Genomic DNA, 56,730 nt, shown 5'->3' with positions numbered 1-56,730 from the left:
AAACATGGAACTGCCCGGCGCGCACCGCTTGCAGCACGCGCTCGTCGAGCATCAAGGTCGCGACGTTGGCTTGCGGGATGATTGCACCCTGCTCGCCTGTCAGACCACGCGCTTCACACAGCCGGAAGAAGCCTTCGATTTTTTCGTTGACCCCACCCACCGCCTGCACTTCACCAAACTGGTTGATCGAGCCGGTAATGGCGAAACATTGCTTGAGCGGGGTTTTCGACAGCGCCGAGATCAAGGTGCAGGCTTCGCCCAATGAAGCGCTGTCGCCGTCCACATACCCGTAGGACTGCTCCAGCGCGATGCTCGCGGAAATCGCCAGCGGGAATTCCTGCGCGTAACGGCTGCCCAGGTAACCGGTAAGAATCATCACGCCCTTGGAGTGAATCGGCTGACCGAGGTTGACCTCGCGCTCGATGTCGACAATGCCGCTACCGCCCGGATACACCGACGCCGAAATCCGCGCCGGCACGCCGAACGCCGAGTCGCCGACTTCCAGCACCGTCAGCCCGTTGCACTTGCCTACCGCCGCGCCGTCAGTGTCGATCAGGATGATCCCGGCGAGCATGTCGTCGAGAATCCGCGCCGAAACGCGCCCGGTGCGCGTGGCCTTGGCCTTGAGCGCACGTTCGATGTGCCCGGCATCGGTCTTGTCGTCATTGGCCAACTGGCGAATGAAGTCCGCCTCGCTGACCAACTGAAACAGGTCGCCGATCCGCGCCGACAAACGGCCCTGATGCTCGGCCAGTCGGGCGCTGTAAGTGGCCAGACGCGCCACGGCATCACCGGTCAGCGGCGCCATACCCTCTTCCGAGGTGCGGGTTTTCAGCAACTGGGCGAATTGCTCCAGGCTTTCGTCGACCATCGGAATGTCTTCATCGAAATCCACCAGCACCCGGAACATCTCCTGGAAGTCCGGATCGAGGTCTTGCAGGGTGTAGTACAGCGAACGTGCGCCAATTATGATGACTTTGACCTGCAACGGGATCATTTGCGGGGTCAGGCTCACGGTCGCGATGCGACCCAGTTCCCCCAGCGGCGATTCCATCTTCAACTTGCGCGATTGCAGGGCGCGTTTCAGCGCGTCCCAGACAAACGGCTCGCTGAGCATTTTTTCCGCTTCCAGCACCAGAAAACCGCCATTGGCCCGATGCAGAGCACCCGGGCGCAGTTGCCGATAGGTGGTGTACAACGCGCCTTGGTCGGTGCTGTATTCAATGCGCCCGAACAGGTTGTCGTAGGTCGGGTGCGGCTCGAACACCACGGGTGCGCCAGCGTTGAGCGGATGACCGACCACCAGGCTCGGACAGTACTGCTCTTCCAGCAACTTGCGCGCCTGGGCATCGGTTTTGGCGTCGTCGACCAGTTGCTCGACCACGGTTTTCAGCAAATACACCTGCATGCCTTGCAGATAGGCGCAAACTCCGGCGTTTTCCGCGTACTTTTCCGACAAAGGCGACAACAAGGGTTGCAGCGCCAGAGTGATGGTCTCTTCGTTCAACTGACGCATCTGGTTGCTGGTTTCACGCTTCCACTGCGGCAGGCTGGCCAATTCCTCGTTGAGGCGTTCTTCGAGGCCAGAAATATCATCGTGGAATCGATCGCGCTCGGCTTCCGGCAGTTGCGAAAACTCCGCCTCGTCCAGCGCCTTGCCTTCGCTCATCGGCGTGAAGGCGATGTTGGTGCTGTCACGGTAAAGGGCAATGTCCTTTTCCAGCGCCAGACGCTCGATGATGTCCAATGCCTTGTCATAGCGCTGGTTGAACGCACGATCGATGGCGCTTTTCTTCTGCTGGTAGGACGGGTGCTCGAAGACTGCCGGAAAGGTCGCCAGCAGATTGTCGATCAGGCCGTTGATATCCGCGATGAACGAAGCTGCGCGGCCAGATGGCAATTCCAGGGCGCGAGGTTCGCGAGGCTCATCGAAATTGTTGACGTAGACCCAATCCGCCGGGGTCTGCATGCGCTTGCCCTCGGCTTTGAGGTAGCGCTTGACGAAAGAAAAGCGTCCCGTACCGGGCTCGCCCATGACGAACACGTTGTAACCGGGGCGCGGCATGGCCACCCCGAATTGCAGTGCCTCTACTGCTCGCTCCTGGCCGAGCACACCACGGAAGGGCTCCAGATCATTAGTCGTCGAGAAGCTGAACTGTTCAGCGGAGAAAGGACGTGTCAGCGCTTCGGGCGCTAGACGCAAGCTGGCAGCAACAGAATCGGGCATCGGACATCCTTACATCAGGCGGGGCAGATGAAGGCATTCTGGCGCTCGCCATGCCCGGCTGGCAAGGCACGCTGCAGGCTAATATTTACCAGCCCGCGCCAACCAGCGCTGGCGGCAAGCGAAGCGGCGATTTAGATAACATTTGGCAATAAATCACGGAACGTTGAGATCGTGCCTAAACTCCAACCTACGCGGCTGGTGATAGTAACGCTGGCTCGCCCTGGCGCAGCGACCGGCCAGGAACCCGACCCTTGGTTGAACTCAGAAAGAGAACTCAAGCTATGAAACGGATTCTTCTCGGTACTCTCTTCACCGTCGTATCTCTAAACGCCATGGCCCAGGCACCAGGCGGCCCGGATTGTGGCTGGGGCAACATGCTGTTCGCAGGCCAACACGGCACAGGGCCACACATCTTCGCGTCGACGACCAACGGAACGTCCGGTAACGCGACTTTCGGCATGACCTCTGGCACCAACGGCTGCTCCACCAGCTCAACACTGACTTACGGCGGCAAGTCCTGGCTGTCTATGAACGGCATGATGGATGAGCTTTCCAAAGACATGGCCATGGGCCAAGGTGAAGCATTGACTACCTACGCGGTGGTGCTGGGCGTTGCTCCAGAAGACCGCGCACACTTCGCCGCCGTCACCCATGAACACTTCCAGCAAATCTTCAGCAAGGCCGACGTAACCGCCGACGATGTTCACACCAACACCCTCGCTGTGTTGAAAAGCGATCCGACCTTGGCCAAATATGCCACCCAGGCTTAATTTAGTTGCACCTGCCTCCCATCCGGGGGGCAGGTTTTTGCAGCACTGATTGCCCTCAATCCTGACTAGTTGCTTTCTATGCTCAAACGCCTTGCCTATATGGTGCTGTTTGTTTGCGCCCCTCTCTACGCCGCGCCACCTATCGACAATGATCGCTTGCAGCAATTGGCCAACATGCCGCTATGGCTTGCTCTAGGTCACTACACACCGGCAAAGCTCGGCGGCTGGCGCAGCTATGTCGACGATTCGAAGTTCTTTCTCGCAACTGACGGAGCCCATGACCCGACTGCCGAGCTAAGGGCGACTCTGGACGCTATCTATACGCCGGTCAGCGGTGACTCGACGGCGCAAGACCAGCATCCGCAATGTGTCTACCCGGCCCGTTCGCGCTTTCTGCGTGAGCAGTTGCACCTGACTGACCTGCCAACCCCGGAGTGCAAAACGTTCAAACAGTGGTTCGGTGATATCGCGCCGGACAGTACCGTACTGATATTCCCCGCAGCCTACCTGAACAGCCCATCTTCGATGTTTGGTCACACATTGCTGCGCGTTGATCAGGCCGATGTGCAAAAGGACCACACCGAACTGCTGAGCTACGCGATCAACTTCGGCGCTTACATCGAAGGCTCGGACAACAGCATTCTGTATGCCTGGAAGGGCCTGATGGGTGGCTATCCGGGATTATTCGCGCTGGTGCCCTATCAAGAAAAACTCCGAGAATACCGTAGTCTGGAAAACCGCGACCTGTGGGAATACCGACTGAATCTGACCCACGAAGAAACCGGGCGTATGGTCGAGCATGTGTGGGAGCTGAAGCAGATTCGCTTCGGCTATTTCTTCTTCGACGAAAACTGCTCCTATCGCTTGCTCGAACTGCTGCAGGTCGCGCGGCCCGGCCTGGACCTGACTTCGTTATTTCCGCTGACGGCGATTCCGACCGACACCGTGCGCGCCGTGAAAGACGCCGGGCTGGTGGAGAAAACCAATTATCGACCGTCCGCCGAACGCGAACTGCTCAGTCGCGCAGAGCCTTTGAGCAGCAACGAGCAGCAGTGGGTGTTGAAGGTCAGCGCCGATCAAAAGCAGCTGCAAAACCCTGACTATCTGGCCCTGCCGAAAGACCGTCGCGCGTTGATTCAGGACGCTGCCTACCGCCTCGTGCGCTATCGCGTCAATGGCGAAGAACGCACCAGCGACAGTTCGCAGCGCAGTTTTGAACTGTTGCGAGCGATCAGCCAGAACCCGCCGCCAGCGTTGCAGATCGAACGCCCCGGTCTGACCGAGGATGGCCATGAGTCGCGCACCTGGCAATTGGGCGCGGGCTCTCGCGACGATAAAGCCTTCGCCGAATACGGTCTGCGCATGGCGTATCACGACCTGAACGACAACGCCTACGGCTTTCCGTTGGGCGCGCAGATCGAAATCCTGCAACTCAAGCTGCGCCAATACGAGGGTAACCAATGGCAGGTGCAACAATTGGATCTGGCGACGATACGCTCCCTCACGCCGCGTACCGCCCTGCTGCAGCCGTGGTCCTGGCAAGTCATGGGCGGCCTGGAACGCGTATTGAGCAAGCATGACAACGAGAGATTGGTCAGCCACGTCAACGGTGGTGGCGGCGGCACCTGGCAATTGAGCGACGACCTGCTGGGGTTTGCGCTGGGCACCGTGCGTGTTGAGCACAACACCGACTTCTCCGCGGCCGTCTCGCCGGCAGCGGGCTTCGATAGTGGGTTGTTGTGGCATAACCCGTTGGGTAACTTGAGCCTGGAAGCCAAGGGCGACTACTTCACCAATGGCGAAGTACGCCGTAGCTTCAGTCTGAATCAGCAATGGGAACTGTCACGCAACCTCGGCCTGCGCCTGACGGCCCAACGCGAGTTCAGCCAACTGGCATCGCCGGTGAATGAAGTGATGCTGGAGATGAAGTGGTATCACTATTAATTTGTATGCGTGCAAACACTCTCTTTGTAGGCAATCGATGAAACCAAACGCCTGCCAACATGGCCCAAACCCAATAACAGGGAGATAACGCCATGAGCCGCGCATTCGTTAACGAAGACCAGGCCGCCGCGCAAGCCAGCCAACCGGTGGAGCGTCGGGTCAGCAAACAACCCAATTACGTCACCGCTCACGGCCTGACGCAGTTGCAGGCACGGGTGGCGGAGTTGCAGGCGCAGCACAACGAACAATCGGCCTTGGGCGATCGTGCCGACAAGCAGCGGCTCGCCGATATCGAACGTGATCAGCGCTACTACAACCAGCGCCTGCAAAGCGCTCAGGTAATGACGCCAGCTATTTCGACCGAGAAAGTGCAGATTGGCAGTTGGGTGACGTTTGCCGATGAAAACAATACCAAGCAACGCGTACAGCTGGTCGGCGAAGACCAGGCCGATGCTGCCCATGCTTTGATCAATTGGGGGTCGCCGTTGGGGCGTGCGCTACTTGGGGCGCAGGTGGGTGATGACGTGCTGTGGAAACGCCCGGCGGGGGATCAGTTGATCGAGATTCTGGAGATTGAATCGGACCTGTAGGAGCTGCCGAAGGCTGCGATAAGGTCTGCAGGACCTTCAAATCCGAAGAAGCACGACCGGTTTCCGGTCGATCGCAGCCTTCGGCAGCGCCTACAGATATTGTGCATCAACCATAAAAAACGGAGCCCGAAGGCTCCGTTTTTGTCTTACGCCAGTTTCTTGTGGCGTACCCGATGCGGCTGGGCCGCTGCGTCGCCGAGGCGCTTTTTGCGGTCGGCTTCGTATTCGGTGTAGTTACCTTCGAAGAACACGGCTTGCGAGTCATCTTCGTACGCGAGGATGTGGGTCGCAACACGGTCCAGGAACCACCGATCGTGAGAGATCACAATCGCAGCGCCCGGGAAGTCCAGCAGGGCTTCTTCCAGCGAACGCAGGGTTTCCACGTCGAGGTCGTTGGACGGTTCGTCGAGCAGCAGGACGTTGCCGCCCTCTTTCAAGGTCAACGCCAGGTGCAAGCGACCACGCTCACCACCGGAGAGGTCCTTGACGAACTTCTGCTGATCGCCGCCTTTGAAGTTGAAACGCCCGACATAGGTGCGCGACGGGATTTCATAGTTGCCGATGCGGATCTGGTCAGAGCCGTCGGAAATCTGCTGGAACACCGTTTTGCTGCCGTCAAGGTCGTCACGGCTCTGATCAACGCAGGCCAGCTGTACGGTTTCGCCGACTTCAATGCTGCCGGAATCCGGCTGCTCTTTGCCCATCAGCATGCGGAACAAGGTCGACTTACCGGCACCGTTACCACCGATTACGCCGACGATTGCACCTTTTGGCATCGAGAACGACAGGTTGTCGATCAACACGCGATCGCCATAACCTTTGCTGACGTTCTTGAACTCGATGACCTTGTCACCCAGGCGCGGACCGGCCGGGATGTAGATTTCGTTAGTCTCGCTGCGCTTCTGGAATTCCTGCGATTGCATTTCTTCGAAGCGTTGCAGACGCGCCTTGGATTTCGATTGACGCGCCTTGGCGCCTTTACGAAACCACTCCAGCTCGTCTTTCATGGCCTTTTCATGGGCCGTTTGCTGCTTGGATTCCTGGGCCAGACGATCCGACTTGGCTTCCAGCCAGCCCGAATAGTTGCCTTCGTATGGAATGCCCGCGCCGCGGTCGAGTTCGAGGATCCAGCCCGCAACGTTGTCCAGGAAGTAACGGTCGTGCGTGATCGCTACCACAGTACCCGGGAAGTCGTGCAGGAAGTGCTCCAGCCAGGCGACGGAGTCGGCGTCCAGGTGGTTGGTTGGTTCGTCGAGCAGCAGCATGTCAGGGGCCGACAGCAGCAGGCGGCACAGGGCCACACGACGCTTTTCACCACCGGAGAGGTGTTCGATCTTCGCATCCCACGCTGGCAGACGCAGCGCATCAGCGGCGACTTCCAGTTGGCGGTCGAGGTTATGACCGTCGCCCGCTTGCAGGATGGCTTCGAGCTTGGCCTGTTCAGCCGCCAGCTTGTCGAAGTCGGCATCCGGGTCGGCGTATTCGGCGTAGACCTGATCCAGACGCGCTTGCGCATCCTTGATCACGCTGACGGCTTCTTCGACGACTTCACGAACGGTCTTAGTGGGGTCAAGTTGTGGCTCTTGCGGCAGATAACCGACATTGAGCTCAGGCATTGGCCGCGCTTCGCCGTCGAATTCGGTGTCGACGCCGGCCATGATTTTCAACAAAGTGGATTTACCCGAACCGTTCAGACCCAAAACGCCGATCTTGGCGCCAGGGAAGAACGACAGGGAGATGTTTTTCAGAATTTCCCGCTTCGGCGGCACAACTTTGCTCAGCCGATGCATGGTGAATACGTATTGAGCCATGGAAAGAAAACCCGGTCGGTGACAGTGAATAGAGAGCGAGCTTAGTGCCGCGCCTCAAAAATAGCTGTTCAATTTTATTTGCCTGCGGCACTTGCCGCCAGCCAGATTGAATCCTTGAATGAAACAACGTCAGGCCGCCAATCGATTGCCGGTGGCGCGATGGCTGATTTCAGGTCAATGCTTACTTAACAGTGCAGTCACTATTATGAGAAACGGACGACACAGTGCATCGGGCAAAGCTACCCGAATGCACCCTACAGGGCAAACCGTCCGGCTCAATGGGGCTGGCACTTAGCCACATATCAAGGCATGCTAGCCGCCCTTTGGGCGTCCAGCTTATAGTGCGTTTCGCATTCGGTGCTTCAGTCCAGTCGCCAGGATTAACGCTTGCCCACATCATTGCCTCCTTCTTCACTGCGCAGCCCCACGGACGCGCCTCCAGCGCCTCTGCGCGGCACATTGAAAGGTGCACTCGCGGCGCTGGTACTGCTGATGCTTGTGCTGCTGTTCTGGCAACTGATGGATCAATTCCAGCAGACCCAGGACCGTGAGCGCCAGCGCAGCTTTGATTACAGCTCGTTACTGGCCGATCGCTTGAGCCTGAACATGGCACTCAATGCGCAAATGGCCCTCAACCTGCTGGCCGGCCCGCAGCAAGACTCACTGACCGATAATCAACAGGCGCTGGCACTCGAAAAGCTACGTGTGACCCTGCCCTCGCTGCGCAGCGTTGTCTGGTTGAGTGCGGCTGGCGACATCATCAAAGACAGCGCCGGCAGCAGTAACATGCCCGACGGCGAGGCTGTGTTTCTCAAACACTTGATGCTGCGTGCTCAGGCCCGCCCTTATTACTTCGCCAACACCGATGACGGCTCGCAGCTCTATCTGCTGGTGCGCCAACCCGGTGAAACAGCCAAAAGCTTTTGGGCGTTACGCCTGGCGCCCGAGCTGCTGAGCATCCTCACCCGGCAGACCGCGCAGGACTACCATCCCAAGTGGCAGCTGGAAAATCATCTGACGCAAAAAATCCTGTTCCGCGATGAGGCCAGCGCTGCGAAAGCTGCCGCCACTGAGGCTCTCGAGTCCCGACCGGGTGACGTCAAAAGTGTGCTGCTGTCGCCGCTGACGAACAGTGACTGGCAATTGCGCGGGCTGTTCGACGCCGGCAAGGCGCGCCGCGACCTGCTGCCGGCGCTGATCGGCAAGTGCCTGATCGGCTTGCTGTGCTCTCTGATTCCGCTGCTGGCCCTTGCCAGCCTGCGTCGTCGACAAAAAGAGTTGCTGGAAAGCAAACGCCGCTACCAAGACATTTTCGACGGCACCAAAGTCGCGCTCTGCGTCCTCAACCTGTCTGGGCTTCCGGCGCTGTTGGACAAGCGTCAATTGCACAGCGGCGCAGACCTGGATCGCCTGCTGGCCACGCATCCGGAACACTGCAACGAATTGCTGCAGCAACTGCGATTTACCGAGGTCAACCAGATTGCGCTTGATCTGCTGAAGGTTGAGTCCAATGCCCACGCGTGGGTGAAACTGATCAAGGGTGATAGCCGCAGCCAACAAGGCATCGGCCTGCAAATGATCCGCGCGGTACTGGATCGGCAAGAGCAGCTTGAATTGGAAATCCAGCTTTCCAATCCACCACAAAGCGATGATCAGCACTTGTGGCTGGTCATGCGTGTGCCGCAACAGCCGGCCGACTATTCGGCGGTGATTCTCAGCATCAGCGATATCAGCAGCCGCAAGTTGGTCGAACTGTCATTGCTCGAACGTGAAAGTTTCTGGTCCGACGTCGTGCGTACAGTACCGGATCACCTGTACGTGCAGGACGTACTCAGCCAACGGATGATCTACAGCAACCACCACCTGGGGCATACGCTGGGCTACAGCAAAGCCGAACTGCACGAGATGGGTGAATACTTCTGGGAGATTCTGCTGCACCCGGACGACGCCGAGCATTATCACGACCTGCGCCTGCAACAGCGTCAGCAGGGGTACATCGAACTGCTGCAATGCCAATTACGCTTTCGTGACCGCAATCAAAACTGGCGGCGCTTCGATATCCGCGAACAGGCCCTGGCGCCCGATAAACACAACCACGTCACGCGGATTATCGGCGTGGCCAAGGACATCACCGAGCAACTCGAAGCCAGTGAGTCGTTGCGCGACAGCGAGCAACGCTATCGGATGCTCGCGGAAAGCATTAGCGATGTGATTTTCTCCACCGACAGCCAGCTCACGCCCAACTATGTAAGCCCCTCGGTGCAAGCCGTACTGGGCTACAGCGCCGAGTGGATTCTTGATAACGGCTGGCAATCGACCATCGCCAACCCGCAGCAACTGGTCGGCATGTACTCGCTGCTCGACCGTGTCACCAAGGCCCTGGGCACGCCCGAAGCGATGGCGGCCCTGCGCGCCAACCTGCCGACCCGACTGTTCCTGTTCGACTGCCTGCGGGCGGATGGGCGCAAGATCCCGATTGAGTTGCGTCTGGTGCTGGTGTGGGACGAGCACGGCACCTTCGAAGGCATTCTTGGCGTCGGCCGCGACATCAGCCAGCAGCGCCGTGCCGAGAAAGACCTGCGCATGGCGGCAACCGTATTCGAGCACTCGACCTCGGCCATTCTGATCACCGACCCGGCGGGCTACATCGTCCAGGCCAACGACGCCTTCAGCCGCGTCAGTGGTTATGCGGTGTCGCAGGTTCTCGACCAATTGCCGACCATGCTCACCGTCGACGATCAGCAAGAAGCCCATCTGCGCTACATCCTCAAACAACTGCACCAACGTGGCAGTTGGGAGGGCGAGGTGTGGCTCAAACGCCGTAGCGGCGAGCACTATCCGGCATGGGTCGGCATCACGGCGGTGTTCGACGACGAAGGCGACCTTGCCAGTTACGTGTGTTTCTTCAGTGACATCAGCGAGCGCAAGGCCAGTGAGCAACGCATTCACCGCCTCGCGTATTACGATGCCCTGACGCACCTGCCGAACCGCACACTGTTCCAGGATCGCCTGCACAGCGCGCTGCAACAGGCCGAGCGCCAGCAGGCGTGGGTGGTGCTGATGTTCCTCGACCTGGACCGTTTCAAGCCGATCAACGACTCCCTGGGCCACGCCGCCGGCGACCGTATGCTTCAGGAAATGGCCACACGCCTGTTGGGTTGTGTTGCCGATGACGACACCGTGGCGCGCATGGGTGGCGACGAGTTCACCCTGTTGCTGCAACCGGGCGCCAACCGTCAGCTTGCGTTGAACCGCGCTATCCATGTTGCCGAACAGATTCTCGGCAGTCTGGTGAAGCCGTTCGTGCTTGAAGGCCGCGAGTTCTTCGTCACCGCCAGTATCGGCATTGCCCTCAGCCCGCAAGACGGCAATGAGTTGAGCCAACTGATGAAAAACGCCGACACGGCGATGTATCACGCCAAAGAGCGCGGCAAAAACAACTTCCAGTTCTATCAGGCCGACATGAACGCCAGCGCCCTTGAGCGTCTGGAACTGGAAAGCGATCTGCGCCACGCCCTTGAGCAGCAAGAGTTTACGTTGTACTACCAGCCGCAATTCAGTGGTGACGGCAAACGCCTGACCGGTGCTGAAGCCCTGCTGCGCTGGCGTCATCCGCGCCGTGGCCTGGTGCCACCGGTCGAGTTCATCCCGGTGCTGGAAGAGCTCGGTCTGGTTGTGGAAGTCGGCGACTGGGTGCTGGCCGAAGCCTGCCGTCAGCTCAAGAGCTGGCATCAAGCCAAGGTTCGCGTGCCGAAAATTTCGGTGAACATCTCCGCCCGTCAGTTCTCCGATGGCCAGCTGGGCACGCGCATCGCCACCATCCTCAACGAAACAGGCCTGCCGCCAGCGTGCCTCGAACTGGAACTGACCGAAAGTATTCTGATGCGTGAAGTCAACGAAGCCATGCATATCCTCGACGGCCTGAAATGCCTGGGCTTGAGCATCGCCGTGGACGACTTCGGCACCGGCTATTCGTCGCTCAACTACCTCAAGCAGTTCCCGATCGACGTGCTGAAAATCGACCGCACCTTCGTCGATGGCTTGCCGTCCGGCGAGCAGGATGCGCAGATTGCCCGCGCCATCATCGCCATGGCCCACAGCCTCAACCTCGCGGTGATCGCCGAGGGCGTGGAGACTCACGAGCAGCTTGAGTTTTTGAGAGAGCACGGCTGCGACGAGGTCCAGGGCTACCTGTTCGGCCGCCCGATGCCGCCCGCGCGATTTGAAGCGCAATTCAGCAATGATGCGCTGTTCATGTTTGATTGATTACGCCTTCTCTGTAGGAGCGGGCTTGCCCGCGATAAGGTCCGCAGGACCTTCAATTCATCATTTTGCGACTGCTGCGCAGCCGATCGCGGGCAAGCCCGCTCCTACATAAGTGAAAACCACTTGTCCCCTGCATGACTGGCTTTCATATGCCAGATAAAACCCTATGGGTTAGAATGCCCTCCTTTTCTGCCCCCGATCCTTGAGGACCGCCATGTTCAGCCGTGATTTGACTCTCGCCAAGTACGACTCCGATCTCTTTGCCGCGATGGAGCAAGAAGCTCAGCGCCAGGAAGAACACATCGAGCTGATCGCTTCGGAAAACTACACCAGCCCAGCGGTGATGGAAGCCCAGGGTTCGGTGTTGACCAACAAGTACGCCGAAGGTTATCCAGGCAAGCGTTACTACGGCGGTTGCGAATACGTCGACGTGGTTGAGCAACTGGCCATCGACCGTGCCAAGCAACTGTTCGGCGCCGATTACGCCAACGTCCAGCCACACGCAGGTTCCCAGGCCAACAGCGCTGTTTACCTGGCCCTGCTGCAAGCCGGCGACACCATTCTGGGCATGAGCCTGGCTCACGGCGGTCACCTGACCCACGGTGCCAGCGTCAGCTCGTCGGGCAAGCTGTATAACGCCGTGCAGTACGGCATCGACGGCAACGGCCTGATCGACTACGACGAAGTCGAGCGTCTGGCAGTCGAGCACAAGCCAAAAATGATCGTGGCGGGATTCTCCGCTTATTCGCAAGTGCTGGACTTCCCGCGCTTCCGCGAAATCGCTGACAAGGTGGGCGCTTACCTGTTCGTCGACATGGCTCACGTAGCCGGTCTGGTCGCTGCAGGCGTTTACCCGAATCCGGTTCCGTTCGCTGACGTGGTCACCACCACCACGCACAAAACCCTGCGCGGTCCCCGCGGCGGCCTGATCCTGGCCAAAGCCAACGCCGACATCGAGAAGAAGCTGAACTCGGCTGTGTTCCCAGGCGCACAAGGTGGCCCACTGGAGCACGTGATCGCCGCCAAGGCCGTCTGCTTCAAAGAAGCCCTGCAGCCTGAGTTCAAGACTTACCAGCAGCAAGTCGTGAAGAACGCCAAGGCCATGGCCGGCGTGTTCATCGAACGCGGCTTTGACGTGGTCTCCGGCGGTACCGAGAACCACCTGTTTCTGCTGTCGCTGATCAAACAGGAAATCTCCGGTAAAGACGCCGACGCCGCCTTGGGTCGCGCGTTCATCACCGTGAACAAAAACTCCGTGCCAAACGACCCACGCTCCCCGTTCGTCACCTCCGGCCTGCGCTTCGGCACCCCGGCAGTGACCACTCGCGGCTTCAAAGAAGCAGAGTGCAAGGAACTGGCTGGCTGGATCTGCGACATCCTGGCTGACCTGAACAACGAAGCGGTGATCGACGCCGTTCGTGCGAAAGTCAAAACCATCTGCGCGAAACTGCCGGTGTACGGCAAGTAATTCGTACAGTAATGAAAAAGCCCGGCTCTTGAGCCGGGCTTTTTATTGCTTGCGATGAAGACCTGTAGCAGCTGCCGAAGGCTGCGATTGGCCTGATGACGCGAACGCCGTTCCGGCCTTATCGCAGCCTGCGGCAGCTCCTACAGAGATTTCTGTCACATTGCGACTTTGGCAAACCCCGCCCGAATCTTTTCTTCCGGCAACTCATCGGCAATAAACACGATCACGCTTTCGCGCTTCTCGCCTTCTGCCCACTCCGCGTCGAAATCAAATCCGTAGAGTTTCAACACGCCTTGAAACACCAGTTTTCGGTCTTCCCCAGCAATGTTGAGCACGCCTTTGTAGCGCAGCAGTTGTTTGCCGTGGTCTTCCAGCAGTTCGTTCATGAACTCGCTGAGCTTATCCAGATCCAGTGGTTTGTCACTGCGCAGGACCAGACTGCTGATGCGGTCGATGGAGCGTCCGCTCGGCGCCAGTGGGCGCAGGGTCATGCCAGCGCCTAGGTCGGCGTTGAGGTTGAAGCCGCGCACGTCCAGCAGTTCGGCGAGGTCGATCTTGCCGTGATCGACGGTACGGATAGCGGCGCGGCGGTTGATGCGGGTCAGACGCTCGCTGAGGGCGTCAAAGGCTGCGTCGTCCACCAGATCTCGCTTGCTTATCAGCAAGCGATCAGCAAACCCGATTTGCGCCTGGGCGATGGTCTGAGTCAGGTGCTGATCCGCGTGCGCAGCGTCCACCAAGGTGATGATGCCGTCGAGAATGTAGCGTTCGCGCAGCTCTTCATCGATGAAGAAGGTTTGCGCCACGGGAGCTGGATCGGCCAGGCCCGTGCATTCGATCACCAGACGGTCGAAGGCGATTTCACCGCTGTCGAGCCGCTCCAGCAGCAGAAACAGTGCTTTGGTCAGGTCCGTATGGATGGTGCAGCACACGCAGCCGTTGGACAGGGTCATCACCTGTACCGGCTCCGCGCCGAGCAATTGAGTGTCGATGCCAGCGTCGCTGAATTCGTTTTCGATGACGGCGATTTTCAAGCCATGCTCGGCCTTGAGCAGATGACGCAGCAAGGTGGTCTTGCCCGCACCGAGAAAGCCACTGAGGACCGTGACCGGGATGGGTTGCGAAACAGTCATGCGTACTCCTGCCGTTGAAACAAAAAAGGTTCACCAATAAAAACGCGCCACGACAGTGCGTGACGCGTTGAGTCAATCAAGCCCGCCGATCAATGGATCAGCAACACTTCGGCCCGCCCTTGCCGCCGTAACGCTTTTCCTGACGCTCACGAAAGAACGCTTCGTAGGTCATGACCGGCTTGTCCGGGTGGGTCTTCTGCATGTGCTCGACGTAGTTGTCGAAGTCGGGCATGCCCACCATCAGGCGCGCAGCCTGACCGAGGTATTTGCCGAGGCGACTCAGGTCATTGAACATATGCAACTCCTTCCGTAAGGGCCGTTATCAACACACTCATCGTGCACTCGGCAACGCCTGGAATGGCGCTTCCTTGTCAGTCCGGTCTTTGCTGCCCCAGGCCGAAACACCGACCTTGATCGCATAGAACAGGATGGCGAAGACCACGAACAGGAACAGGCCGGTCAACACCGCGTTGGTGTAGGCGTTGAAGATCACATGCTGCATCTGATCAATGTTGGTTGCCGGAGCCACCACCTGACCGGCGGCCAGCGCCGTGCTGTACTTGGTGGCCAAGGCCAGGAAACCAACGGCCGGGCTCGGGTCGAACAGTTTGATATAGCCGGCCATGGTAGTGCACACCAGCAACCAGACTGCTGGCAACAGCGGCACCCAGATGTAGCGTTGGCGTTTCATTTTGATCAGAACCACGGTAGCGAGCATCAGCGCGATACCGGCGAGCATCTGGTTGGAGATACCGAACAGCGGCCACAAGGTGTTGATCCCGCCCAGTGGGTCGATCACGCCTTGGTACAGCAGGTAGCCCCACATCGCCACGCAACCGCCGGTGGCGATCAGGTTGGCGGTCCAGGATTCAGTACGCTTGAGTGACGGCACCATGGTGCCGAGCAAATCTTGCAGCATGAAACGACCGGCACGGGTCCCGGCGTCAACCGCAGTCAGGATGAACAAGGCTTCAAACAGAATGGCGAAGTGATACCAGAAAGCCATGGTGTCTTTGCCTGGCAATACCTGGTGCAGGATCTGCGCAATACCCACCGCCAACGTTGGCGCACCGCCGGCACGCGCCAGAACGGTGGTTTCACCAATGTCCTTGGCCACGGCGATCAGCGTGTCAGGAGTCAGCGCAAAGCCCCAACTGCTGATGGTTTGCGCCACAGCAACCGGATCGGAACCAACAATCGCCGCAGGGCTGTTCATGGCGAAGTACACGCCCGGATCAATAACCGAGGCCGCGACCATCGCCATGATGGCGACGAACGACTCCATTAACATCGCGCCGTAGCCGATGTAACGAGAGTTGGCTTCGTTATCCAGTAGTTTCGGCGTAGTACCCGACGAGATCAGCGCGTGGAAACCCGAGACCGCACCACAGGCGATGGTGATGAACAGGAATGGGAACAGCGCACCTTTCCAGACCGGGCCGGTGCCATCGACGAACTGGGTCAGGGCCGGCATTTTCAATTGAGGCGAAACGATCAGGATGCCAATCGCCAGCGCGATGATGGTGCCGATTTTCAGGAACGTGGACAGGTAGTCACGTGGCGCCAGCAACAGCCAGACTGGCAGTACCGAGGCGACGAAACCGTAGCCGACCAACATCCAGGTGATCTGAATGCCGGTAAAGGTAAACGCCTTTGCCCAGACCGGATCAGCAGCAATCTGCCCACCGAACCAAATCGCCGCCAGCAACAGAATGACCCCGACCAGCGAGATTTCGCCGATGCGCCCCGGACGGATGTAGCGCATGTAAATGCCCATGAACATCGCCACCGGAATCGTCGCCAGCACGGTGAACATGCCCCACGGGCTGCCCGCCAGCGCTTTGACCACAATCAGCGCCAGCACCGCGAGGATGATGATCATGATCAGGAAGCAGCCAAACAGAGCGATTGAACCCGGAATGTTGCCCATTTCCTCACGTACCATTTCGCCCAGCGAGCGGCCGTTGCGACGCGTGGAGAGGAACAGGATCATGAAGTCCTGTACTGCACCGGCGAACACTACACCGGCAATCAGCCACAGCGTGCCGGGCAGATAACCCATCTGCGCTGCGAGCACGGGGCCGACCAACGGGCCTGCACCAGCGATGGCCGCAAAATGGTGACCGAAAAGGATATGTTTGTTGGTCGGCACATAGTCCAGACCGTCGTTATTGATGACCGCCGGCGTGGCGCGGTTAGGGTCCAGTTGCATCACCTTAGTTGCGATAAACAGACTGTAATAACGATAAGCGACCAGATAGATGGCAATGGCTGCAACGACGATCCACAGAGCACTAATCGACTCTCCGCGGCGTAAAGCCACAACACCCAACGCAGCGGCCCCGACAACGGCGAGGACCAACCAGGGAACGTGACGCAGCAGGCTATTATTGTTTTTCATTTTTTTTATTTTCCAGCTGAATGGACTAGAAGAACTGCCCTTCGAGTTTAGACCTGTCAGCGTGAAAGACCACCCCCTTCGATAGTCGAGACCGGGGTTTTGTCAATCCTGGGCAAGGAACACTTTACCCTCAACAAAGAGGAATCAATGCCGATAGGTAGGGGTCTACTTATGACCTATAGTCAGGGCTCCAGAGGGTGAAATCATGACCGAATCACACGCAGATCGCCGACGGTTTAAACGAATCGCCTTCGACGCCAAAACCGAGCTTAGCCAAGGCCAGAATCACTGGTCTGTGCAACTGGTCGACTTGTCACTCAAAGGCCTGCTGATCCAGCGTCCGGAGCCGTGGCACGGCAATCCCGAACTGCCCTTTGAGGTCGATATACAGCTCAGCGACGACGTCGACGTGCGAATGGACGTGCAACTCAGCCATGAGCAGAACGGGCAGTTGGGGTTTGTCTGTTTGCACATCGGTCTGGACTCAATCAGCCATCTTCGGCGTTTGATCGAGTTGAATCTGGGGGATATGCAGGAGTTGGAGCGAGAAATGCGGGCGTTAGTGGAAGGTTGAGGCACAGGCGCAACGCCCGTCCCTCAACCCTCAGCAGGGGATTTAGTCCGTACCGTATTTTGGCGAACGCGGCCCGTAGAGCAGGCCGGCGTTATGCCCGGCAGACAGCAGGCGATTGCTGGCAAGACCGGCAACTGGATGGCTGGCATCCGTGGCAGTGTTGATGATCTGCTTGACCGCCGCTGTAATCAGAATACCGACCAACCCACCGCCACTATTGTTATTGCCTTCGTCGCTGGCGGCAGACGCTGTGCCGGTCCACAGGGCGGCGCCGCTCTTCAAATCCACCAGCTTGGCGCTGACTGTTACCACGGTCTGACTGCCGATCACGATGTACTTGGTGCCGTACTGCGACACCGAAATGTACAGCGCGGCGTCCGCGCCAAAGATCTCGTGCAGCTTCGCGGCCGGTACCTGAGCAATATCATTCGGCGTGGTCAGGCCGTTCTGGCGGAACGTCTCGTCAACCAACGCCACTGGCATCACGTAGTAACCGGCTTCGGCGAGCGGGAAACTAATCTGCGACAACACGCTGTAGGTCGCCTTCACATCCGGCGATTCGTTCACCGGCGGTAACACCACGATGCTGCGCGGCCGGCTTTGTTTAAACGCCGAGTAATCGGTGGTTTTCTTCGCCGCACAGCCTGCGAACAAGGCCAGAACCATGATGCCCACGCACAACTTCAACAACTTCGACATCACTTAGCTTCCCTTCTTCGCGTTTTTCAGCAGGAAATCCATATAGGCCGTGGACTCTGGAAACAGCGTCTTCTCGGTATTGAATTCCTGGACCATCTGATCGTCTCTGCCGGCGCTCAGGTACAGCAGCCCCAGTTGCGCGTGATAACCCGGCGGAGCGAGACGATTCGTCGAGCGAATCTTCTGCAGGTCACCCTCCAGCGCAATGATCTGGGCTTCCTTGGATTCCCCTTCAAAGTACTGATAGACCTGCGGCTCGTAGCCTTCCCACTGATACAACGTCTTCGGCTGCTGAGCGCAACCCGCCAAAAATGCACTGCCCAACGCAACGGCCGTTACGACCCGCAACGACATAAACATCTTGCTCATCAACTTCATCCTTGTTGTCGCAGATTAATGGTTGCCCGGTTTCCAGACACCGCTGTCGAGCGCGTGGACCATGTTGTTCACGGCCTCGCGCATGGCCAGGTCGAGCACCTTGCCGTTCAACGTCGAGTCATAGCTGGCAGTGCCGCCGAAGCCAACAATCTCGCGGTTCGACAGTTCGTACTCACCCGCGCCCTGGGTCGCGTAGACCACTTCAGAGGTGGTGATATTGACGATATTCAGCGCGACCTTGGCGTAAGCCACTTGTGACTTGCCACGACCGAGCAGGCCGAACAATTGATGATCACCCGTTTCTTTGCGGCCAAACTCGGTCACGTCGCCGGTCACAACGTAGTCCGCACCCTTCAAGTGTTGGGCCTGGCCCTTGATTGCCGCTTCCTGCTGAATTTCGCCCATGTTGTCGCGATCAAGCACATTGAAGTGGTTGCTCTGCTGCATATGGGTGATGAGGATGGTCTTGGCCTGGCCCCCAAGACGGTCGACGCCATCAGAGAAAATCCCGCGCATGTAACTTGAGCGGTTGTCGAACTTGCCGACAGCCATCGGCGTACGCGTGCCGTTATAGGCATAACTGGCGCTTTCAACTTGCGCCACCGGCAACGCTCGGGAGCTTTCGGTAGCCGCGCAGCCAGCCAGCAGCCCGAGTGCCACCGGGAGCGCGCCCAGTAACAGCAGTCGTGTGGTGTGTTTCACATGAATCTCCTTGAAGGCCAAATCCGATTCCGGCAATGAGCCGTGGCGGGTAAACAAAACAGCGATTTGAACGGCGTAACAATGCACCGCTGAGGGAAGTGATTCGAGGGCGAATCGACTGCGCAGAACGACATCAACAGGCCATCAGTATCAATATGCCACCAATGGTAAATTGACGTCTTTGTGGCGTCAATTTATTGATTTATTCTATTTTTTTGAAGGTTTCTAACCTATTGAAATCGATAGATTTTTTATGAGGTCTCGGTAGACCAGAAAAACTGCTAGAACCGGTAGTTATCACAATTAATTGAACTCTGCGTAACGGTTTTGTTACGTCACCACGCCTACACTGCTGCGCATTATTTCTTTAGGGCGGCCAGGCATGGCGACCCTCTTTCTAACAATAATTCGAGCAGGCCACTCCGTGACTGACACCCGATTCTCATGCGTTGGATGCGGTAAATGCTGCAATGACCATCATGTTCCGCTCACCCTCAGTGAATCCAGACAATGGGCTGCCGATGGTGGAACGGTCATCGTGTTGGTGGAGGCCTTTCTCGAGAACGGTTATGGCGTGCCGCCTGCGCAGCTGGAACATGCGCAGCGTCGCTCGGTGTTGATCAGCAGTGGCAAAACCCGGGCTTACATCGCCATCACCTTCGCAGCCTACAATTCCGGCCCCTGCCATAACCTGCGGGCGGACGACCTGTGCGGCATCTACGAAAGACGCCCGTTGGTGTGTCGCATCTATCCGATGGAAATCAACCCCCATATCCCACTGCGACCTGCCGCCAAAGACTGCCCTCCCCACGCGTGGGAAGAAGGCCCGGAGCTGATCATCGGCAGTCAATTGGTCGACCTTGAACTCAAGGACCTGATCGACCGCTCACGCCAGGCCGACCGCGAAGACATCGCCGCTAAAGAAGCCATCTGCGCGCTGCTGGGAATACGGACCACCGCGTTGAAAGGCGACGGCTTTGCGACTTACCTGCCTGATATGTCTGCGTTTGCCGAGGCGGCGCGGCTGATTTGCGAACAGAAAGCCGAAGCGGGAGATGTCGGGGATTGGGGGTTTCAGCTGTCAAACGAGATCGTTGCGGGTCAGCTCCTGAGCGAAGGCGCAAGAACGGTTCAGGGCGGGGTGGGGGCCTACACGTTTATCCCGTTGCAGCAGGTGGGATGACCACTTTTTTGTAGGCGATCCCCACCCGTAGCAGCCCGGCTTGCCGGCGATAGCGATTTTACGTGCGTCGACGCCGGAAAACCGAACTGCTATGAGGCAATGACTTCGATATCAATCGCTACTTACTCAAACAACGCATCCAACGCCTGTTCCAGCCTGGTCACCGCAATAATCTGCAAACCCGCAGGCGCCTCTTTCGGCGCGTTGCCTTTAGGCACGATGGCCCGTTTAAAACCATGTTTCGCCGCTTCTTTCAGGCGTTCCTGGCCACTAGGGACCGGGCGTACCTCACCCGATAGGCCGACCTCGCCAAACACCAGCAAGTCGTGGGGCAATGGGCGGTTGCGCAAGCTGGACATGACGGCGGCCATCAGCGCGAGATCGGAGGCGGTTTCGAGGACTTTCACCCCGCCGACCACGTTCAGAAACACGTCCTGATCATGGGTCGGAATACCGCCATGTCGATGCAGGACAGCCAGTAGCATTGCCAACCGATTCTGATCCAAGCCCAGCGTCACTCGACGCGGATTAGCCAGATGGCTGTCATCCACCAATGCCTGAACTTCAACCAGCATTGGCCGAGTCCCTTCCCACGTCGCCATCACCACACTGCCCGGGACTTCTTCCTGGGCTCGAGTCAGAAAAATCGCCGAGGGGTTGGAGACTTCTTTCAGGCCTTTGTCGGTCATGCCGAACACGCCCAACTCGTTGACCGCACCGAAGCGGTTTTTCACAGCACGCAACAAGCGCAGACGGCCGTCGGATTCACCTTCGAAATACAGCACGGTGTCGACCATGTGCTCAAGCACGCGCGGCCCCGCCAGTGCGCCTTCCTTGGTGACGTGGCCGACCAGGAAGATCGCCGTGCCGCTTTGCTTGGCATAGCGCACCAGCAAGGCGGCACTTTCGCGCACTTGCGAGACACCGCCCGGCGCCGATTGCAGTTGTTCGGTGAAGATGGTCTGGATCGAGTCGATCACCATGACCCTAGGTCTCTCGACCTTTGCCGTGGCGATGATGGTTTCAATACAGGTCTCGGTCATCACCCGAAGTTTGTCCTGCGGCAATCCCAGACGCCGGGCGCGCATGGCGACCTGCTGTTGCGATTCTTCACCGGTGACATACAGCGCTGACATTTGCTCCGCCAGGGCGCACAGGGTTTGCAGCAGAATGGTGGATTTACCGATGCCGGGATCACCGCCAATCAGCACCACCGAGCCATCCACCAGACCACCGCCCAACACGCGATCCAGCTCAGTGGAGTTGGTGGTGAAGCGCGGGACTTCCTCGACGCTGACTTCGGCCAGGGTCCTGATCTGCGCTTGCTGCCCGGTCCAGCCGGTACGGCCGCTGGGCGCGGCAGCGGCACCACTTTCCAACATGGTTTCGACCAGGGTGTTCCAGGCGTTACATTCACTGCACTGCCCTGCCCATTTCGGAAAAGTCGCACCGCACTCGGTACAGCCGTACATGCGCTTAGCCTTGGCCATAACCACCCCAGTCTTAAAAGGGGGCAATCATAACGTAGGTTGGTGCGGCTGCGAGGCTGAACGCGGCGAGCGGCAGAATAGACAGCTTGATAAAACTTAACGCGCCAGCATGGGTCGATTGACTGGTCTCAAAGCGCAATCGCTATAGCTGAATTACACTGCCCTGATCCACTCATCTGTAACAAGGAATAACCTATGAGCGTACTAAGCGAGTTCAAGGCCTTCGCCGTCAAAGGCAACGTGGTCGACATGGCTGTCGGTATCATCATTGGCGCGGCCTTCGGAAAAATCGTTTCGTCGTTCGTCGGCGACGTGATCATGCCGCCCATAGGGCTGTTGATCGGTGGCGTGGATTTCGCAGACCTGAACGTCGTCCTGCGCCCCGCCCAAGGCGCTGTGCCTGCCGTGTTGCTGTCGTATGGCAAGTTCATTCAGTCGATCATCGACTTCATCATCATCGCGTTCGCGATTTTTATGGGCGTCAAAGCGATCAATAAACTGAAGCGTGAGGAGGCAGTAGCCCCAACCCTGCCACCGGCACCGACGCCGGAAGAGCTGTTGCTGACCGAGATTCGTGACCTGTTGAAGGTTCAGAACGGCAAGAACCTGGAAAGCCTGGCAGCAGACCCGACCCGACTGGGATGATCCGACGGTGACGATTGGCCTGACGTGGTGTGTCAGGTCTGTCGCCTTACCAATAATTCTCCACCGCCACCTGCCCCGGTTTGCGACTCAGGCTTAGCCGCAGCTCGCGTCGTTTGAGCAGTGCGCGAGTGTCATCAATCATCTGTGGATTGCCGCAGATCATGACCCGAGAGTGTTCCGGGCTGATCTCCAGCCCCGCAGCCTGCTCGAGCTCGCCGCTGTCAATCAACTGAGTGATGCGTCCTGTGAGTGCGCCCGGATGCTGCTCGCGAGTGACCGTCGGCAGATACAGCAATTTATGAGCGTGTTCGGCCAAGTAATCGCGCTCGGCCAAGCCTGCTATCAACGCCTGATAGGCCAGCTCCTTCGCCTCGCGAGCGCTGTAAACCAAAACGATGCGCTCGAATTTTTCCCACACCTCAAAGTCCTGCAGGATCGACAGGAACGGCGCGACGCCAGTCCCTGTGGACAACAACCACAGATCACGCCCATCGACAAAACGATCCAGCGTCAGGTAGCCAAAGGCCTGGCGATCGACCAGCAGTGTGTCGCCTTCGCGCAGTCGACTCAGCTCACTGGTGAACTCGCCGTCGGGCACCACGATGGAGAAGAACTCCAGAAATTCGTCATAAGGCGATGACACCATGGAGTACGCCCGCCATACGACACTGCCGTCAGCCTTGGTCACGCCCAACCGTGCGAACTGCCCTGCCTGGAAGCGAAAGCCTGGGTCGCGCGTGGTGCGCAAGGTGAACAAGCTCGGCGTCAGCGGTGTGACATCGAGCAGGGTCTGGCGCGTGAATTTCTCTGCGCTGGCGGTCATGGGCGCTCCTGTCGCAATGAAAAGATGCGCTCAGTGTCCCGCAAAGTGATGTCGATAAACACCGCCGGTTTGTAGTGGCATAGCGGCTCACGCCCACTGACCAGGGTGCAATTGGTCACCCACATGCCGGTTTTTCCAGGTCGCAGACGGCTGCGTATCGATTCGACACGCCATCAGGCGATGCCCGTTAACCACCTGCACAGTCCCGGTCCTGCGCGCCTGAAAGCCGGCTCGATGGAGCAACGTCTCGACTCCGACCGGGCTCACCGCGACCAGTTGCCTGACCTCATGCTCGGCGGCGTAGTGCAGCGCCGCCTGCAGCAGTTCGACCGCCAGCGGTGCAGAAAACGGATCGACGCGCAGCGCACCGCCATGACGCAGGTCCAGCGCGGCAAAACGTGACAGTTCCCAGACATCCGCAGCGCCAGGCAATTCATCGCCCTTCATAAGTTGCGGAAAAATCGTACTCAGCAGATAAGGCCGGGTGGTGGGCAGCAAGCGAGCGCAGCCGACGATCGACCCGCTGTCATCCTGGGCAATCAGGTAAACAGTATGGACCGAGTCGAACTGATCCAGCTCCAGGCCGCTGTCTTGTGCCAGATCCCAGCCCAATAGCTCGATGAAGACCTTGCGCCGATAATGACCCAAGGCAATGAACAGTTCGGACGGTATGTGCGAGAGGGTGTACGCACTGATGCGCATGGCGATCTTCCTTGAATGAATGACGAATTCCGATTCGTTTAAAGCGCGGGTACTTCGTCAAAAAATAAAGCATCGCGACGGCTTGAGCCAGCCCACACCTAGAGCATTTCACTCTTTGGCTTATAGCAACAAACCCTGTCATGCGTCTGATTAAGGCCTTGGGGACCTTTGCTCAAGGAGGCACTTCTCTATACTGACTCAGACCTATTTCGAGTACGGACGCTCGCCATGGAAAACTGGAAAGCCGATCAACTACAGGAATTAATGCTGATCAAAGACGAGCAACTTCTCTATCAAAACGCACTGGGACTTATCGTCCACCTGGGTTTCGACTACTGCTCATTCGGTATTCGCACCCAACTGTCGATGCCTCGCCCTCGCCTGATCATGCACAGTAACTACCCGGATCAATGGCAAGCCGAGTACCAGGCGCAGCACTACCTCGACATTGACCCCAGCGTAAAACGTTGTCACTGCTCGGTTTTGCCGGTGTTGTGGTCCGATGAGTTGTTCGCCGACACGCCGGAGTTCTGGGAGCACGCACGCTCGTATGGGTTGCGCCAAGGCTGGGCGCAGTCGACCCACGATAGCCGCGGTGTCGAAAGCATGCTGACCCTGGCCCGCAGCCATGAAGTCATTTCCTCGGTCGAATATTTTGAAAAAGCCGCGCAGATCCTGTGGTTGTGCAACCTGCTGCATGCCTTGATGGCTGAGCGCTTATTGAGCGAAGTGACGCCAGTGCAGCGTGCGCCGCTGTCGAACAGAGAAACCGAAGTCCTCAAATGGTCGGCCGAGGGCAAGACCGCAGAGGACATCGGCACCATCCTCAATTTGAAAGAGCGCACGATCAATTTTCATATCGGCAATGCGATCAGAAAAACCGGCGCGACCAATAAAACCTCGGCCGTGGTCCAGGCCATCTTGAGTGGCGCGCTCTGAAGGCCGCGTACGGAAAAGCAGCAGCAGAGGCGCAAAAGCACGTAAAATCGGCAATCTCTGCGAGTCCCGCATTATCCGAGACTTGCGCAATAAATGCCGAAGCCCAGAGTTTTCTTGCCCATGCCCCTGCTCACCAGCCCTTTCGCTCAGCTCGATCTCATCCGCCAGCCTGATCAACCGAACGAGCCCTTGCAGGCGTTCGACGCGGCCGATGAATACCTGCTTAGCCACGTGGCGGAACAGGGCCTGACGCTGACCACCCGCGTCCTGGTACTCAACGACAGCTTTGGTGCATTGGCCGCCAGCCTGGCCAGCCATGCAACAGTGATCAGCAGCAGCGATTCGTTCCTGGCCGCCCAAGCGCTGGAGAAAAATCTGGTGCGCAATGGTCAGGCCTTCGATGCGGTGCCGGTGATCCCGGCGAGCGAGCCGTTGACGGGTCCGTTCGACTGGGTATTGATTCGTGTACCGAAGACGCTGGCGTTGCTGGAAGAACAACTGATCCGCCTGCAAGGCCAACTGGCGCCGGGGGCCCGGGTGGTGGCGGCGGCGATGGTCAAGCACCTGCCGCGTGCCGCAGGTGACTTGCTGGAGGAATATGTCGGCCCGGTGCAGGCCTCGCTGGCACTGAAAAAAGCCCGTTTGTTGTTCGCCACGCCCGAAGCCAGAGCCGTGCAGCCTTCGCCTTACCCGACGCGCTACACCCTCGATCAACCCAACATCGAACTGCTTAACCACGCCAACGTGTTCTGCCGCGAAGGCCTGGACATCGGCACCCGCGCCTTCTTGCCACACTTGCCCAACAACCTGGGCTCAGCGCGCGTCGCGGACCTGGGTTGCGGCAACGGCGTGCTGGCGATTGCCAGCGCACTGGCCAACCCCCAGGCGCAGTACACGATGGTCGATGAGTCGTTCATGTCAGTGCAATCCGCCCGTGAAAACTGGCTGGCGGCGTTGGGCGAGCGCGAAGTAATCGTGCGCGCAGGTGATGGTCTGGCGGGGCAAGAAGCTGATTCACTGGATGTCGTGCTGTGCAATCCGCCCTTCCATCAGCAACAAGTGGTCGGTGACTTTCTGGCCTGGCGGATGTTCCAGCAGGCACGGGAGGCCTTGGTGACCGGAGGTGCGCTGTACATCGTCGGCAACCGCCATTTGGGTTACCACACCAAATTGGCGCGGTTGTTCAGGGGCGTGGAGCAGGTTGCAGCGACGCCGAAGTTTGTGATTTTGAAAGCGCGCAAGTAACACCAACACTGTAGGAGCGGGCTTGCCCGCGATCGCGGTATATCTGACAAACCATCATCGCGGCGGTGCGGCGATCCGACAAGCCCGCTCCTACAGGTGTTGAATTCAGTGCGTGGTCAAGCCCGCTGCATTCATGAACAACCGCATCCCGTAGGCCGCGATCCCCAGCGCCGTCACGCTGCCGACGTAGATCGCTGCCAGCCAGGCCACGCGTTGCCAGAACGGGGTTTTCAACGCCGGATCGGGTTCGAGTCGGGAAGAATTTTTTACTGCCATCGTCATCTCTCCTCAATAAAAACTCCGACCCGAAGGCCGGAGCTCGCGCACTAGTGGTAGCCGTCTTCATGGGTGACCTTGCCGCGGAACACGTAATAGCTCCAGAAGGTGTAACCCAGGATGAACGGGATGATGAACAACGTACCCACCAGCATGAAGCCCTGGCTCTGCGGCGGCGCGGCGGCGTCCCAGATAGTCACCGACGGCGGCACGATGTGCGGCCACAGGCTGATGCCCAAACCGCTGTAGCCAAGGAAGATCAGTACCAGGGTCAGCAGGAACGGCGTGTAATTAGCGTTACGTGCGACAGCCCGCAGCAAGCCATACATGGTCACTAACACCAGAATCGGTACCGGCAAGAACCAGAACAGGTTCGGCAGGCTGAACCAGCGATGCGCGATTTCAGGGTGGGCCAACGGCGTCCAGATGCTGACGATACCGGTCACAGCCAACACTACCAGCGCCAATGGCCGCGCCAGATCGTGCATCTGCAGTTGCAAGCGGCCTTCGGTTTTCATGATCAGCCAGGTGCAGCCCAACAGTGCGTAGGCCACCACCAGTGCGACGCCGCAGAACATCGTGAACGGCGTCAGCCAGTCCAGCGAGCCGCCGGCGAACTGCCGGTTGACCACGGGAATGCCGTCGATGAACGCCCCCAGCGCCACGCCCTGGAAGAACGTCGCGGCCACCGAACCACCGATGAACGCCTTGTCCCACCAGTGACGCGCTTCGTCTCTGGCCTTGAAGCGGAACTCGAAAGCCACGCCGCGAAAAATCAGACCGATCAGCATGAAAATCAATGGCAGGTACAACGCCGACAACACTACCGAATAGGCCAGCGGGAAGGCACCGAACAATGCAGCGCCCCCCAGCACCAGCCAGGTTTCGTTACCGTCCCATACGGGCGCCACGGTGTTCATCATGACATCGCGGTCGGACTCGCCCTTGACGAACGGAAAGAGAATGCCGATGCCCAGGTCGAAGCCGTCCATCACCACGTACATCATGATGCCGAAGATGATGATGACGGCCCAAATCAGCGGAAGATCAATACCCATGACTCAGTTCCCCTTGCTCAGGCTGTCGTGACCATGGCCGTCTTCGGCGCCGTCTTCGGCGGCGGAGAGAGGACGTGCAGGCGTACGTTTCTGGCCGGGTCCACCATCGTGCTGTCCCTTGCCTTCGTCAGGGATCGGGCCTTTACGCACCAGGCGCATCATGTAGCCCAGACCCGTACCGAACAGCAGGAAATACACCACGACGAACAACACCAGGGTCAGGCTCATCTGCGCGAAACTGTGCCCGGAAGAAGCATCGGCGGTACGCATCAGGCCATAGACGACCCAAGGCTGACGGCCGATTTCAGTGGTGAACCAGCCGGCCAGTATCGCGATCAAACCCGATGGCCCCATCCACAACGCCAGGTACAGGAACGCTCGTGACTGGTAGAGCTTGTTGCGCGAACGCAGCCACAGACTCCACAAACCGGTGAACACCATCAGGAAACCCAGACCGGCCATGACCCGAAACGACCAGAACACAATGGTCGAATTCGGTCGATCTTCTGGCTTGAAGCTCTTCAACGCCGGCACTTGCTCGGTCAGCGAGTGAGTGAGAATCAGGCTGCCCAGGTAAGGCACCTCCAGCGAGAATTTGGTCTTTTCCTCTTTCATGTCGGGCCAGCCGAATAAAATCAGCGGGGTCGGTTCGTCACCGATATTTTCCCAGTGGCCTTCGATGGCCGCGATTTTTGCCGGTTGATGCTTGAGGGTGTTCAGCCCGTGAAAGTCACCGATGACGATTTGAATCGGTGCAACGATCAGCGCCATCCACATCGCCATCGAGAGCATGGTGCGGATTTGCGGCGTGTCACGCCCACGAAGTAAATGCCAGGCTGCCGAGGAGCCTACGAAAAATGCCGTGGCAACGAAGGCCGCCGTGGCCATGTGCGCTAACCGGTACGGGAACGACGGGTTGAAAATCACCGCCAGCCAGTCCACGGGAATGACCTGCCCGTTGACGATTTCATAACCCTGCGGGGTCTGCATCCAGCTGTTGGAGGCGAGAATCCAGAAAGTCGAAATCAAGGTGCCGATGGCGACCATCACGGTCGCGAAGAAGTGCAAGTTGCGCCCGACCTTGTTCCAGCCGAACAACATGACGCCGAGGAAACCGGCTTCAAGGAAGAAGGCAGTCAGTACTTCATAGGTCAGCAACGGTCCCGTGACCGAGCCGGCGAAGTCGGAAAAGCGACTCCAGTTGGTGCCGAACTGATAGGCCATGACCAACCCGGACACCACGCCCATGCCGAAGTTGACGGCAAAAATCTTCGACCAGAAGTGATACAGGTCACGGTACACATCGTTGTGCGTTTTCAGCCACAAACCTTCCAGCACGGCCAGATAACTTGCCAGACCGATGGTGATGGCAGGGAACAGGATGTGAAACGAGATGGTGAATGCGAACTGAATTCGGGCGAGATCAATTGCCTCCAAACCGAACATAGGTCTACCTCTATCAAGTGATACCGGCCACTGACTTCAGGTCAGCACCAACGGACCCCACGGTTATGGAGTGCTGCGTGTTGGAATTGTTCTGTAATAATTTCGCTGCGTAGGGATTTGTGCACAAGCAAGGCAAAAAGGACCTTGCTGCAGATCAACTACCGCTGAAAGAGTAGACCCATTTCAAGGGTTGAACTGTGTGGTTGATTGTCGCGTGACGTGTTGCCTCACCCCCTTTACAGACGCCTCGCAGGGGATATTGGTACAGATTGCGCGATTTTAATATGCGCAATTTTTTCAGCCGAAACGGGGCGCCTGCCCACTATCGTCGCAAAGAAATGTTACAAAGCTCGTGGTAATCTCGCGTATCCCTGTCGAGACCGCTTTTCCTATGTCGAATCAAGCACCTACGATGTTGCGCAATCATCGACCGTTCGTCGCCTTTTGGTTCGCGCGAATTTTCACTGCCAGCGGCTTCCAGATGCTGACGGTAGCCATCGGCTGGAACATTTACCAGTTGACCGGCAATGTCATGGATTTGGGCCTCGTAGGGCTGGTCCAGTTCATCCCTCGCGTGCTGTTCATGTTGCACACCGGGCATGTGGCTGACCGCTACGACCGACGAAAAGTCGCTGCGATCTGTCAGGCGGTTCAGGCGCTGATCGCGCTGGTGTTGGTCATCACCAGCAGCACCGGGACCGTGACCCCAGAAATGATTTTCATCCTGTCCTTCGTGCTCGGCGCTTCCCGCGCCTTCGAAATGCCCACCACCCAGGCACTGCTGCCATCCATCGTACCCAATGACCTTTTCCCACGGGCCTTGGCGGCGGCGCAGTCGGCGCAGCAATCGGCGACCATCATTGCCCCGGCACTGGGCGGTTTTCTCTATGCCTTCGGCAGTAGCTGGGTCTATGGCCCTACCGTGCTGCTGTATGTCATCGCCTGTGCGCTGATGCTCAACCTGCCGGCACGACAAGCGCCAGTGAACAAAAACAAGGCGACCCTCGACTCACTGTTGGCCGGGATTCGCTTTATCCGCAGCCGCCCGGACATCCTCGGCGCGATTTCGCTGGATCTATTTGCTGTGCTGCTGGGTGGCGCGACCGCACTGCTGCCGGTATTCGCCAAAGATATATTGCTGACTGGCCCGTGGGGCTTGGGTCTGTTGCGTTCGGCGCCTGCGGTGGGCGCGCTGTTGATGTCGTTCTGGCTGGCGCGCTTCGCGATTGATCGTAATGTCGGCCGGGTGATGTTTACCGCCGTTGCGATCTTCGGCGTCGCGACCATCGCCTTTGGCCTGTCGACTTCATTCTGGTTTTCCCTGGCGGTGTTGGTGGTGCTCGGCGCGGCAGACATGATCAGCATGGTAATTCGCGGTTCGTTCGTGCAGCTGGAAACCCCGGACGAAATGCGTGGTCGGGTCAGTGCGGTCAATGGCTTGTTCATCGGCGCATCGAATCAGTTGGGCGAATTCGAATCGGGGCTCACCGCTCACTTGTTTGGCACCGTCCCGGCGGTGGTGCTCGGCGGCGTTGGCACCCTGATCGTGACCGCAAGCTGGTACAAACTGTTCCCAACCCTGGCCAAGCGCGATCGGATGCGCGATATCGTCGAAGAGCAGAACAAGAAGTCTGCGTAAGCCGTCGCCGAACCTATGTGGGACCGAAGGCTGCGATAAGGTCGGAACGGCCTTCAAACATGTCGTACACAAACGACTGCTGCGCAGCCGATCGCAGCCTACGGCAGCTCCTACAAGAAGCCCCGTAATGCGCCAACCAATGCTTTGTACAGAGCATCAACTTCTGCCGCCTGCCCTTTGGCGCGAAGGCAGCCATGCACCAACCCCAGCCCCGGATAAAAGCGGCTTGCCACGCCCGCCTCCGTCAGCGCTCGGTGGTAACACTCACCGTCGTCACGCAGCGGATCGAACTGCGCCACCGCGATAAAGGCCGGGGCCAGAGCACTAAAGTCAGTCGCCATCAACGGCATCGCATACGGTGATTTTTCCTGCTCGCGGCGACTCAAGTACAACGCCCGATAGCACTCCAGATCATTGTTACTGAGCAACGGTGCATCCGCACATTCGCTGCGTGACGCAAGCGTCGAGGCGCCACCCAACCCCGGATAAATCAGCGCCTGGCCCAACGGCTGAGCTTCACCGGCATCGCGTAACGCCAGGCACACCGCCGCTGCCAGATTGCCGCCCGCACTGTCACCGGCAATGGCCATGCGCTGCGGATCAATCCCAAGCCCCTCTGCCTGCGCCTTCACCCTGCGCCATACCGCCAGGCAATCATCGAACGCCGCCGGGAACGGAAACTCCGGTGCCAGCCGGTAATCCACGGCAATCACCACTGCCTTTAAGTCCACCGCCAGGGGTGCGGTCAAGAAATCATGTGAGTCCAGATCACCCACCACCCAACCACCGCCGTGTAGATAAATCACACAGGGCGCAGGTTCTTCTCGCACAACTCCGGCAGGCCGATACAGACGCACAGGGACATCGGCGATGGAAAAGTCTGACACCTCAAGGCCGACAGGATGCGCAGGCGTGAACGCTCGGCACATGCGTGAATAAGCGTTACGCATGCCGCTGATATCAGGTTCGGTAGCGGGAAAGCTGAGGGTCACCGCGACAAATTCAGCCAGCTCGGGTGACAAGGGATAGGACGTGGTCATCGAAGCTCCAGCCCCGCCCCACGACTGGGGAGGGGCTGGGCACATGCAGTATGTGCGGTTACTTGAGGCTCAATTGCAGGTTGGACGCAGCGTCTTTACCGTCGAAGGTGGTCACGCCGGCCAACCAGCGCTGTACGTCTTCTGGGTGATCGCGCAGCCATTGCTTGGCCACCTCTTCCGGTGCCTTGCGGTCCATAATTGGCACCATCAACTGGCTTTCCTGGGCCGCGTTGAACGTCAGATTGCTCATCAGACGGCTGACGTTCGGGCAACGCTGAGCGTAGTCCGGAGCCGTCACTACCGATACGGTTGCAGCACCCTCTTGCGGGCCGAACACATCTTCGCTGCCCGTCAGGTAAGCGATTTTCATGTTGATGTTCATTGGGTGCGGCGTCCAGCCAACGAACACCACCCACTCTTTACGCTGAATAGCACGCTGCACGGCGGCAAGCATGCCCGCCTCACCCGATTCGACCAGTTGGAAGCCAGCCAGACCGAATTGATTCTTATCGATCATGCCTTTGATGTTGCCGTTGGCGCCGGTACCTGGCTCGATACCATAAATCTTGCCGCCAAGCTTATCTTTGAATTTGGCGATGTCGGCGAAAGTCTTGAGGCCACCCGCTGCCACATAATCGGGCACAGCCAGGGTCGCCTGTGCATCATTCATGCTCGGTTTATCGAGGACTTTGACCTGGTTGGCGGTCACGAAGGGTGCGATGTTCTTGTCCATCGCCGGTTTCCAGTAGCCGAGGAACACATCCAGACGCCCGTCACGAATACCGCCGAATACGATTTGCTGCGCGGCGCTGGTTTGTTTGACCTCGTACCCCATGTTTTTCAGCAACACCTCAGCCACTGCACTGGTCGCGATTACATCCGTCCAGTTGACCACGCCCATGCGCACGTTCTGGCACGCGGCGGGTTCAGCCGCCATCAACGCGGTACTGCTCAGCATCAACACACCACAACTGATACGACGGATAAATCTCTTCATGCGTGCTCCCTCGGATTGGCTCGTTATTCTTTTTAGGAAAGCGGCAATCGAACGCTGCCGTGTCGTACCAAATTACGCAGCAGTAGTGCACATAAAACGCACCTGTGCGACCTGCGCTTGCACTCCAGCGACATTGAGGGTTGACGTTTTATTGTAAGAGCGGGCTCGCCCGCGATAGTGGTGTTTCTGACACATTGCGTGAAGCTGATCGCGGGCAAGCCCGCGCCTACAACAGAGGCCATCAACCTCCTACAATTCCTGACCGAGCAGTCATATCTGACAGACCCGACAAATGGCTGAATTCCTGCATGTTTACCGTTGAACATCTGCCAGCAGCCAGCGGCTCGGGCTGCTGTTATGATGCGCGGCTTTTTCCGACGCACAGAAAACGTGCAGGCTTATTCAACAGTCTGTGCTTTGCTGTTTTAGTCGATACATTTAACGGCGCAGGACGCGTCATGGGGAGCAAACATGCTGGAAAGGCTGTTCCAACTCAGCGCACACAAAACGAATGTGCGCACCGAAATTCTTGCGGGCGTCACCACTTTCCTGGCCATGGCCTACATACTGTTCGTTAACCCGAGCATTCTTGGTGCGACGGGCATGGACAAAGGCGCGGTATTTGTCGCGACGTGCCTGGCGGCGGCCATCGGTTCGACCGTGATGGGCCTGATCGCCAACTACCCGATCGCCCTGGCTCCGGGTATGGGCCTCAACGCGTTCTTTACCTACACCGTCGTCCTGCACATGGGCCACACCTGGCAAGTGGCGTTGGGTGCGGTGTTCATCTCCGCCGTGATGTTCTTCATTCTGTCGATCTTCAAGATTCGTGAGTGGATCATCAACAGCATCCCCCTGCCCTTGCGCTCGGCGATTGCGGCGGGTATCGGCCTGTTCCTGGCGCTGATCGCGCTGCAGAACGCCGGCATCGTCGCGGCGAACCCTGCGACCATGGTCGGTATGGGTGATCTGGCCAAACCAGGTCCGATCCTCGCCGTCCTCGGCTTTTTCCTGATCGTGGCGCTGGAAGCTCTAAGCGTGAAAGGTTCGGTGCTGATCGGGATTCTGGTGGTCACCATCGTCTCCATCGTCTTCGGTTTCTCGCCGTTCGGCGGTGTGATGTCGGCCCCGCCTTCGCTGCTGCCGACCTTTCTGCAACTGGACATTAAAGGTGCACTGAACATCGGTTTGGTCAGCGTGATCTTCTCCTTCCTGTTCGTTGACCTGTTCGACAACTCCGGCACCCTGATCGGCGTAGCAAAACGCGCCGGCCTGATGGGCAAAGACGGCTACATGCCAAAAATGGGCCGCGCGCTGGTCGCCGACAGTACCGCTGCCATGGCCGGTTCCCTGCTGGGCACTTCGACCACCACCAGCTACATCGAGTCGGCTGCGGGTGTGGCAGCGGGTGGCCGCACCGGTCTGACCGCCGTCGTCGTCGCCATCTTGTTCCTGCTGGCGCTGTTCTTCGCCCCGTTGGCCGGCAGCGTTCCGGAGTTCGCCACCGCACCGGCACTGATGTTCGTCGCCGTGTTGATGATGTCGGGCCTGGCTGAAATAGAATGGGATGACATCACCGTCGCCGCGCCTGTGGTCATTACCGCGCTGGCGATGCCATTTACCTTTTCTATCGCCAACGGCATTGCATTTGGTTTCATCTCCTGGACCGCGATCAAACTGCTGTCCGGGCGCGGGCGCGAGCTGAACCCGGCGCTGGTGATCCTGTCGATTCTGTTCGTGATCAAGTTGGGCTGGTTTAACGCATGAGTGTACCTTTTGACCCCGCGAGCTACGATCTGCAGCTCGCCGACAAAGCCACGCGTTTGCGTGACTTGCTGGCGCCGTTCGCGGCGCCGGAACCGCAGGTATTCGATTCGCCGCGCGAGCATTACCGCCTGCGCGCCGAGTTTCGCCTGTGGCGCGAAAACCAGCAGCGCTTCTACGCAATGTTCGCGCCTGGCGATAACCACACGCCGATCCTGATCAATGACTTCCCGATTGCCAGCCAGCGCATCAATGATTTGATGCCGCTGCTGCGCAGCCGTTGGGAAGCCAGCGCAGTCCTGAACCACAAGCTGTTCCAGGTGGACTTCCTGACTACTCTGGCAGGCGATGCGATTATCACTCTGTGTTATCACCGCCCGCTGGATGACGCCTGGCTCACAGCCGCGCAAACACTGGCTGAAGAGTTGAAGGTCAGCGTCATCGGTCGCTCCAAGGGTAAACGTCTGGTGGTCGGTCGCGATTACGCTATCGAAGCACTGCAGGTCGCCGGTCGTACCTTCAGTTACCAGCAACCGGAAGGCTCGTTCACCCAGCCCAACGGCTCGGTCAACCAGAAGATGCTCAGCTGGGCGTATGAAGCCTTGGGCCAGCGCGACGACGACTTGCTGGAGCTGTATTGCGGCAACGGCAACTTCACCCTGCCGCTGGCGACCCGTGTACGCAAAGTCCTGGCCACTGAGATCAGCAAGACCTCAGTCGCCGCGGCCTTGAACAACCTGGCCGACAACCAGGTGGACAACGTCAGTCTGGTGCGCCTGTCTGCTGAAGAGCTGACCGAAGCCCTGAACGATGTACGCCCTTTCCGACGTCTGGCCGGGATCGATCTGAAGAGCTACGACTTCGGCAGCGTGTTCGTCGACCCGCCACGGGCCGGCATGGACCCGGACACCTGCGAACTGACCCGCCGCTTCGAACGCATCCTGTACATCTCCTGCAACCCGGAAACCCTGGCGGCGAATATCGCGCAATTGAATGACACCCACCGCATCGAGCGCTGTGCGTTATTTGATCAGTTCCCGTATACCCACCATATGGAATCGGGCGTGTTGCTGGTTCGGCGCTAAGCCATCTCGTCGGGGAAGTACGCTTTCCCGACACCTTCTTCTCCTCTCTCCCCTCGCCTTCCACCCGGACGACCGGTCTGGCGCATGCCGTTGCCAGCAACAACACTCTCAGCTTGAGAAGAAGAGGATTCCCCCATGCTCTGGAAAAAAGGCAGACGCAGCGACAACGTGATTGCCCACGAAGTGGGTCATCATGTGCAGACACTTTTGGGGGTATCGGCCAAGGTCGACGCGGCGCGGCAACGGGGGGCTCGCCTGGAGGGCAACAACGGTTTGTTGGTGCATCAGGAGTTGCAAGCTGACTGTCTTGCGGGTGTTTGGGCCAATAACGCACAAAAGCGTTTGAATTGGTTGGAGCCGGGTGATATTGAAGAAGCCCTGAACGCGGCCAATGCCATTGGCGATGACCGATTGCAGCAACAGAGTCAGGGTAGAGTGGTACCCGACTCGTTTACCCATGGCACCTCGGCACAGCGCGTGCGCTGGTTCAAGACCGGTTTTGCTCAGGGCCAACTTAATCAGTGCGATACCTTCTCCGCAAAGAGCCTTTAATCACATGATAAAACCGTTATTGGTCCTGTTGTTGAGCACCCTAATGAGCCTGACGGCACATGCAGCGGATTTGGCGGTGAAAGCCCTCAGCCCCGAACGGCTGCCGGTTAACGGCGCGCTGGCGACGCTTGGGTTGAGCAAGGACTGGAAATCACCGCAACCGAACACTCGCCGCGCCCTGATCATCATTCATGGCCGCCTGCGCAATGCACAGACCTACCTGCGCAGTGCTGAGCGAGCTTCGTATCGCTCGGGCCTGCGCAGCTCCACATTGCTGATCGCTCCGCAGTTCCTCGATCAGAAAGACATCACCAAGCACCAGCTGAAAGACAATATCCTGCGCTGGCACAAAGATGACTGGATGGGCGGCGAAGCGGCTCTTGGCCCGGTGCCTGTCAGTTCATTCACCGTCATCGACGAAATCCTGACCAAACTCAGCGACCGCAAGCTGTTCCCGAACTTGCGTGAAGTCATTATCGCTGGGCATTCGGGTGGTGCTCAGGTGGTTCAGCGTTATGTGGAAGTGGGCAAAGGCGGTGCAGATCTGGAGAAAGCCGGCATCACCCTGCGCTACGTGATCGCCAACCCGTCGTCCTACGCCTATTTCGATGACAAGCGGCCTGAGACCGTGGACCCGAAGACCTGCCCGACGTTCGATACCTGGAAATACGGGATGAACAAGTTGCCGGCGTACGCGGGTAAACTGACCGCAGAGCAGATCGAGAAAAACTACGTCAGCCGCGATGTGACCTACTTGCTGGGTCAACTGGACACTGACCCCAAGCACCCGGCGCTGGACACCACCTGCGCCGCCGAAGCTCAGGGCGCTTATCGCCTGATCCGCGGGCATAATTTCTTCAACTACCTGCAACAGCGTCACCCTGAGGGGCTGAAGCATCAACTGGTTGAAGTCCCGAGTGTCGGTCATGACGGCGACTTGATGTTCACCTCGCCGGAAGGTCAGGCGGCGGTGTTCAAGCCGTTCGCCAACTGATCTTGATGCACATCGCGGGCAAGCCCGCTCCTACAAGGTTTCGTGAATCTTTTGTAGGAGCGGGCTTGCCCGCGATTGGCGCGACACGGTGCTGGATCAGACCACCAACATCTCGCGCAACGCGAAGCAATCCAGGGCATACCAATCGGTCAGTTGCGGCCACGGATTCTCTGGCAGGTTGACCAACACCGTCTGTGCACCCGCCGCACGGCCACAGTCGAGATCGAAGCGGTAGTCGCCGACCATTACCATCTGCGACGGTGCTACATCCCACGCCTGCGCCAACTTCAGCAGGCCGCCGGGATCGGGCTTGGGTGGTGCCTCATCCCGCCCCAGAACGTCATCGACCGCAAAACAATCCGCCAGCCCGATCGCTTCCAGGGTGATGTGCGCCAGCTCGCGAGCGTTACGCGTGAGAATGCCCAAGCGATAACCGCGCGCCGCCAGCTCACGAACCAGCTCCACCGCTCCGGGAGCCGGTTGCGACGCCAGCGCCAGTTCGCGCTCATGCTCCAGCAGCCAGGCATGCTTGGCCGCTGACACCTCAGGCGGTAGCGCAGCCAAATGACTGAGGATGTCGTCGTCCTGCGGAATCTCCAGCGCCCGTTTGATCGCGGGGAAATCGTGGGCAGCCAACGTCAGGGTGCCGTCCATGTCGAACACCCAATGACGAACCTGCTGCAGACTCACGCCCAATCCTTCCGATGACGGATCAGTCCTTCCTGGCTGACAGACGCCACCAGTTGCCCGGCGCGGTTGTACACGCTGCCACGTGAGAAACCACGGGAATTGCCCGCCCACGGGCTGTCCATCGCATACAGCAGCCAGTCATCGGCGCGCAGGTCGGCGTGGAACCACAGGGAATGGTCGAGACTGGCAACCTGCATGTCTTTCTGGAACACCGATTTGCCGTGCGGCTGCAATGAAGTGGTCAGCAGATTGAAGTCGGAGGCATAGGCCAGCAGGTACTTATGCAGCGCCGGAACGTCAGGCAGGCTGCCGTCGGCGCGGAACCACACGTATTTCACCGCTTCGCTTGGCTTGGGATCGTAGGGGTCGGTGGCCGTCACCGGGCGAAATTCGATCGGCTTTGGGCACAGCAGTTTTTCGCGCATTTTTTCGGGAATCAAATGCGCACGCTGCTGCGTCAACTCCAATTCGGACGGCAGGTTTTCCGGTCCGACGATTTGCGGCATCTGGGTCTGGTGCTCGAAGCCTTTCTCGTCGTACTGGAACGACGCGCTACAGGTGAAGATCGGCTGCCCTTTCTGGATCGCCGAGACACGACGAGTGCTGAAACTACCGCCATCGCGCACGCGGTCGACTTGATAGACCACCGGCAGCGACGCGTCGCCCGGACGCAAGAAGTAACCGTGCAACGAATGCACATGGCGTTCGTCCTCTACGGTCTGGCTTGCCGCCGACAACGATTGACCGAGCACCTGGCCGCCGAACAGCTGACGAAAGCCGAGGTCCTGGCTGCGACCGCGAAAGAGGTTTTCTTCAATCGCCTCAAGGGCCAGCAGCGAAACCAGATCATCTAGAACCAGGCTCATCGGAAACTCCTCACACAAAACAATGCTGCGCCTCCAGGACTATTGCAGGCGACGTAATCAGGCAAAGACGAAAGAACGCAAAGGCTCATCACAGTCACTGCGCACAAGCGCAAATGATACAGGCTTTGGCGGCGCCAGCCTTGTTCAACCGTTCAGGGTTCTGATCCATTGCTGCCGGGTGATCCGGTATAAGGCGTGAGGTTTCAATGGGTCGCCATCCGGCAGGCTCGGATGCTGGAAATCATCGGTCGGGTTATGGTGCATCCCGATGGCTTGCATGACCTTCTGCGACGGCAAATTACTCTGCGCCGTGAACGAGACGATTTGGTCCAGCGCCAGGTGTTCAAAGCCGCAGCCCAGAGCGGTCCACGCCGCCTCGCTGGCGAACCCCAACCCCCAATGCTCGCGGGCCAGACGCCAGCCGATTTCCACTGCCGGGGTGAAATGGGCCGTGAAGCCCACCACGCTCAAGCCGGTAAAGCCAATAAACTCCCCGGTGTCCTTGCGTTCCAGAGCCCACAAGCCAAACCCCAGTTCGGCAAAATGCCCGCGTATTCGGCCAATCAATGCCGCGCTTTCCAAACGGCTCAAGGGCTCCGGAAAATAACGCATTACTTGCGGGTCGGCACACAACGCCGCGAACGCTGGCAAATCATCATCACGCCACTGTCGCATTAGCAATCGCGCGCTGTGGAGTTCCAGTAGCGGCTCCATCGGTGTGCTCCTATAACGTTGCCCGGCATGGCTCGCAGTGTAGTCCGCCGCACGGGGCCTCCCTATCGAGGCGCTGTGCGGGCAGCGACATTGCTGGCAAGATCCACTTTCGACCTCTGACCAGACTAAAAATGCCTCTGCCACTCATCTACCACGATGATTACAGCCCGGATTTTCCAGCTGAGCATCGCTTTCCGATGGATAAATTCCGCTTACTGCGTGACCACCTGGTCGATAGCGGCCTGACCACCGACGCCCGATTGCTGCGTCCCGAGGTCTGCCCTGCGGATATTCTGGCCCTGGCACATGACCCAGCGTACATCCAGCGCTTCATGAGCAACGAGCTGTCGCGCGAGGACCAACGCCGTCTCGGCCTGCCCTGGAGCGAGGCACTGGCGCTGCGCACCGTGCGCGCCGTGGGTGGCTCGCTGCTGGCGGCCGAACAAGCCCTGCAGCACGGCCTGGCCTGCCATCTGGCGGGCGGCACGCACCATGCCCACTACGATCACCCGGCGGGTTTCTGCATCTTCAACGATCTGGCAGTCATCAGCCGCTACCTGCTGGAAAGCGGACGCGTCGGCCGCGTGCTGATCTTCGACTGCGACGTACACCAGGGTGACGGCACCGCCCGCATACTCGCTGATACGCCGGATGCGATTACCGTTTCACTACATTGCGAAAAGAATTTTCCCGCACGCAAAGCAGAAAGCGACTGGGACATCCCGCTGCCCATGGGCGTGGGCGATGCTGAATACCTGAAGGTGGTCGACGACACCCTCAATTACCTGTTGCCGTTCTATCAACCGGATCTGGTGCTATATGACGCCGGCGTGGATGTGCACAAAGACGACGCCCTCGGCTACCTGAAGCTAACCGACGAAGGGGTCGCCGCACGCGATGAAGCGGTAATGCGCCATTGCCTGAAGCGAAATATTCCGGTGCTCGGGGTTATCGGCGGTGGTTACAGCAAGGATCGCGTAGCCCTGGCACGTCGCCACGGCATTCTGCATCACAGCGCACAGAGAGTCTGGGTGTCGGAAGGATTGAATTAACTGTCCACAATCGCTGTGGAACGGCCTGTGGATAACCTGAGTGAAAGCCGCTAAAGCCCATATTCCGCTTGGCTTGGCGGCCACTGTCTATTTATTGATCAATAGTTTTCCACAGGCCGAATCAGGGGCGAATCCGCTTCACCCCTGAATAAGCGGTTTATTGCAAAAAGCCGGTACTGACCGCAGCAATCAGAAAGATCCCCAGCGCTGCCCGGTAAATCACGAAAGGCCAGGTCGAGAAGCGTTCAAGAAACCTCATCAGCCCCCAGATCGCAAAAAAGGCCGACACGCTGGCGACGAGAATGCCGAAAAACAAGTGAGACCAAGCCTCAGGCGGTATTTCCGCCTTATGCAGTACCCACAATTCCTTGAGCCCGGCCAATGCAATCGCCGGCAAGCCCAACAAAAAGGAGAAACGCGCCGCCTCTTCACGCTTGAAGTTCAGAAACAGTGCCGCTGTCAGGGTAGAACCCGAGCGAGAAACACCAGGGATCAACGCACCAATCTGCGCAATACCGACAATCAAGGCATCGCGCAGGCGCATTTGCTCTACCGTTCGACGATGCCGACACGTGAACTCGGACACCCCCATCAACACCGCCATCACCAGACAGGAAACGCCAATCACCATCAGCCCGCGCAACGGCGAGCCGCAGGCATTGAGCACCGACGACAACGCCAGCCCGGCAATACCGATGGGAATAGTCGCGAGAATAATCGCCACGGCCAGCAAGAACCACTTGTTGCTGAAGTCTCGCTCGCGCACAGCCGTGACGCTTCCTGAAACTACATCCCGGACGTCGCGCCAGAAATAACTGACAACCGCGGCCAGCGCAGCCATTTGCATGGCGGCCGAAAACGCTGATCCCGGGTCACGCCAACCGAGAACGGCTGGCACCACGCGCATGTGCGCCGTGGAAGAGATCGGCAACAGCTCCGTGATGCCCTGAATGACGCCGAGAATGCCTATTTGCAAATAATCCAGTGAAGCGAAACCAATATCGAGGCCGCTGGAACACACGTCAGTCAAAGATTAACTCCTGGAGAAAGGACCATCACAAAGGCCTTCAAGGAGTAGCTGACTCATCCTGAAGGCACGCACAACCAGAGGAATCATGGATTGTTTTGTTACGATTTTCCAGTCCGCGTCCATCATCCACATCAGCGCCCTCGCAGCCTGTTTATAATCCCCGCCTGTTCTTTTTAATCAGGCCGTGTTTATGACCCATTCCCCTCCCCCGCAGGTTGCCGTTATTGGTGGAGGCCCAGCCGGCTTGATGGCCGCCGAGGTCCTGAGCCAGGCCGGAATCAAGGTCGATCTGTACGATGCCATGCCGTCGGTGGGCCGCAAGTTTCTGCTGGCAGGCGTGGGCGGAATGAACATTACCCACTCGGAACCCTACCCCGCGTTTCTCTCGCGCTACGCGGAGCGCGCGCCTTTTATCGCGCCCCTGCTGCGCGAATTTGGCGCCGACGCGTTGCGCAACTGGATTCACGAATTGGGTATTGAGACCTTTGTCGGCAGTTCAGGTCGGGTATTTCCTGCCGACATGAAAGCCGCGCCCTTATTGCGCGCCTGGCTCAAGCGCCTGCGTGATGCCGGCGTGGTGATCCACACCCGCCATCGCTGGCTGGGCTGGAACAACGAAGGTGAACTGCGGGTGGCTCACGCCGACAGCGAACAGGCCATCAAGCCCGATGCGGTGTTGCTGGCGTTGGGTGGCGGAAGCTGGGCACGCCTCGGTTCCGACGGCGCGTGGCTGCCGTGGCTGGAGCAACGCGGCGTCACAATGACGGCCCTGCAACCCAGCAATTGCGGGTTTGAAACCACGGCCTGGAGCGAATTGCTGCGCAGCAAGTTCGCCGGCTCGCCACTGAAGAACGTGGCCATCGGCTTGCGGGGACAAACACCGCGTCTGGGCGAATGCGTGCTGACCGAGACCGGTATCGAGGGCAGCCTGGTGTATGCGTTGTCTGCACCTATTCGTGAACAGATCAATCAGCACGGCTGCGCAACGGTGGAGATCGACCTGCTGCCGGGCAAGGACATCGGCAAGGTCCAGGCAGCACTGGCCAAACCGCGTGGTTCGCGGTCGATGTCCAAGCACCTGCACAGTCAACTGGGAATTGATGGGGTCAAGGCTGCGTTGTTGCGCGAACTGGCGCCGGCCGAGGCGTTTGCCGATCCGTTATCGCTGGGTAAAGCCTTGAAAGGGTTACCACTGACGCTGATCAAAACCCGGCCAATTGACGAGGCCATCAGCACCGCCGGTGGCGTGCCGTTTGAGGCGTTGGACGAAGGGTTGATGTTGAAGCAACTGCCGGGGGTGTTCTGTGCCGGGGAAATGCTCGACTGGGAAGCGCCAACCGGTGGCTATCTGCTGACCGCCTGCTTTGCCAGTGGTCGCGCTGCGGCGTTGGGGATGGTGGCCTGGTTGAAGTTGTAGGAGCGGGCTTGCCCGCGATCGCGGTGTATCAGAGAAATCTGATCGCGGGCAAGCCCGTTCCTACACAGGCGATGGAATTAAGGCTTGCGCTTACGCGGTCCGGTGTTGAATACCGGAACTTTGCGCACAGGCTTGACCGCAGGGACGTCCGCAGCCGACTCGTTGCTGTCGACCCACTTGCCCAGATTGCGCTTACCACCACCCGAGACTTTTGGCTTCTTCGGCTTCTTCGGTTTTTTCAGGATCTGGCCACTGGCGTCGGTGGTAGGCACCCGATGTTCCGGCTCGAAATCCTGTTCTTCGTGACGCGTCAGCGTTTGGCGAGTCAAGGTTTCGATAGCGGACAACAATTCCACTTCATCGGCGCACACCAGCGAGATCGCCTCACCGGTCAAGCCCGCGCGGCCGGTACGACCGATGCGGTGGATGTAGTCTTCAGCCACGATCGGCAAGTCGAAGTTAACCACGGTCGGCAGGTCGTCGATGTCCAGGCCACGTGCTGCTACATCGGTCGCGACCAAAATCTGCACTTCACTGGCCTTGAAGCGATCCAGCGCTCGCTGACGGGTTGCCTGCGGTTTGTCACCGTGGATGCCGTCGGCATTGATGCCCAGACCTTGCAGGCGTTCAACCAACTGATCAACGCCAACACGGGTCTTGGCGAATACCAGCACTTGGCTCCAGCGCTGTTTTTTCAGCAGGTGGATAAACAGTTCCGTTTTACGCTTCTTGTCGACCGGCACCACCCACTGTTTGACCGAACTCGCCGCGACGTTGCGCGGGCTGACTTCGATGGTCAGCGGGTCGTCGAGCATCTGCCCGGCCAACAGGCGGATCGCGTCGGAGAAGGTCGCGGAGAACAGCAGCGTCTGACGGCGCTTCGGCAGCGCGGCATAGATATCACGCAGCTCTTCGGAGAAACCCAGGTCGAGCATCCGGTCGGCTTCGTCGAGGACCAGGGTTTGCAGTTGCGAGAACTTCAGCGCTTTCTGGCGATACAAATCCAGCAGGCGACCCGGCGTCGCCACCAGCACGTCGACGCCTTTACGCAACTTCATCATTTGCGGGTTGATGCTGACACCGCCGTACACCGCGTAGGTGCTCAGCGGCAGGTGTTCGGCGTACTGACGAATGCTTTCGTGAACCTGCTCGGCCAGTTCGCGGGTCGGCACCAGCACCAGTGCACGCACCGAGTTGGGCGCCACTTTCGGGCCTTCCATTGTCAGGCGTTGCAGCAGCGGCAAGGCAAAACCGGCGGTCTTGCCGGTGCCGGTCTGGGCAGCGGCCATCAAGTCGCGGCCGGCCAGTACCGGTGGAATCGCCTGTGCCTGAACAGGCGTCGGAGTCTGGTAGCCGAGGGCCTCAAGGGCACGCAACAAGGGTTCGATCAGGCCGAGAGTGGCGAATGTCATGGGGATACCGTAGGGAAAATTCAGCGCAAGGCGCGCAGTTTACCCTGTCCGCACGGTTCCAGCCTGCTCGAGTAAGGGTCGTTTGCGCCACTGCGGGATTCCGATCAGTACCACTGCGCTGATAATCACCGCCATCGCCAGGCACTCGGGGACGCCAATGTGCTCATCGGCAAACAAAATACCCAGTAACACCGCCACCGCCGGGTTGACGTAGGCGTAGCTGGTCGCCGCCGCCGGACGCACGTTTTTCAGCAGGTACATGTAGGCACTGAACGCGACGATCGAGCCGAACACCACCAGATACGCCAGTGCGCCCCAACCGGCGGCAGTCGGCATGTGCTCCATGCGCTCACCGGTCAACGCGCTGCCGATCAGCAGGACAACACCGGCGATCAGCATTTCCGCCGCGCTGGCCATCGGGCCGGCGGGCAGCGGCAGCGTTTTGCTCCAGATCGAGCCGAAGGCCCAGGCCGCAGCAGCGAAGATCACCATAGCGGCGCCATAAGGGCTGGCTTGCAGGTTGGAGCCCAGGTTCAGCAAGCCAATGCCCACCAGCCCCAGCGCGATGCCGGCCCACTCAAGACGTGTATTGCGATGCCCCCATAACAGGCCAAATATCAGCGTGAACAGCGGCACGGTGGCCACCGCCAAGGCCGCAACGCCCGACGCTACACCGGCGTGTTCCGCCAGGGTCACGCCCCCATTTCCGCAGGCGAGCAACAGAAAGCCGATCATTCCGGCGTTCTTCCACTGCTGCCATGTCGGGTTCGGCGCGCCGCGAAAACGCATGAAGCCATACAGCAAGCCACCGGCGATCAAAAAGCGCACACCCGCCATCATCAATGGCGGCCAGGACTCGATGCCGATGCGAATTACCAGGTAGGTGGATCCCCAGATCACATACAACGCAAAGAAAGCGCCAATCAGTAGCAGAGGAAAACGACGAGAGGTCGGCATGCTGATCTCTAAAGTTAGGTTCTTATAACGACTTATCTTATGAAAGCGCTGTAGGAAAAATAAGCAGCATTCCGGGTTTATGACACGCCTGGACCTTTTAAAGCATCGTTGTTTGGCCTATAAACACTCTTTTCGAAAGCTCGATGCAGGTGCGTCATGACCCTGGACAAATACGATCGAATTTTGCTCGATGCGCTGCTGGAAAACGGGCGGGCATCTTTTGCCCAATTGGCGCGCCTGGTCAATCTGTCGGCGCCGGCAGTCGCCGAGCGCGTGGCCAAACTGGAAGCCTGCGGAGTGATCACCGGCTATGAAGCCAAAGTCGACATGGCCAAGATCGGGCTGCCGATTCAATGCGTGATCGAGCTGCGCCTGACCAGCCACGGCAATCAGCAGGCCTACGATGAACTGGCGCGAATTCCCGAACTGACGCAATGCCACCGGGTGACCGGTGACCCCTGCGTGATCATGCAGGCCGCTGTCGGCTCGATGCCGGAGCTGGAAAACCTGATCAATCGCGTGGCCCAGTTCGGCTTCAGCAAGACCTCGATCGTGCTCTCGACTGCCGTCGAACGACGCATACCGCTGGGGTATCTGGAGGTCAACGGCAAAGCGGAAAAGCCTGCGCTTAAAGCCCGCGCTGGCGCTTTAGAGCTTCGCTGATCTTCGCCGCCGGGACTTTCTGCAAGGCACACAGCAATTGATGTGAAACCCCGGCGATACCGTGGGTCTGGCGCAATTCGTTGGTCAGGTGCACGGTCAGGTTGGCTGCCATCTCGGCATCGGCCATCGCCCGGTGAGCCTTGCCGGTGTTCGGCAGCCCGGCCCAACTGGTCAAGGTGCCGAGTTTGTGGTTCGGCGCGCCGGGCATCAGCCGTCGTGCCAGCAGCATCGAGCAGGCAAAGCTCTGCTCTCGCGTGCGCTGAATGCGTGACAGCTCGTAGTCCCAGAACTTCTGGTCGAACGAGGCGTTGTGCGCCACCAACGGCGTGGTGCCGACGAATTCCGCGACTTCATTCATCACCTGCGTGGCCGGCGGGGCGGTGCGCAGCATGCTGTTGCTGATGCCGGTCAAACCTTCGATGAATGCAGGAATGCGTATCCCGGCGTTCATCAGGCTTTGGTAACGCTCGACGATGCGCCCCTGCTCCATGATCACCACGGCGATTTCAGTCGCACGGCAACTGTTGTTCGGCGAGATACCGGTGGTTTCGAAGTCGATGACAGCAATACGTTCCAAACTGGGCCCAACCTGTTAGCAGTATCAGTGTTTAGTTTTTCAACAGCAGCGCGCCTTCGATCGGCACGTAACGACTGGCGGCGCGGATCAGCGAGTTGGCCGTCAAACCCGGGACGCCATAGGCGACGGCCTCGACGCTGTGCTTGCTGATGATGCGTTCGAGCAATAGATCGAAGTCGCCATCACCGGAAGCCAGTACCACCTCATCGACATGCGGCGCGGCGTCCATGATGTCGATGGTGATGCCTACGTCCCAGTCGCCCTTGGCTGAACCGTCGCTGCGCTGGATGTAGGGTTTGAGTTTTACCGTGAAGCCGAGGTTGCGCAGGATCTGCTGGAATTGCTGCTGTTTGCTGTCGCCACGATCGATGGCATAGGCATACGCCTCGACAATCTGCCCGCGTTTGCTGATATCAGCCCACAGCGCGGCGTAGTTGAAGTGGCAACCATGGGCCTGGCGAACGGTGTAATAGAGGTTTTGTACGTCGGCGAACACCGCAATCTTTTTCACCGGATTTCCCCATGGCGCAGGCGCGCGCGAGTTGGCAACAACGACCCAGGAATTGAATCGGCGCTCAGTATGCCAGTTTGGGGGGATTTTGCGGGTGTAGTGTGTCAGCGGGACCGCGCCGCGCCTTTCGCCTGTGTAGGAGCCAACTTGTTGGCGAGCCGTTTGATGCGGTGTGTCAGGCACACCGCCTCGCCAACAAGTTGGCTCCTACCGGCGAAGGCGTCCTAACGGACGCCGCTAATCAGATCAGACATACGAATCATCATCGTCGGAGAAACCGCCACCGTCATCACTGTCGTAACCGCTGTCAGCAAAGCCGCCACTGTCGTTGTTACTGAAGGAGTCGTTGTTGCTCACACGCTGGTTGTCATTGCCCCAACCATTGTCGCCACCATTGGAGTTATCGTTGGCGCGGCTTGGCTCTTCGATAATTTCTTCCACGATCTGTGGCTGCTGCTGGTTGTGGTGGAACAGGCTGCTGATACCTTCTGCCAGCATCACACCACCGGCCACACCTGCGGCGGTTTTCAGTGCACCGCCCAGGAACCCGCTGCCAATCGGTGCGGCAGGTGCGGCTTGTGGCTGCTGATATTGCTGCGGCGGTGGCGCGTAGTTGCCTTGCGGGGCGTTGTACTGCTGCGGCGCAGGTTCACGCCAGCCGCCGGACGACGGAGGTGGCGAGGCTGGCCGGGGTTGCGAGAACGATGGCTGTTGCGCTTGCGGCTGTGGATCGCGGGAGCTGCCGAAGATGCTCGACAGGAAACCACCGCTGCTCGGCGCCGGTGCGGCCTGGGCTTGTTGCAGTTGCGCCTGGGCCTGCTGCAATTGCGCCTGCAATTGGGCGACTTGCTCGGCGAGCTGTTTGCCTTGAGCATCAAGCTGCTTGATGGCGGCTTCTTGCACCAGAATCGTCTGTGTCATGTAGTACGGGACAGACGGTTGCTGAGTCACATGTTCCTTGATCCGCGCTTCAGCCAGGGCGTCTCGGGCAGCTGAACTCGTTTCGGCTTGTCTCAACTTTGAGAAAAGACCATCGATCAGGGTTTGCTCTTCGCTGTTCATGGCGACCTCGTTAGATTGCCGATAAAAAAAACATCGTCTGCCAAAAATAGGACAGCCGTGATCAAGGTAATGGGGCTGATCCGCGTCGTTTCAATAGAACGCTGAAAATGTTACCGGATAATGCCGACGAAGCGCGCGGTTGGCCCTGCACCAGCCTTACGCTAAAGTGTCGCACTGCTTTTGGCCTTGCGATATTGACTGATGAACCCGCTGACCGTTCTACAAGACTCGCTGTACTTTTTCCGACGCAACCTGTCCAGCATTCTGATGCTGTGCCTGCCGTTGGTGGTACTCGAAGCCTTCAGCAAACAGCTGGTGAGCAATGCGCTGGGTGAGGACGCCTCGCCGGCGTATCAACTGTTGGTCGGCCTGCTGTTTTATCCGCTGTATACCGCCGCGTTGATCCTGTTCCTCGACGCCCGCACCCGCAGCGAACAACCACGCAAACGCGACCTGATGGCCATGGCCTTGCGCCTGTGGCCGACCTTTGCCGTGTTGTCCGCCCTGAGCACCTTGCTGATCATGCTCGGCATGTCGATGTTCGTCATCCCCGGGATCTGGGTGATGATCAAGCTGGTGTTCTCCGAGTACCTGCTGGTATTGGAGGGCATGACGCCACTGGCGGCCATGCGCGAAAGCTTCAAGATGAGCCAGGGACATTTCCTGCGCATCATGGTGTGTGTGCTGTGTGTTTACCTGCCGTTGTCGGTGCTGGAAGGCGTCAGCCTGTACATCTTGCCGAACCCGCTGAACATGCCGCTGTCACTGGCGGTCGACAGTGCCAGCAGCTTCTTGCAGCTGTTTACCAGCGTGGTGATGTTCCGCCTGTTCATGCTGATCCATCAGCCTCCAGCAGAAGCCTGACTTTTTAAGCACCCTCGCCACTTCGGTGGCGGACTCGGTTATGCTCGGCTGATTCAGTCCTTGAACGTTCTGCGTTCTAAGTCGAGCCGATGACCCGATTATTGCGCTATTCCTCGATAAGCCTGCTGTCGGTCGGGCTCGTGTCTGCGCTGATTTACAGCATGAGCTGGCACCCATCGGCGCGCGAAAACGCACCCACCCGTTGCAAATCCCCCGCCCCGGTACTGGCCCCCGGCCAGGCACTGAAAGTCATGACCTGGAACATCCAATACCTGGCCGGCAAGCGCTATGTATTCTGGTACGACATGGCCGACGGCAGCGGCCAGGATGACCGCCCCACCCCTGAAGACACGGCCTACAACCTCGATGAAGTGGCTCGGGTGATCCGCGACGAACAGCCCGACATCGTATTGCTGCAAGAAGTGAACGACGGCGCTAAAAACACTGACTACGAGAATCAACTGGGGCTGTTGCGCGAACGAGTCGTTGATCTCTACCCCTGCACTTCCGAAGCGTTCTACTGGAAAGCCGACTTCATCCCGAGCCCGCATATCTATGGCAGCGTCGGCACAAAACTGGCGACGTTGAGCCATTACCAAATCGAACACGCCGAGCGCCTGCAATTGCCGCACTCGAACAGCAATCTCATCAGCCGCCAGTTCCAGCCGAAACGCGCGTTGCTGGTGAGCTACCTGCCCCTGCGCGACGGTGGGCAAATGGCGGTGATCAATACCCACCTCGACCCCTACGCCAGCAACGACGACACCTCGCAGCGCCAGGTGCAGGCGCTGCTCAAGTTGCTGGATAAATTCGAAAGCCAAGGTACGCCCTGGTTGATCGGCGGCGACTTCAACCTGTTGCCGCTAGGCCAATACCAACGCCTCGCCCCTGAACAACGCAGCGGCTACGCGCAAGACAGTGGGCTGCATGAGCTGTGGGACAAATACCCGATGATCCCGAGCAACGCCGAAAGCGGTGGCGAAGATCGGCGGCAATGGCTGACCTACTTTCCCAACGACCCACGGCTGAGCGGGCCGGACAGAACGGTGGATTACTTCTTTCACAGCCCTAAATTGACGCGAGTCAGCGCCCAAGTACGTGGCGACGATACCTTGCTGATCTCCAGTCACTTGCCGGTGATTGCACAGTTTTTATTGCCGGCGCAGCCGTAAGACCGTGTGGACCTCTTCGCAGGCACCCTACTTCCTCGGCTTGATCCGCGCCGTCGCTTCCGCCACCAGGGGGTCATCCGGCCAGTAATGCTTCGGATAACGGCCCTTTAAATCCTTCTTCACCTCGGCATAAGTACTGCGCCAGAAGTTGGCCAGATCCTGAGTGACTTGAACCGGACGCCGCGCCGGTGACAGCAGGTGCAATTTGACGATTTGCCGACCGCCCGCGATGCGTGGCGTCTCCGCCAGACCAAACAGTTCCTGCAGACGCACCGCCAGAATCGGTGGATGTTCGCTGTAGTCCAGGCGCACCGATGAACCGGACGGTACGCTCAGGTGATGCGGTGCGAGTTCGTCCAGGCGCTGCGGCAAGGGCCACGGCAACAGGTTATGCAGGATCGAAGACAGGTCGAGATTGCCGAAGTGACTGAGGCGCGAGACTTTGCCCAGATACGGCAGCAGCCACTTTTCCAGACTGGCGAGCAGGGCCGCGTCGCTGACATCCGGCCATTCACTGTCGGCTGGTTTTTCCAGATCGAGGTGGCGCAATAACGAAACTCGGGCCTGCCACTGACGCAGTTCAGGCGTCCACGGCAACAGTTCCAGCCCCTTGCGACGCACCAGCGCCAGCAACGCCTGACCACGCGCCGACTCATCCAGATCAGTCATCGGCTCGCGGCTGAGGACCAGCTCACCGACTTTGCGCTGACGTTCGGCGCGGAATACACCTTCGCGCTCATCCCACTCCAGATGGTCGAGTGCGACGACTTGCTCGGCCAACACTGAATCGAACAGCCCTGGATCAAACTCGGCGGCCATATAAATACGCTCTTCGCGCTGCCCCTGACGACTGCCCAGATCAGCCACCACCAGCCACGGCTGCTTCATCAAAGCGTCGGCTTCGGCAAACAACGCCGCGCGGCCGTTGGCCAGCCGATATTCCGCACCGCCAGCGCGTCTCTGCTGAGCCACACGATCAGGGTAAGCCAGCGCCAGCAAGGCACCGAGCCAGCGTGGATGGTCGGGATCGCCAACGGCCGAACTCGATGCGCCACGCTGTTTCTGCAATAAACTTCGGTATTGTCGGGACAGCTGTTTTGCCCGTTGAACGCCGCCCTGCGCACCTCGAGCGGCGCGCTCAGTGCCCGCCAACAAGGTCAGGCGACTGTGCAAATCGGCGCCGCCACCGCGCATAATGTCACGCTCGCCCAGCAACGAAGCCACGTCACAAGCCAATTCACCCAGACCCAATGCTTGCCCGCGCAGCAGTAAATGCCCGATCCGTGGATGCGCTGGCAGCTCCGCCATCGCCTGGCCGTGGCCCGTGAGTTTCCAGTCTTCACCCGGCTTTTGCGTCAGCGCGCCCAAGCGCCCGAGCAAATCCTGCGCCTGCGAATAAGCCGCCGCTGGCGGTACATCGAGCCAGACCAACTGCCCCGGTGCTACGCCCCAACGCGCCAGTTGCAGCGCCAGGCCCGCGAGATCGGCCTGAAGAATTTCCGCCGTGCCGTAAGCAGCCAACTGCTCATGCTGAGCCTCGGACCACAGGCGATAACACACGCCCGGTTCCAGACGCCCCGCCCGACCTGCGCGCTGGGTGGCGCTGGCGCGGGAGATGCGTTGAGTGTCGAGGCGGGTCATGCCACTGCCGGGGTCGAAACGCGGGACTCGCGCCAAACCGGCATCGATTACCACCCGCACGCCATTGATGGTCAAGCTGGTCTCGGCGATGTTAGTCGCCAAGACCACTTTGCGCGTGCCACTCGGCGCCGGTTCGATGGCCGCGCGTTGTGCGCTCAGGTCCAACTCGCCATGCAGAGGGCACAGCAAGATGTCGTGGCGCCCGCTCAGTGCTTCTTCCAGTTGTTGATTGACCCGGCGGATTTCGGCCTGCCCCGGCAGGAACACCAACAGGCTGCCAGACTCTGCATCCAGCGCATCGAGAACGGCCTGTACCACCCGCGGCTCAATGAATTCGCCTACCTGAAACGGCCGACTCCAGCGCATGTCCACCGGAAACATCCGACCATCGCTGCGGATGACCGGCGCGTCGTCGAGCAAGCCAGACAGGCGTTCACCTTCCAGCGTGGCGGACATCAGCAAGATCTTCAGCGGCTGATCGTCGCGAAACAGCGCTCGGCCGTTCAAGCTCAGGGCTAATGCGAGGTCGGCGTCGAGGCTGCGCTCGTGAAATTCATCGAATATCAGCAAACCCACGCCGTCCAGCGCCGGATCATCCTGCAAGCGGCGAGTCAGAATGCCTTCGGTGACCACTTCGATGCGGGTATTGGGTCCGACCTTGCTCTCTAAGCGAATTCGGTAACCGACCGTCTCGCCGACTTTTTCACCCAGCTCACTGGCCAGGCGTTCAGCCGCCGCCCGCGCGGCCAGGCGGCGCGGTTCCAGCATCAGAATGGTTTGCCCGGCCAGCCATGTTTCTTCCAGCAACGCCAAGGGCACACGCGTGGTTTTACCCGCGCCCGGTGGTGCTTCGAGCACCGCTTCATGGCGCACGGCCAAAGCGTCGCGCAAGGCGGGTAGGACAGCATCAATGGGCAACGAAATCATGGCAGCTCCAGAACAAGCCGCCGATTATACGGTGTTGCACTTATTGCACGAACACTCGCGGGAATAGTCTTAAGGAGTAAGCATTTGCCTTGTATAGTTGCGCCCACCTTTCAGGAGATCCCTATGCGCATTCCTTCCCGTGTTATCGGCGGCGTTCTGGTCGCTAGTTTGCTGACCCAATTGACCGCCTGCGGCAGCATTTTCTACCCGGATCGTCGCGGTCAGATCGATGGTCATCTCGACCCCGTGATCGTTGCGCTGGATGCCATCGGCCTGCTGTTCTACATTATCCCGGGGCTGATCGCCTTTGGTGTCGACTTCACCACCGGCGCTATCTACTTCCCCGGAGGCCGCACATCACAGATCGATCCGCACAAATTGCAGCCTGCAATCAAGGCGGATGGCAGCATTGATAACAGCAAGCTGCAAGCCATCCTCGAAACCGAGCTGGGCCGTAGCCTGCCACTCAATGACCCGCGCCTGATCCAGCATCGCGGCAGCGCACAACAATTGGCAATGTACGGCCTGGTCCCGTCTGCCTGATTCAGTCAAAGGAAGAGCCATGATCACCAGCCCGGAACACGAACGTTTACTACGGCTGGCGACCCGCGCTTCGCTGGCCGTCGCAAGCATCCTGATCGTTGCCAAAGCCATTGCCTGGTGGCTGAGTGGTTCGGTCAGCCTGCTTGCCGGCCTCACCGACTCGGCGCTGGACGGTGTCGCGTCGTTCCTCAATTTGCTGGCAGTGCATTACGCGCTGCGCCCGGCTGACGAAGATCACCGCTATGGGCACGGCAAGGCCGAAGCGCTGTCGGGTATCGCGCAATCGCTGTTCATTGGGGTCAGTGCACTGTTGATTGCTTATCAGGCGGTCGATCGTATTCAGCACCCGGAACCACTGGGTGCGCCGGGGCTGGGTATTGCGGTGATGCTGCTGTCGATTGCATTGACCGTGGCGCTGTTGATGTTCCAGCACAAAGTCATTCGCGAAACCGGCTCGACGGCAATCCGCGCTGACTCGTTGCACTACCGCTCTGACCTGCTGCTCAATGCCAGCATTCTCGTCGCGTTGATTCTGGCGTTGTTTGGCTGGCAGCAACTGGATGCCTATTTTGGTTTGGCGATTGCCGTCTACATCCTCTGGAGTTCGATTCAGATCGCCCGGGAAACCGTCGCTATTTTGATGGATGAAGAACTTCCACCCGATGTCAGTGTGCGCATGCTGGAACTGGCTCGTAGTGTACCGGGGGTGCTGGGAGCCCATGATCTGCGGACGCGAGTTTCCGGTAACCACTGGTTCGTGCAATTGCATCTGGAACTACCGGGGCATTTGACCCTTTCGGTAGCCCACGCCCTGAGTGATCAAGCGGCCGACGCCATTCAACAAGAATTCCCAAAGGCCGAAGTGCTGGTGCACGCCGACCCTCGGGAAGTGGTCAAACGAGCGGTGGTTTGACCGGTGTTGCTGACGAAATACGCCCAAAGGCGGATGGTTGGTTGAATGTCACGCTAGATAAAAAAAGGGAGCCTGTTGGCTCCCTTTTTTGAATTGCGTGTTTTAGCGTTACGTTAATAACTAACGCTGTAACCACGACTGGACAGGCAGTTGCTCATCGAGCGCCGGTAGACGTCGACTACCTGCTCCGAGGGGGCGTAAGCAGCCGCACTCGGGTCGAAGCGACTCTGGTCGATTGCGTACATGTGGCAGTCGTAGCCATCCTGGTTCATTTGATCCTGACCTTGACCATTGATTGGGGCAAATCTCGGATCGTAGCTGATGTTGAACGCCGGCGCCGATCCAGGTGGCGGGGCGTCTGGATAGGCCGGTTCGACACCTTGCGGCGGCTCGGAGACGACATAATCCTGGGTATCCTGCTGATACAGGTAGTAAGTGCCTGCGGCGACGAAGAACAACGTTCCACCCAACCATACTTCCTGCGAGTACGACGGCAATTCGTGAACCCGGATTCCCCGTGGCGGCTGCACGATCACGTAACGCGGACCCTGCGGGCGATACCAATAACCACCAGAGTAGAAGTAGTCCTGACCATGCCAGCCATAGCGTGAATGCTCGGATGGCATCCTGTCGATCTCATAACCTGGACGGCGTTGCGGACCTGGCCCCCAACCGTTGCCATGCCCATCAGGTCGGCCCTGCCAGTGATCATTGCCCGGACGACCGTCGCCACCCCCTGGCCGCGGCGGTTGTCCGCCCTGCCAATGTTGATTCTGGTTACTCGCCTGACGTGGGTTGTCCTGATAAAAGCCCTGACGTGGCTGTTGGGTCTGGCGCACTTCATCTGGACGCGGCTGGATAGGCAGACGCTGCTGCTGTGTCTGTTGTTGCTGCAATTGGCGTTGCTGCTCTTGTTGCTGCTGTGCCTGCTGCTGGTGTTGCTGCTGTTGGAACTGCTGCTGACGCTGCTGTTCCTGTTGCTGCTGCGCCTGCTGCTGATGTTGTTGCTGCTCCTGCTGCTGACGCTGTTGCTGCTGGCGTTGTTGTTCCTGCTGCTGTGCCTGCTGCTGGTGCTGTTGTTCCTGTTGCTGGTGTTGTTGCTGCTGGATTTGTTGCTGGCGCTGCTGATCCTGCTGCTGGTGCTGCTGGACCTGTTGCTGCTGTTGTTGGTTTTGTTGCTGCTGATGTTGTTGCTGTTGTTGTTGCTGTTGTTGTTGTTGTTGGTGCTGATGCTGTTCTTGCTCACGCTGGCGATCTTCCTCGCCCTGGCCTTCCGCCAACGCTTGGGCGCTGACACTCATACACAGCAAACTAACACCTGCAAAACGCCAGATGCACGATTTCATGCTTTCCTCACTGTGGTGCAAATGCCCATTGATTAAACTACTGACTGAATTCGTTAGGGGCAGCACTCTAACAGTACGTTTGACCGCGTGCGGGCGCTTTTAGTCGAAACCCACGCAATAAAAAAAGGGGACCCGTCGGCCCCCTTTTGGGAATTTCGTCCGTGCTCAACGCTTTTGGCATTGGCTCACCTCACGCCGTCTTCTGGACAGTGTGTAGCCCGGGGGCCTGCCCAACCCTGTTGGGTTGGCGGCCGCGGCTGACCTGATTCGGCGAGCCGCGCTGGACGCTATGTCCGGGCAGTGATTCTGTTAATAAGAATAGGCCTGAGGCCCCAGCAGAGGATTGCGAAGATTGCTGAATAAAACATGACTTGCGCAATTTTTCACTTCAGATGAATAATCCAGCGCAATACATCTGAGATAGGCGCAACCAATGAGCAAACTCGACAGATACGACCTGAGCATTTTGGCTGAATTGCAGCGTGACGCGCGGATCTCCAATCAAGAGCTGGCCGAACGCATCGGATTGTCGCCCTCGCCCTGCTCGCGTCGGGTCAAGCAACTGGAAGACGACGGCTACATTTCTCGCCAGGTCGCGCTGCTGGACCGCAAAAAACTTGGCTTAAGCCTGACGGCCTACGTGTTGATCGGCATGGACCGACACACGCCCGAACGCTTCGAGCATTTCGAGCAACAGATCCGCAACCTGCCTCAGGTATTGGAATGCAGCCTGGTCACAGGGATGGACGCTGATTATCAGTTGAAGGTCGTAGTGCCAGACATGGATCACTATCAGAAACTGTTGCTGGGTCATCTGACTCGCATTGAAGGTGTCACCAGCGTACGTTCGAGCTTTGTGCTCAATCAGGTGCTGGCCAGCACCGAACTACCGCTGACGCACCTACGAAGCTAAGGATCGCCGGCGTCCTGTATACTCGCCGCGCCTTTGCCGACGAGCTGGAGAACACGATGGATCCTGCGGTTTTTGAAGATTGGATGATGACGATTCTGGTCACCATCCTGATTGGTTTCATGGGCTTTATCGTCTGGGATCTGGCGAAAAAATCCAAAGCCGGAAAATTCGGCACCATGATTCTGTTCCTGGTGTTGGGCTTGGGCATCATGGCCTTTGTGATCAAAAGCGTTGTGATTGCGTACCTCGAACACTGAAATCTGTTTCGCCGCTCAAGTCACTACACCCTCTGTAGGAGCGAGCTTGCTCGCGATCTGACGCAAAGCGGCAGTAAAACCAGCCAACGCGATGTGTCAGGTACAACCGACAACCCGGAATTACGACTGCTACGCAGCCGATCGCGAGCAAGCTTGCTCCTACACCGACCGGGTGTTGATCACAGCTTCGCCGGCACTTCCCGCCATTGCCCCTGATCCAGCCCTTCGATGCTCCAGTCGCCGATTCGCACGCGCACCAGGCGCAAGGTCGGCAAGCCAACAGCGGCAGTCATACGTCGGACCTGGCGGTTGCGCCCTTCTTTGATCACCAACTCCAGCCAACTGGTCGGAATGCTCTGACG

The 56,730-nt window shown here is 58.8% G+C and carries 52 protein-coding genes and 1 pseudogene (2 of these 53 cut by a window edge); 25 read left to right on the top strand and 28 right to left on the bottom strand.

Annotated features, from left to right (window positions below; all coding sequences use genetic code 11):
* Nucleotides 1-2,227, bottom strand: the 5' portion of a protein-coding gene (locus tag ACF0H7_RS02830) for a Lon protease family protein (RefSeq protein ID WP_397451300.1). It extends 230 nt beyond the left edge of the window; the window shows 2,227 of its 2,457 coding nt (coding positions 1-2,227); the start codon lies at nucleotides 2,225-2,227; its stop codon lies beyond the left edge, outside the window.
* A gap of 281 nt (nucleotides 2,228-2,508) precedes the next feature.
* Here ACF0H7_RS02830 and ACF0H7_RS02825 point away from each other — a divergent pair, with 281 nt between their 5' ends.
* The 3 genes from ACF0H7_RS02825 to ACF0H7_RS02815 all read left to right on the top strand — a co-directional run bounded on the left by ACF0H7_RS02825 (nucleotide 2,509) and on the right by ACF0H7_RS02815 (nucleotide 5,531).
* A complete protein-coding gene (locus ACF0H7_RS02825) occupies nucleotides 2,509-2,997 on the top strand; it encodes a DUF3015 domain-containing protein (protein ID WP_397451299.1) in 489 nt (162 codons plus the stop codon).
* A gap of 78 nt (nucleotides 2,998-3,075) precedes the next feature.
* The gene (locus ACF0H7_RS02820) at nucleotides 3,076-4,941 is read left to right on the top strand and encodes a DUF4105 domain-containing protein (RefSeq protein ID WP_397451298.1); all 1,866 of its coding nucleotides are present in this window, start codon (nucleotides 3,076-3,078) and stop codon (nucleotides 4,939-4,941) included.
* 92 nt (nucleotides 4,942-5,033) lie between these two features.
* Nucleotides 5,034-5,531: a GreA/GreB family elongation factor gene (locus ACF0H7_RS02815; protein WP_397451297.1), complete on the top strand. Its 498-nt coding sequence runs from the start codon at nucleotides 5,034-5,036 to the stop codon at nucleotides 5,529-5,531.
* Between the two features lie 146 nt (nucleotides 5,532-5,677).
* On the opposite strand, the gene ettA is transcribed toward ACF0H7_RS02815, so the two are convergent.
* Nucleotides 5,678-7,342, bottom strand: coding sequence for an energy-dependent translational throttle protein EttA (gene ettA, locus ACF0H7_RS02810; protein ID WP_397451296.1), 1,665 nt, complete (start codon nucleotides 7,340-7,342; stop codon nucleotides 5,678-5,680).
* A gap of 387 nt (nucleotides 7,343-7,729) precedes the next feature.
* Here ettA and ACF0H7_RS02805 point away from each other — a divergent pair, with 387 nt between their 5' ends.
* Together ACF0H7_RS02805 and glyA are read left to right on the top strand one after the other, a co-directional pair.
* On the top strand, nucleotides 7,730-11,608 hold the full coding sequence (locus ACF0H7_RS02805) for an EAL domain-containing protein (protein ID WP_397451295.1): 3,879 nt from the start codon (nucleotides 7,730-7,732) through the stop codon (nucleotides 11,606-11,608).
* Between the two features lie 214 nt (nucleotides 11,609-11,822).
* Nucleotides 11,823-13,076 carry a serine hydroxymethyltransferase gene (glyA, locus tag ACF0H7_RS02800; protein ID WP_397451294.1) on the top strand — a complete coding sequence of 418 codons (1,254 nt, stop codon included), beginning with the start codon at nucleotides 11,823-11,825 and terminating at the stop codon, nucleotides 13,074-13,076.
* 155 nt (nucleotides 13,077-13,231) lie between these two features.
* Here glyA and yjiA read toward each other — a convergent pair whose 3' ends face one another.
* The 3 genes from yjiA to ACF0H7_RS02785 all read right to left on the bottom strand — a co-directional run bounded on the left by yjiA (nucleotide 13,232) and on the right by ACF0H7_RS02785 (nucleotide 16,610).
* A complete protein-coding gene (gene yjiA / locus ACF0H7_RS02795) occupies nucleotides 13,232-14,209 on the bottom strand; it encodes a GTPase (RefSeq protein WP_397451293.1) in 978 nt (325 codons plus the stop codon).
* Between the two features lie 97 nt (nucleotides 14,210-14,306).
* Nucleotides 14,307-14,504, bottom strand: coding sequence for a YbdD/YjiX family protein (locus ACF0H7_RS02790; protein WP_397451292.1), 198 nt, complete (start codon nucleotides 14,502-14,504; stop codon nucleotides 14,307-14,309).
* Nucleotides 14,505-14,540: 36 nt separating this feature from the next.
* Nucleotides 14,541-16,610 (bottom strand): carbon starvation CstA family protein, encoded by a 2,070-nt coding sequence (locus tag ACF0H7_RS02785; protein WP_397451291.1) that lies wholly within the window; start codon nucleotides 16,608-16,610, stop codon nucleotides 14,541-14,543.
* A 205-nt stretch (nucleotides 16,611-16,815) separates the two neighbouring features.
* Here ACF0H7_RS02785 and ACF0H7_RS02780 point away from each other — a divergent pair, with 205 nt between their 5' ends.
* Entirely contained in the window at nucleotides 16,816-17,184 is a 369-nt protein-coding gene (locus ACF0H7_RS02780) for a PilZ domain-containing protein (RefSeq protein ID WP_397451290.1), read from the top strand.
* Between the two features lie 42 nt (nucleotides 17,185-17,226).
* Here the strand turns inward: ACF0H7_RS02780 and ACF0H7_RS02775 are convergent, their stop codons facing one another.
* The 3 genes from ACF0H7_RS02775 to ACF0H7_RS02765 are packed head-to-tail and all read right to left on the bottom strand — an operon-like array spanning nucleotide 17,227 to nucleotide 18,963.
* A complete protein-coding gene (locus tag ACF0H7_RS02775) occupies nucleotides 17,227-17,850 on the bottom strand; it encodes a DUF799 domain-containing protein (RefSeq protein ID WP_397453810.1) in 624 nt (207 codons plus the stop codon).
* 36 nt (nucleotides 17,851-17,886) lie between these two features.
* Nucleotides 17,887-18,252: a DUF4810 domain-containing protein gene (locus tag ACF0H7_RS02770; protein ID WP_397451289.1), complete on the bottom strand. Its 366-nt coding sequence runs from the start codon at nucleotides 18,250-18,252 to the stop codon at nucleotides 17,887-17,889.
* A 24-nt stretch (nucleotides 18,253-18,276) separates the two neighbouring features.
* Nucleotides 18,277-18,963, bottom strand: coding sequence for a CsgG/HfaB family protein (locus ACF0H7_RS02765; RefSeq protein ID WP_397451288.1), 687 nt, complete (start codon nucleotides 18,961-18,963; stop codon nucleotides 18,277-18,279).
* 382 nt (nucleotides 18,964-19,345) lie between these two features.
* Between ACF0H7_RS02765 and ACF0H7_RS02760 the strand changes: the two genes are divergently transcribed.
* Nucleotides 19,346-20,146: a YkgJ family cysteine cluster protein gene (locus tag ACF0H7_RS02760; protein WP_397451287.1), complete on the top strand. Its 801-nt coding sequence runs from the start codon at nucleotides 19,346-19,348 to the stop codon at nucleotides 20,144-20,146.
* A gap of 122 nt (nucleotides 20,147-20,268) precedes the next feature.
* Here ACF0H7_RS02760 and radA read toward each other — a convergent pair whose 3' ends face one another.
* Nucleotides 20,269-21,636, bottom strand: a complete 1,368-nt coding sequence (gene radA / locus ACF0H7_RS02755; RefSeq protein WP_397451286.1) for a DNA repair protein RadA — start codon at nucleotides 21,634-21,636, stop codon at nucleotides 20,269-20,271.
* Nucleotides 21,637-21,831: 195 nt separating this feature from the next.
* Here radA and mscL point away from each other — a divergent pair, with 195 nt between their 5' ends.
* The gene (gene mscL / locus ACF0H7_RS02750) at nucleotides 21,832-22,281 is read left to right on the top strand and encodes a large-conductance mechanosensitive channel protein MscL (RefSeq protein WP_397451285.1); all 450 of its coding nucleotides are present in this window, start codon (nucleotides 21,832-21,834) and stop codon (nucleotides 22,279-22,281) included.
* Nucleotides 22,282-22,327: 46 nt separating this feature from the next.
* Here mscL and ACF0H7_RS02745 read toward each other — a convergent pair whose 3' ends face one another.
* Both ACF0H7_RS02745 and ACF0H7_RS02740 read right to left on the bottom strand, forming a co-directional pair.
* Nucleotides 22,328-23,104: a ferredoxin--NADP reductase gene (locus ACF0H7_RS02745; RefSeq protein ID WP_397451284.1), complete on the bottom strand. Its 777-nt coding sequence runs from the start codon at nucleotides 23,102-23,104 to the stop codon at nucleotides 22,328-22,330.
* An 87-nt stretch (nucleotides 23,105-23,191) separates the two neighbouring features.
* A complete protein-coding gene (locus tag ACF0H7_RS02740) occupies nucleotides 23,192-23,806 on the bottom strand; it encodes an acyl-homoserine-lactone synthase (protein WP_397451283.1) in 615 nt (204 codons plus the stop codon).
* 228 nt (nucleotides 23,807-24,034) lie between these two features.
* Here ACF0H7_RS02740 and ACF0H7_RS02735 point away from each other — a divergent pair, with 228 nt between their 5' ends.
* Nucleotides 24,035-24,745, top strand: a complete 711-nt coding sequence (locus ACF0H7_RS02735) for an autoinducer binding domain-containing protein (protein ID WP_397451282.1) — start codon at nucleotides 24,035-24,037, stop codon at nucleotides 24,743-24,745.
* A 120-nt stretch (nucleotides 24,746-24,865) separates the two neighbouring features.
* A complete protein-coding gene (locus tag ACF0H7_RS02730) occupies nucleotides 24,866-25,990 on the top strand; it encodes a methyltransferase (protein WP_397451281.1) in 1,125 nt (374 codons plus the stop codon).
* A gap of 105 nt (nucleotides 25,991-26,095) precedes the next feature.
* Here ACF0H7_RS02730 and ACF0H7_RS02725 read toward each other — a convergent pair whose 3' ends face one another.
* Genes ACF0H7_RS02725 through ACF0H7_RS02715 form a run of 3 tightly spaced genes read right to left on the bottom strand, consistent with a single transcriptional unit; the run spans nucleotide 26,096 to nucleotide 28,770 of the window.
* On the bottom strand, nucleotides 26,096-26,266 hold the full coding sequence (locus ACF0H7_RS02725) for a DUF2474 domain-containing protein (RefSeq protein ID WP_397451280.1): 171 nt from the start codon (nucleotides 26,264-26,266) through the stop codon (nucleotides 26,096-26,098).
* Between the two features lie 50 nt (nucleotides 26,267-26,316).
* A complete protein-coding gene (gene cydB / locus ACF0H7_RS02720; RefSeq protein ID WP_397451279.1) occupies nucleotides 26,317-27,324 on the bottom strand; it encodes a cytochrome d ubiquinol oxidase subunit II in 1,008 nt (335 codons plus the stop codon).
* Between the two features lie 3 nt (nucleotides 27,325-27,327).
* Nucleotides 27,328-28,770, bottom strand: a complete 1,443-nt coding sequence (locus ACF0H7_RS02715) for a cytochrome ubiquinol oxidase subunit I (protein WP_397451278.1) — start codon at nucleotides 28,768-28,770, stop codon at nucleotides 27,328-27,330.
* 391 nt (nucleotides 28,771-29,161) lie between these two features.
* On the opposite strand from ACF0H7_RS02715, the gene ACF0H7_RS02710 reads away from it, so the two are divergent.
* Nucleotides 29,162-30,409, top strand: a complete 1,248-nt coding sequence (locus tag ACF0H7_RS02710; RefSeq protein WP_397451277.1) for an MFS transporter — start codon at nucleotides 29,162-29,164, stop codon at nucleotides 30,407-30,409.
* A 110-nt stretch (nucleotides 30,410-30,519) separates the two neighbouring features.
* Here ACF0H7_RS02710 and ACF0H7_RS02705 read toward each other — a convergent pair whose 3' ends face one another.
* Nucleotides 30,520-31,449, bottom strand: coding sequence for an alpha/beta hydrolase (locus tag ACF0H7_RS02705; protein WP_397451276.1), 930 nt, complete (start codon nucleotides 31,447-31,449; stop codon nucleotides 30,520-30,522).
* Between the two features lie 58 nt (nucleotides 31,450-31,507).
* Entirely contained in the window at nucleotides 31,508-32,446 is a 939-nt protein-coding gene (gene choX, locus ACF0H7_RS02700; protein ID WP_397451275.1) for a choline ABC transporter substrate-binding protein, read from the bottom strand.
* A gap of 471 nt (nucleotides 32,447-32,917) precedes the next feature.
* Here choX and ACF0H7_RS02695 point away from each other — a divergent pair, with 471 nt between their 5' ends.
* From ACF0H7_RS02695 to ACF0H7_RS02680, 4 genes and pseudogenes are all read left to right on the top strand, one after another.
* Nucleotides 32,918-34,213 carry an NCS2 family permease gene (locus ACF0H7_RS02695; RefSeq protein WP_397451274.1) on the top strand — a complete coding sequence of 432 codons (1,296 nt, stop codon included), beginning with the start codon at nucleotides 32,918-32,920 and terminating at the stop codon, nucleotides 34,211-34,213.
* Entirely contained in the window at nucleotides 34,210-35,295 is a 1,086-nt protein-coding gene (trmA, locus tag ACF0H7_RS02690) for a tRNA (uridine(54)-C5)-methyltransferase TrmA (RefSeq protein WP_397451273.1), read from the top strand. Before ACF0H7_RS02695 ends, trmA begins: the two co-directional genes overlap by 4 nt.
* Before the next feature lie 168 nt (nucleotides 35,296-35,463).
* Nucleotides 35,464-35,847: pseudogene (locus ACF0H7_RS02685) on the top strand (neutral zinc metallopeptidase); the annotation flags it as partial.
* A 4-nt stretch (nucleotides 35,848-35,851) separates the two neighbouring features.
* On the top strand, nucleotides 35,852-36,841 hold the full coding sequence (locus ACF0H7_RS02680; RefSeq protein ID WP_397451272.1) for an alpha/beta hydrolase: 990 nt from the start codon (nucleotides 35,852-35,854) through the stop codon (nucleotides 36,839-36,841).
* Between the two features lie 96 nt (nucleotides 36,842-36,937).
* Here the strand turns inward: ACF0H7_RS02680 and ACF0H7_RS02675 are convergent, their stop codons facing one another.
* From ACF0H7_RS02675 to ACF0H7_RS02665, 3 genes are all read right to left on the bottom strand, one after another.
* Nucleotides 36,938-37,531, bottom strand: a complete 594-nt coding sequence (locus ACF0H7_RS02675; protein ID WP_397451271.1) for an HAD family hydrolase — start codon at nucleotides 37,529-37,531, stop codon at nucleotides 36,938-36,940.
* Nucleotides 37,528-38,397, bottom strand: a complete 870-nt coding sequence (gene tesB, locus ACF0H7_RS02670; RefSeq protein WP_397451270.1) for an acyl-CoA thioesterase II — start codon at nucleotides 38,395-38,397, stop codon at nucleotides 37,528-37,530. The genes ACF0H7_RS02675 and tesB overlap by 4 nt, the downstream gene beginning before the upstream one ends.
* A gap of 144 nt (nucleotides 38,398-38,541) precedes the next feature.
* The gene (locus tag ACF0H7_RS02665) at nucleotides 38,542-39,111 is read right to left on the bottom strand and encodes a GNAT family N-acetyltransferase (RefSeq protein WP_397451269.1); all 570 of its coding nucleotides are present in this window, start codon (nucleotides 39,109-39,111) and stop codon (nucleotides 38,542-38,544) included.
* Between the two features lie 131 nt (nucleotides 39,112-39,242).
* Here ACF0H7_RS02665 and ACF0H7_RS02660 point away from each other — a divergent pair, with 131 nt between their 5' ends.
* Nucleotides 39,243-40,163, top strand: a complete 921-nt coding sequence (locus ACF0H7_RS02660) for a histone deacetylase (protein ID WP_397451268.1) — start codon at nucleotides 39,243-39,245, stop codon at nucleotides 40,161-40,163.
* A 157-nt stretch (nucleotides 40,164-40,320) separates the two neighbouring features.
* Here the strand turns inward: ACF0H7_RS02660 and uppP are convergent, their stop codons facing one another.
* Nucleotides 40,321-41,193 (bottom strand): undecaprenyl-diphosphatase UppP, encoded by an 873-nt coding sequence (gene uppP / locus ACF0H7_RS02655; protein WP_397451267.1) that lies wholly within the window; start codon nucleotides 41,191-41,193, stop codon nucleotides 40,321-40,323.
* A 190-nt stretch (nucleotides 41,194-41,383) separates the two neighbouring features.
* Between uppP and ACF0H7_RS02650 the strand changes: the two genes are divergently transcribed.
* A complete protein-coding gene (locus ACF0H7_RS02650; RefSeq protein WP_397451266.1) occupies nucleotides 41,384-42,610 on the top strand; it encodes a TIGR03862 family flavoprotein in 1,227 nt (408 codons plus the stop codon).
* 77 nt (nucleotides 42,611-42,687) lie between these two features.
* Here ACF0H7_RS02650 and ACF0H7_RS02645 read toward each other — a convergent pair whose 3' ends face one another.
* Both ACF0H7_RS02645 and yedA read right to left on the bottom strand, forming a co-directional pair.
* Entirely contained in the window at nucleotides 42,688-44,022 is a 1,335-nt protein-coding gene (locus ACF0H7_RS02645) for a DEAD/DEAH box helicase (protein ID WP_397451265.1), read from the bottom strand.
* A 39-nt stretch (nucleotides 44,023-44,061) separates the two neighbouring features.
* Nucleotides 44,062-44,979, bottom strand: a complete 918-nt coding sequence (gene yedA / locus ACF0H7_RS02640) for a drug/metabolite exporter YedA (protein ID WP_397451264.1) — start codon at nucleotides 44,977-44,979, stop codon at nucleotides 44,062-44,064.
* Nucleotides 44,980-45,141: 162 nt separating this feature from the next.
* On the opposite strand from yedA, the gene ACF0H7_RS02635 reads away from it, so the two are divergent.
* Nucleotides 45,142-45,642 carry an Lrp/AsnC family transcriptional regulator gene (locus ACF0H7_RS02635; protein ID WP_397453809.1) on the top strand — a complete coding sequence of 167 codons (501 nt, stop codon included), beginning with the start codon at nucleotides 45,142-45,144 and terminating at the stop codon, nucleotides 45,640-45,642.
* On the opposite strand, the gene ACF0H7_RS02630 is transcribed toward ACF0H7_RS02635, so the two are convergent.
* From ACF0H7_RS02630 to ACF0H7_RS02620, 3 genes are all read right to left on the bottom strand, one after another.
* Nucleotides 45,608-46,219, bottom strand: a complete 612-nt coding sequence (locus ACF0H7_RS02630) for a PolC-type DNA polymerase III (protein WP_397451263.1) — start codon at nucleotides 46,217-46,219, stop codon at nucleotides 45,608-45,610. The two genes, ACF0H7_RS02635 and ACF0H7_RS02630, sit on opposite strands and share 35 nt — an antisense overlap.
* A 31-nt stretch (nucleotides 46,220-46,250) precedes the next feature.
* Nucleotides 46,251-46,730: an NYN domain-containing protein gene (locus ACF0H7_RS02625; RefSeq protein WP_397451262.1), complete on the bottom strand. Its 480-nt coding sequence runs from the start codon at nucleotides 46,728-46,730 to the stop codon at nucleotides 46,251-46,253.
* Nucleotides 46,731-46,976: 246 nt separating this feature from the next.
* Nucleotides 46,977-47,792 (bottom strand): DUF2076 domain-containing protein, encoded by an 816-nt coding sequence (locus ACF0H7_RS02620; protein WP_397451261.1) that lies wholly within the window; start codon nucleotides 47,790-47,792, stop codon nucleotides 46,977-46,979.
* 201 nt (nucleotides 47,793-47,993) lie between these two features.
* Between ACF0H7_RS02620 and ACF0H7_RS02615 the strand changes: the two genes are divergently transcribed.
* Together ACF0H7_RS02615 and ACF0H7_RS02610 are read left to right on the top strand one after the other, a co-directional pair.
* Complete coding sequence (locus ACF0H7_RS02615; RefSeq protein WP_397451260.1) at nucleotides 47,994-48,656, top strand: YciC family protein; 663 nt, start codon at nucleotides 47,994-47,996, stop codon at nucleotides 48,654-48,656.
* Nucleotides 48,657-48,745: 89 nt separating this feature from the next.
* On the top strand, nucleotides 48,746-49,828 hold the full coding sequence (locus tag ACF0H7_RS02610; protein ID WP_397451259.1) for an endonuclease/exonuclease/phosphatase family protein: 1,083 nt from the start codon (nucleotides 48,746-48,748) through the stop codon (nucleotides 49,826-49,828).
* A gap of 27 nt (nucleotides 49,829-49,855) precedes the next feature.
* On the opposite strand, the gene hrpB is transcribed toward ACF0H7_RS02610, so the two are convergent.
* A complete protein-coding gene (gene hrpB / locus ACF0H7_RS02605) occupies nucleotides 49,856-52,396 on the bottom strand; it encodes an ATP-dependent helicase HrpB (RefSeq protein WP_397451258.1) in 2,541 nt (846 codons plus the stop codon).
* 123 nt (nucleotides 52,397-52,519) lie between these two features.
* On the opposite strand from hrpB, the gene ACF0H7_RS02600 reads away from it, so the two are divergent.
* Nucleotides 52,520-52,939 (top strand): polyribonucleotide nucleotidyltransferase, encoded by a 420-nt coding sequence (locus ACF0H7_RS02600; protein WP_397451257.1) that lies wholly within the window; start codon nucleotides 52,520-52,522, stop codon nucleotides 52,937-52,939.
* Between the two features lie 19 nt (nucleotides 52,940-52,958).
* A complete protein-coding gene (locus ACF0H7_RS02595; protein WP_397451256.1) occupies nucleotides 52,959-53,852 on the top strand; it encodes a cation diffusion facilitator family transporter in 894 nt (297 codons plus the stop codon).
* A gap of 113 nt (nucleotides 53,853-53,965) precedes the next feature.
* Here the strand turns inward: ACF0H7_RS02595 and ACF0H7_RS02590 are convergent, their stop codons facing one another.
* Nucleotides 53,966-54,691, bottom strand: coding sequence for a DUF6515 family protein (locus ACF0H7_RS02590; RefSeq protein WP_397451255.1), 726 nt, complete (start codon nucleotides 54,689-54,691; stop codon nucleotides 53,966-53,968).
* A 66-nt stretch (nucleotides 54,692-54,757) separates the two neighbouring features.
* On the opposite strand from ACF0H7_RS02590, the gene ACF0H7_RS02585 reads away from it, so the two are divergent.
* The 3 genes from ACF0H7_RS02585 to ACF0H7_RS02575 all read left to right on the top strand — a co-directional run bounded on the left by ACF0H7_RS02585 (nucleotide 54,758) and on the right by ACF0H7_RS02575 (nucleotide 56,368).
* Nucleotides 54,758-55,234, top strand: coding sequence for a hypothetical protein (locus tag ACF0H7_RS02585; protein ID WP_397453808.1), 477 nt, complete (start codon nucleotides 54,758-54,760; stop codon nucleotides 55,232-55,234).
* Nucleotides 55,235-55,631: 397 nt separating this feature from the next.
* Nucleotides 55,632-56,111: an Lrp/AsnC family transcriptional regulator gene (locus ACF0H7_RS02580; protein ID WP_397451254.1), complete on the top strand. Its 480-nt coding sequence runs from the start codon at nucleotides 55,632-55,634 to the stop codon at nucleotides 56,109-56,111.
* Between the two features lie 56 nt (nucleotides 56,112-56,167).
* Nucleotides 56,168-56,368 (top strand): DUF2788 domain-containing protein, encoded by a 201-nt coding sequence (locus tag ACF0H7_RS02575; protein ID WP_397451253.1) that lies wholly within the window; start codon nucleotides 56,168-56,170, stop codon nucleotides 56,366-56,368.
* Between the two features lie 179 nt (nucleotides 56,369-56,547).
* Here ACF0H7_RS02575 and ACF0H7_RS02570 read toward each other — a convergent pair whose 3' ends face one another.
* On the bottom strand, nucleotides 56,548-56,730 hold the 3' end of the coding sequence (locus tag ACF0H7_RS02570) for a pseudouridine synthase (protein WP_397451252.1). 450 nt of this gene lie beyond the right edge of the window; 183 of the gene's 633 nt are visible here — the last part of the coding sequence; the start codon falls outside the window, past its right edge; its stop codon occupies nucleotides 56,548-56,550.

Origin of the sequence: Pseudomonas sp. NA-150 (assembly GCF_044336365.1) — a bacterium.
In the GTDB taxonomy this organism is placed as follows: domain Bacteria; phylum Pseudomonadota; class Gammaproteobacteria; order Pseudomonadales; family Pseudomonadaceae; genus Aquipseudomonas.
Note: the sequence above shows the minus strand (reverse complement) of the source record. Positions and strands in the feature narration are given on the sequence as shown.

Coding starts and splice junctions, on each gene's coding strand:
- ACF0H7_RS02825 (WP_397451299.1), top strand. CDS start 2,509: ATGAAACGGATTCTTCTCGGTACTCTCTTCACCGTCGTATCTCTAAAC.
- ACF0H7_RS02615 (WP_397451260.1), top strand. CDS start 47,994: ATGAACCCGCTGACCGTTCTACAAGACTCGCTGTACTTTTTCCGACGC.
- ACF0H7_RS02580 (WP_397451254.1), top strand. CDS start 55,632: ATGAGCAAACTCGACAGATACGACCTGAGCATTTTGGCTGAATTGCAG.
- yjiA (WP_397451293.1), bottom strand. CDS start 14,209: ATGACTGTTTCGCAACCCATCCCGGTCACGGTCCTCAGTGGCTTTCTC.
- ACF0H7_RS02785 (WP_397451291.1), bottom strand. CDS start 16,610: ATGAAAAACAATAATAGCCTGCTGCGTCACGTTCCCTGGTTGGTCCTC.
- choX (WP_397451275.1), bottom strand. CDS start 32,446: ATGAAGAGATTTATCCGTCGTATCAGTTGTGGTGTGTTGATGCTGAGC.
- ACF0H7_RS02820 (WP_397451298.1), top strand. CDS start 3,076: ATGCTCAAACGCCTTGCCTATATGGTGCTGTTTGTTTGCGCCCCTCTC.
- ACF0H7_RS02730 (WP_397451281.1), top strand. CDS start 24,866: ATGCCCCTGCTCACCAGCCCTTTCGCTCAGCTCGATCTCATCCGCCAG.
- ACF0H7_RS02710 (WP_397451277.1), top strand. CDS start 29,162: ATGTCGAATCAAGCACCTACGATGTTGCGCAATCATCGACCGTTCGTC.
- ACF0H7_RS02645 (WP_397451265.1), bottom strand. CDS start 44,022: ATGACATTCGCCACTCTCGGCCTGATCGAACCCTTGTTGCGTGCCCTT.
- cydB (WP_397451279.1), bottom strand. CDS start 27,324: ATGGGTATTGATCTTCCGCTGATTTGGGCCGTCATCATCATCTTCGGC.
- radA (WP_397451286.1), bottom strand. CDS start 21,636: ATGGCCAAGGCTAAGCGCATGTACGGCTGTACCGAGTGCGGTGCGACT.
- ettA (WP_397451296.1), bottom strand. CDS start 7,342: ATGGCTCAATACGTATTCACCATGCATCGGCTGAGCAAAGTTGTGCCG.
- ACF0H7_RS02715 (WP_397451278.1), bottom strand. CDS start 28,770: ATGTTCGGTTTGGAGGCAATTGATCTCGCCCGAATTCAGTTCGCATTC.
- ACF0H7_RS02745 (WP_397451284.1), bottom strand. CDS start 23,104: ATGACCGCCAGCGCAGAGAAATTCACGCGCCAGACCCTGCTCGATGTC.
- ACF0H7_RS02705 (WP_397451276.1), bottom strand. CDS start 31,449: ATGACCACGTCCTATCCCTTGTCACCCGAGCTGGCTGAATTTGTCGCG.
- ACF0H7_RS02600 (WP_397451257.1), top strand. CDS start 52,520: ATGCGCATTCCTTCCCGTGTTATCGGCGGCGTTCTGGTCGCTAGTTTG.
- ACF0H7_RS02725 (WP_397451280.1), bottom strand. CDS start 26,266: ATGGCAGTAAAAAATTCTTCCCGACTCGAACCCGATCCGGCGTTGAAA.
- hrpB (WP_397451258.1), bottom strand. CDS start 52,396: ATGATTTCGTTGCCCATTGATGCTGTCCTACCCGCCTTGCGCGACGCT.
- yedA (WP_397451264.1), bottom strand. CDS start 44,979: ATGCCGACCTCTCGTCGTTTTCCTCTGCTACTGATTGGCGCTTTCTTT.
- tesB (WP_397451270.1), bottom strand. CDS start 38,397: ATGAGCCTGGTTCTAGATGATCTGGTTTCGCTGCTGGCCCTTGAGGCG.
- ACF0H7_RS02735 (WP_397451282.1), top strand. CDS start 24,035: ATGGAAAACTGGAAAGCCGATCAACTACAGGAATTAATGCTGATCAAA.
- trmA (WP_397451273.1), top strand. CDS start 34,210: ATGAGTGTACCTTTTGACCCCGCGAGCTACGATCTGCAGCTCGCCGAC.
- glyA (WP_397451294.1), top strand. CDS start 11,823: ATGTTCAGCCGTGATTTGACTCTCGCCAAGTACGACTCCGATCTCTTT.
- ACF0H7_RS02595 (WP_397451256.1), top strand. CDS start 52,959: ATGATCACCAGCCCGGAACACGAACGTTTACTACGGCTGGCGACCCGC.
- ACF0H7_RS02760 (WP_397451287.1), top strand. CDS start 19,346: ATGGCGACCCTCTTTCTAACAATAATTCGAGCAGGCCACTCCGTGACT.
- ACF0H7_RS02610 (WP_397451259.1), top strand. CDS start 48,746: ATGACCCGATTATTGCGCTATTCCTCGATAAGCCTGCTGTCGGTCGGG.
- ACF0H7_RS02620 (WP_397451261.1), bottom strand. CDS start 47,792: ATGAACAGCGAAGAGCAAACCCTGATCGATGGTCTTTTCTCAAAGTTG.
- ACF0H7_RS02695 (WP_397451274.1), top strand. CDS start 32,918: ATGCTGGAAAGGCTGTTCCAACTCAGCGCACACAAAACGAATGTGCGC.
- ACF0H7_RS02775 (WP_397453810.1), bottom strand. CDS start 17,850: ATGGTTCTGGCCTTGTTCGCAGGCTGTGCGGCGAAGAAAACCACCGAT.
- ACF0H7_RS02780 (WP_397451290.1), top strand. CDS start 16,816: ATGACCGAATCACACGCAGATCGCCGACGGTTTAAACGAATCGCCTTC.
- ACF0H7_RS02790 (WP_397451292.1), bottom strand. CDS start 14,504: ATGTTCAATGACCTGAGTCGCCTCGGCAAATACCTCGGTCAGGCTGCG.
- ACF0H7_RS02815 (WP_397451297.1), top strand. CDS start 5,034: ATGAGCCGCGCATTCGTTAACGAAGACCAGGCCGCCGCGCAAGCCAGC.
- ACF0H7_RS02680 (WP_397451272.1), top strand. CDS start 35,852: ATGATAAAACCGTTATTGGTCCTGTTGTTGAGCACCCTAATGAGCCTG.
- mscL (WP_397451285.1), top strand. CDS start 21,832: ATGAGCGTACTAAGCGAGTTCAAGGCCTTCGCCGTCAAAGGCAACGTG.
- ACF0H7_RS02660 (WP_397451268.1), top strand. CDS start 39,243: ATGCCTCTGCCACTCATCTACCACGATGATTACAGCCCGGATTTTCCA.
- ACF0H7_RS02650 (WP_397451266.1), top strand. CDS start 41,384: ATGACCCATTCCCCTCCCCCGCAGGTTGCCGTTATTGGTGGAGGCCCA.
- ACF0H7_RS02740 (WP_397451283.1), bottom strand. CDS start 23,806: ATGCGCATCAGTGCGTACACCCTCTCGCACATACCGTCCGAACTGTTC.
- ACF0H7_RS02575 (WP_397451253.1), top strand. CDS start 56,168: ATGGATCCTGCGGTTTTTGAAGATTGGATGATGACGATTCTGGTCACC.
- ACF0H7_RS02665 (WP_397451269.1), bottom strand. CDS start 39,111: ATGGAGCCGCTACTGGAACTCCACAGCGCGCGATTGCTAATGCGACAG.
- ACF0H7_RS02770 (WP_397451289.1), bottom strand. CDS start 18,252: ATGAGCAAGATGTTTATGTCGTTGCGGGTCGTAACGGCCGTTGCGTTG.